At 55.0% G+C, this 57,671-nt stretch carries 56 protein-coding genes (2 of these 56 running past the window's edge); 18 read left to right on the forward strand and 38 right to left on the reverse strand.

What is annotated here, in order from left to right; genetic code table 11:
• A protein-coding gene (locus tag M2418_RS16560; protein WP_259148037.1) for a DMT family transporter crosses the window boundary here: on the reverse strand, window positions 1–659 show its 5' portion. It extends 244 nt beyond the left edge of the window; only the first 659 of its 903 coding nucleotides appear in the window; its start codon is at window positions 657–659; its stop codon lies beyond the left edge, outside the window.
• A gap of 208 nt (window positions 660–867) precedes the next feature.
• Here M2418_RS16560 and M2418_RS16565 point away from each other — a divergent pair, with 208 nt between their 5' ends.
• Together M2418_RS16565 and M2418_RS16570 are read left to right on the forward strand one after the other, a co-directional pair.
• Complete coding sequence (locus M2418_RS16565) at window positions 868–1,593, forward strand: pyrimidine 5'-nucleotidase (protein WP_259147897.1); 726 nt, start codon at window positions 868–870, stop codon at window positions 1,591–1,593.
• Window positions 1,594–1,716: 123 nt separating this feature from the next.
• Window positions 1,717–2,313 carry an EF-hand domain-containing protein gene (locus tag M2418_RS16570; RefSeq protein ID WP_250983331.1) on the forward strand — a complete coding sequence of 199 codons (597 nt, stop codon included), beginning with the start codon at window positions 1,717–1,719 and terminating at the stop codon, window positions 2,311–2,313.
• 96 nt (window positions 2,314–2,409) lie between these two features.
• Here M2418_RS16570 and M2418_RS16575 read toward each other — a convergent pair whose 3' ends face one another.
• Both M2418_RS16575 and M2418_RS16580 read right to left on the reverse strand, forming a co-directional pair.
• Window positions 2,410–2,667, reverse strand: coding sequence for a DUF1150 family protein (locus M2418_RS16575; protein ID WP_192486677.1), 258 nt, complete (start codon window positions 2,665–2,667; stop codon window positions 2,410–2,412).
• A gap of 130 nt (window positions 2,668–2,797) precedes the next feature.
• A complete protein-coding gene (locus M2418_RS16580) occupies window positions 2,798–3,223 on the reverse strand; it encodes an Hsp20 family protein (RefSeq protein WP_259147898.1) in 426 nt (141 codons plus the stop codon).
• 191 nt (window positions 3,224–3,414) lie between these two features.
• Between M2418_RS16580 and M2418_RS16585 the strand changes: the two genes are divergently transcribed.
• A complete protein-coding gene (locus M2418_RS16585) occupies window positions 3,415–4,356 on the forward strand; it encodes a nucleoside hydrolase (protein ID WP_259147900.1) in 942 nt (313 codons plus the stop codon).
• Between the two features lie 99 nt (window positions 4,357–4,455).
• On the opposite strand, the gene M2418_RS16590 is transcribed toward M2418_RS16585, so the two are convergent.
• Together M2418_RS16590 and M2418_RS16595 are read right to left on the reverse strand one after the other, a co-directional pair.
• A complete protein-coding gene (locus M2418_RS16590; protein WP_259147902.1) occupies window positions 4,456–6,789 on the reverse strand; it encodes a methyl-accepting chemotaxis protein in 2,334 nt (777 codons plus the stop codon).
• A gap of 254 nt (window positions 6,790–7,043) precedes the next feature.
• Window positions 7,044–7,913, reverse strand: a complete 870-nt coding sequence (locus M2418_RS16595; RefSeq protein WP_259147904.1) for an LOG family protein — start codon at window positions 7,911–7,913, stop codon at window positions 7,044–7,046.
• Between the two features lie 227 nt (window positions 7,914–8,140).
• On the opposite strand from M2418_RS16595, the gene dapD reads away from it, so the two are divergent.
• Genes dapD through M2418_RS16610 form a run of 3 tightly spaced genes read left to right on the forward strand, consistent with a single transcriptional unit; the run spans window position 8,141 to window position 10,787 of the window.
• Window positions 8,141–8,995: a 2,3,4,5-tetrahydropyridine-2,6-dicarboxylate N-succinyltransferase gene (gene dapD / locus M2418_RS16600; protein WP_192486672.1), complete on the forward strand. Its 855-nt coding sequence runs from the start codon at window positions 8,141–8,143 to the stop codon at window positions 8,993–8,995.
• A 15-nt stretch (window positions 8,996–9,010) separates the two neighbouring features.
• Window positions 9,011–10,204, forward strand: a complete 1,194-nt coding sequence (gene dapE / locus M2418_RS16605; RefSeq protein ID WP_259147906.1) for a succinyl-diaminopimelate desuccinylase — start codon at window positions 9,011–9,013, stop codon at window positions 10,202–10,204.
• The gene (locus M2418_RS16610) at window positions 10,191–10,787 is read left to right on the forward strand and encodes a hypothetical protein (RefSeq protein ID WP_259147908.1); all 597 of its coding nucleotides are present in this window, start codon (window positions 10,191–10,193) and stop codon (window positions 10,785–10,787) included. The genes dapE and M2418_RS16610 overlap by 14 nt, the downstream gene beginning before the upstream one ends.
• Window positions 10,788–10,816: 29 nt before the next feature.
• Here M2418_RS16610 and truA read toward each other — a convergent pair whose 3' ends face one another.
• The 4 genes from truA to M2418_RS16630 all read right to left on the reverse strand — a co-directional run bounded on the left by truA (window position 10,817) and on the right by M2418_RS16630 (window position 14,741).
• Entirely contained in the window at window positions 10,817–11,623 is an 807-nt protein-coding gene (gene truA, locus M2418_RS16615) for a tRNA pseudouridine(38-40) synthase TruA (RefSeq protein ID WP_259147910.1), read from the reverse strand.
• Window positions 11,623–12,558: a methionyl-tRNA formyltransferase gene (gene fmt, locus M2418_RS16620; RefSeq protein ID WP_259147912.1), complete on the reverse strand. Its 936-nt coding sequence runs from the start codon at window positions 12,556–12,558 to the stop codon at window positions 11,623–11,625. Before fmt ends, truA begins: the two co-directional genes overlap by 1 nt.
• A gap of 66 nt (window positions 12,559–12,624) precedes the next feature.
• Window positions 12,625–13,137, reverse strand: coding sequence for a peptide deformylase (gene def / locus M2418_RS16625; RefSeq protein ID WP_250983323.1), 513 nt, complete (start codon window positions 13,135–13,137; stop codon window positions 12,625–12,627).
• Between the two features lie 95 nt (window positions 13,138–13,232).
• A complete protein-coding gene (locus M2418_RS16630) occupies window positions 13,233–14,741 on the reverse strand; it encodes a globin-coupled sensor protein (protein ID WP_259147914.1) in 1,509 nt (502 codons plus the stop codon).
• A 195-nt stretch (window positions 14,742–14,936) separates the two neighbouring features.
• On the opposite strand from M2418_RS16630, the gene M2418_RS16635 reads away from it, so the two are divergent.
• Entirely contained in the window at window positions 14,937–16,127 is a 1,191-nt protein-coding gene (locus M2418_RS16635) for a DNA recombination protein RmuC (protein ID WP_259147916.1), read from the forward strand.
• Between the two features lie 46 nt (window positions 16,128–16,173).
• Window positions 16,174–17,073 (forward strand): ribokinase, encoded by a 900-nt coding sequence (locus M2418_RS16640; protein WP_259147919.1) that lies wholly within the window; start codon window positions 16,174–16,176, stop codon window positions 17,071–17,073.
• An 86-nt stretch (window positions 17,074–17,159) separates the two neighbouring features.
• Here the strand turns inward: M2418_RS16640 and trmB are convergent, their stop codons facing one another.
• The 8 genes from trmB to miaB all read right to left on the reverse strand — a co-directional run bounded on the left by trmB (window position 17,160) and on the right by miaB (window position 26,094).
• On the reverse strand, window positions 17,160–17,864 hold the full coding sequence (gene trmB, locus M2418_RS16645) for a tRNA (guanosine(46)-N7)-methyltransferase TrmB (protein ID WP_259147921.1): 705 nt from the start codon (window positions 17,862–17,864) through the stop codon (window positions 17,160–17,162).
• A gap of 8 nt (window positions 17,865–17,872) precedes the next feature.
• Window positions 17,873–19,111, reverse strand: a complete 1,239-nt coding sequence (metK, locus tag M2418_RS16650; RefSeq protein WP_192486662.1) for a methionine adenosyltransferase — start codon at window positions 19,109–19,111, stop codon at window positions 17,873–17,875.
• A gap of 206 nt (window positions 19,112–19,317) precedes the next feature.
• Window positions 19,318–19,734 carry a helix-turn-helix domain-containing protein gene (locus M2418_RS16655; RefSeq protein WP_192486661.1) on the reverse strand — a complete coding sequence of 139 codons (417 nt, stop codon included), beginning with the start codon at window positions 19,732–19,734 and terminating at the stop codon, window positions 19,318–19,320.
• Between the two features lie 244 nt (window positions 19,735–19,978).
• Window positions 19,979–21,568: an apolipoprotein N-acyltransferase gene (gene lnt / locus M2418_RS16660; RefSeq protein ID WP_259147925.1), complete on the reverse strand. Its 1,590-nt coding sequence runs from the start codon at window positions 21,566–21,568 to the stop codon at window positions 19,979–19,981.
• A gap of 339 nt (window positions 21,569–21,907) precedes the next feature.
• Window positions 21,908–23,041 carry a hemolysin family protein gene (locus M2418_RS16665; RefSeq protein WP_259147927.1) on the reverse strand — a complete coding sequence of 378 codons (1,134 nt, stop codon included), beginning with the start codon at window positions 23,039–23,041 and terminating at the stop codon, window positions 21,908–21,910.
• A gap of 15 nt (window positions 23,042–23,056) precedes the next feature.
• The gene (gene ybeY, locus M2418_RS16670; RefSeq protein WP_259147929.1) at window positions 23,057–23,566 is read right to left on the reverse strand and encodes an rRNA maturation RNase YbeY; all 510 of its coding nucleotides are present in this window, start codon (window positions 23,564–23,566) and stop codon (window positions 23,057–23,059) included.
• A gap of 30 nt (window positions 23,567–23,596) precedes the next feature.
• A complete protein-coding gene (locus tag M2418_RS16675) occupies window positions 23,597–24,652 on the reverse strand; it encodes a PhoH family protein (protein WP_250983315.1) in 1,056 nt (351 codons plus the stop codon).
• A gap of 38 nt (window positions 24,653–24,690) precedes the next feature.
• The gene (gene miaB / locus M2418_RS16680; RefSeq protein WP_259147932.1) at window positions 24,691–26,094 is read right to left on the reverse strand and encodes a tRNA (N6-isopentenyl adenosine(37)-C2)-methylthiotransferase MiaB; all 1,404 of its coding nucleotides are present in this window, start codon (window positions 26,092–26,094) and stop codon (window positions 24,691–24,693) included.
• A 223-nt stretch (window positions 26,095–26,317) separates the two neighbouring features.
• Between miaB and M2418_RS16685 the strand changes: the two genes are divergently transcribed.
• A complete protein-coding gene (locus M2418_RS16685) occupies window positions 26,318–27,448 on the forward strand; it encodes a helix-turn-helix transcriptional regulator (RefSeq protein WP_259147933.1) in 1,131 nt (376 codons plus the stop codon).
• 3 nt (window positions 27,449–27,451) lie between these two features.
• Here M2418_RS16685 and M2418_RS16690 read toward each other — a convergent pair whose 3' ends face one another.
• The 19 genes from M2418_RS16690 to sppA form a co-directional block, all read right to left on the reverse strand.
• The gene (locus M2418_RS16690) at window positions 27,452–28,243 is read right to left on the reverse strand and encodes a 1-acyl-sn-glycerol-3-phosphate acyltransferase (RefSeq protein ID WP_259148040.1); all 792 of its coding nucleotides are present in this window, start codon (window positions 28,241–28,243) and stop codon (window positions 27,452–27,454) included.
• A gap of 23 nt (window positions 28,244–28,266) precedes the next feature.
• Window positions 28,267–28,695, reverse strand: a complete 429-nt coding sequence (locus tag M2418_RS16695; protein WP_250983312.1) for a Fur family transcriptional regulator — start codon at window positions 28,693–28,695, stop codon at window positions 28,267–28,269.
• Window positions 28,696–28,767: 72 nt separating this feature from the next.
• Entirely contained in the window at window positions 28,768–29,262 is a 495-nt protein-coding gene (gene rimI / locus M2418_RS16700; RefSeq protein ID WP_192486653.1) for a ribosomal protein S18-alanine N-acetyltransferase, read from the reverse strand.
• A gap of 40 nt (window positions 29,263–29,302) precedes the next feature.
• The gene (gene tsaB, locus M2418_RS16705) at window positions 29,303–29,971 is read right to left on the reverse strand and encodes a tRNA (adenosine(37)-N6)-threonylcarbamoyltransferase complex dimerization subunit type 1 TsaB (RefSeq protein WP_259147936.1); all 669 of its coding nucleotides are present in this window, start codon (window positions 29,969–29,971) and stop codon (window positions 29,303–29,305) included.
• A gap of 17 nt (window positions 29,972–29,988) precedes the next feature.
• Window positions 29,989–30,552, reverse strand: coding sequence for a NifU family protein (locus M2418_RS16710; RefSeq protein ID WP_192486651.1), 564 nt, complete (start codon window positions 30,550–30,552; stop codon window positions 29,989–29,991).
• 225 nt (window positions 30,553–30,777) lie between these two features.
• Entirely contained in the window at window positions 30,778–31,269 is a 492-nt protein-coding gene (locus M2418_RS16715; RefSeq protein WP_192486650.1) for a universal stress protein, read from the reverse strand.
• Between the two features lie 123 nt (window positions 31,270–31,392).
• The gene (trpS, locus tag M2418_RS16720) at window positions 31,393–32,457 is read right to left on the reverse strand and encodes a tryptophan--tRNA ligase (protein ID WP_259147938.1); all 1,065 of its coding nucleotides are present in this window, start codon (window positions 32,455–32,457) and stop codon (window positions 31,393–31,395) included.
• Between the two features lie 80 nt (window positions 32,458–32,537).
• Window positions 32,538–32,957, reverse strand: a complete 420-nt coding sequence (locus M2418_RS16725) for a VOC family protein (RefSeq protein ID WP_259147939.1) — start codon at window positions 32,955–32,957, stop codon at window positions 32,538–32,540.
• A complete protein-coding gene (gene murJ, locus M2418_RS16730; protein ID WP_259147942.1) occupies window positions 32,954–34,546 on the reverse strand; it encodes a murein biosynthesis integral membrane protein MurJ in 1,593 nt (530 codons plus the stop codon). Before murJ ends, M2418_RS16725 begins: the two co-directional genes overlap by 4 nt.
• Window positions 34,543–37,365 (reverse strand): [protein-PII] uridylyltransferase, encoded by a 2,823-nt coding sequence (locus M2418_RS16735; RefSeq protein ID WP_310503210.1) that lies wholly within the window; start codon window positions 37,363–37,365, stop codon window positions 34,543–34,545. Before M2418_RS16735 ends, murJ begins: the two co-directional genes overlap by 4 nt.
• Before the next feature lie 97 nt (window positions 37,366–37,462).
• Window positions 37,463–40,174, reverse strand: coding sequence for a DNA mismatch repair protein MutS (gene mutS / locus M2418_RS16740; RefSeq protein ID WP_259147943.1), 2,712 nt, complete (start codon window positions 40,172–40,174; stop codon window positions 37,463–37,465).
• Window positions 40,175–40,328: 154 nt separating this feature from the next.
• Window positions 40,329–41,210, reverse strand: coding sequence for a GNAT family N-acetyltransferase (locus tag M2418_RS16745; protein WP_250983307.1), 882 nt, complete (start codon window positions 41,208–41,210; stop codon window positions 40,329–40,331).
• Window positions 41,211–41,344: 134 nt separating this feature from the next.
• Window positions 41,345–43,585 carry a hybrid sensor histidine kinase/response regulator gene (locus M2418_RS16750; protein WP_259147944.1) on the reverse strand — a complete coding sequence of 747 codons (2,241 nt, stop codon included), beginning with the start codon at window positions 43,583–43,585 and terminating at the stop codon, window positions 41,345–41,347.
• Between the two features lie 55 nt (window positions 43,586–43,640).
• A complete protein-coding gene (gene lspA, locus M2418_RS16755) occupies window positions 43,641–44,126 on the reverse strand; it encodes a signal peptidase II (RefSeq protein ID WP_371815210.1) in 486 nt (161 codons plus the stop codon).
• Window positions 44,127–44,140: 14 nt separating this feature from the next.
• Window positions 44,141–45,001 (reverse strand): RNA methyltransferase, encoded by an 861-nt coding sequence (locus M2418_RS16760; RefSeq protein ID WP_250983304.1) that lies wholly within the window; start codon window positions 44,999–45,001, stop codon window positions 44,141–44,143.
• Window positions 44,998–46,155 carry a class I SAM-dependent methyltransferase gene (locus M2418_RS16765; protein WP_250983303.1) on the reverse strand — a complete coding sequence of 386 codons (1,158 nt, stop codon included), beginning with the start codon at window positions 46,153–46,155 and terminating at the stop codon, window positions 44,998–45,000. The genes M2418_RS16760 and M2418_RS16765 overlap by 4 nt, the downstream gene beginning before the upstream one ends.
• A 128-nt stretch (window positions 46,156–46,283) precedes the next feature.
• On the reverse strand, window positions 46,284–46,631 hold the full coding sequence (locus M2418_RS16770; RefSeq protein ID WP_192486640.1) for a DUF1049 domain-containing protein: 348 nt from the start codon (window positions 46,629–46,631) through the stop codon (window positions 46,284–46,286).
• Between the two features lie 70 nt (window positions 46,632–46,701).
• On the reverse strand, window positions 46,702–47,013 hold the full coding sequence (locus M2418_RS16775) for an integration host factor subunit beta (protein ID WP_192486639.1): 312 nt from the start codon (window positions 47,011–47,013) through the stop codon (window positions 46,702–46,704).
• A 26-nt stretch (window positions 47,014–47,039) separates the two neighbouring features.
• Window positions 47,040–47,993, reverse strand: coding sequence for a signal peptide peptidase SppA (gene sppA, locus M2418_RS16780; RefSeq protein ID WP_250983302.1), 954 nt, complete (start codon window positions 47,991–47,993; stop codon window positions 47,040–47,042).
• Window positions 47,994–48,242: 249 nt separating this feature from the next.
• Between sppA and lptC the strand changes: the two genes are divergently transcribed.
• The 7 genes from lptC (at window position 48,243) to M2418_RS16815 (ending at window position 54,632) form a co-directional block, all read left to right on the forward strand.
• Window positions 48,243–48,908, forward strand: a complete 666-nt coding sequence (gene lptC / locus M2418_RS16785; protein ID WP_192486637.1) for an LPS export ABC transporter periplasmic protein LptC — start codon at window positions 48,243–48,245, stop codon at window positions 48,906–48,908.
• A gap of 81 nt (window positions 48,909–48,989) precedes the next feature.
• Window positions 48,990–49,484 carry an LptA/OstA family protein gene (locus M2418_RS16790; RefSeq protein WP_250983683.1) on the forward strand — a complete coding sequence of 165 codons (495 nt, stop codon included), beginning with the start codon at window positions 48,990–48,992 and terminating at the stop codon, window positions 49,482–49,484.
• 33 nt (window positions 49,485–49,517) lie between these two features.
• A complete protein-coding gene (gene lptB / locus M2418_RS16795) occupies window positions 49,518–50,303 on the forward strand; it encodes an LPS export ABC transporter ATP-binding protein (protein ID WP_192487798.1) in 786 nt (261 codons plus the stop codon).
• Window positions 50,304–50,457: 154 nt separating this feature from the next.
• Entirely contained in the window at window positions 50,458–51,993 is a 1,536-nt protein-coding gene (rpoN, locus tag M2418_RS16800; protein ID WP_250983301.1) for an RNA polymerase factor sigma-54, read from the forward strand.
• Between the two features lie 250 nt (window positions 51,994–52,243).
• On the forward strand, window positions 52,244–52,819 hold the full coding sequence (gene hpf / locus M2418_RS16805; protein ID WP_192486634.1) for a ribosome hibernation-promoting factor, HPF/YfiA family: 576 nt from the start codon (window positions 52,244–52,246) through the stop codon (window positions 52,817–52,819).
• Between the two features lie 72 nt (window positions 52,820–52,891).
• Window positions 52,892–53,353 (forward strand): PTS IIA-like nitrogen regulatory protein PtsN, encoded by a 462-nt coding sequence (ptsN, locus tag M2418_RS16810; RefSeq protein ID WP_192487797.1) that lies wholly within the window; start codon window positions 52,892–52,894, stop codon window positions 53,351–53,353.
• A gap of 133 nt (window positions 53,354–53,486) precedes the next feature.
• Window positions 53,487–54,632, forward strand: a complete 1,146-nt coding sequence (locus tag M2418_RS16815) for a dienelactone hydrolase family protein (protein ID WP_250983300.1) — start codon at window positions 53,487–53,489, stop codon at window positions 54,630–54,632.
• Window positions 54,633–54,692: 60 nt separating this feature from the next.
• Here M2418_RS16815 and grpE read toward each other — a convergent pair whose 3' ends face one another.
• Both grpE and hrcA read right to left on the reverse strand, forming a co-directional pair.
• Entirely contained in the window at window positions 54,693–55,343 is a 651-nt protein-coding gene (gene grpE, locus M2418_RS16820) for a nucleotide exchange factor GrpE (RefSeq protein ID WP_259147946.1), read from the reverse strand.
• Between the two features lie 119 nt (window positions 55,344–55,462).
• Window positions 55,463–56,554 carry a heat-inducible transcriptional repressor HrcA gene (gene hrcA / locus M2418_RS16825; RefSeq protein ID WP_192487796.1) on the reverse strand — a complete coding sequence of 364 codons (1,092 nt, stop codon included), beginning with the start codon at window positions 56,552–56,554 and terminating at the stop codon, window positions 55,463–55,465.
• A gap of 186 nt (window positions 56,555–56,740) precedes the next feature.
• On the opposite strand from hrcA, the gene rph reads away from it, so the two are divergent.
• The gene (gene rph / locus M2418_RS16830; protein WP_192486631.1) at window positions 56,741–57,457 is read left to right on the forward strand and encodes a ribonuclease PH; all 717 of its coding nucleotides are present in this window, start codon (window positions 56,741–56,743) and stop codon (window positions 57,455–57,457) included.
• 14 nt (window positions 57,458–57,471) lie between these two features.
• On the forward strand, window positions 57,472–57,671 hold the 5' end (the start) of the coding sequence (gene rdgB / locus M2418_RS16835; protein WP_259147949.1) for an RdgB/HAM1 family non-canonical purine NTP pyrophosphatase. The gene runs 445 nt beyond the window's last position; 200 of the gene's 645 nt are visible here — the first part of the coding sequence; its start codon is at window positions 57,472–57,474; the stop codon falls past the right edge of the window.

Genomic DNA, 57,671 nt, shown 5'->3' on the forward strand with positions numbered 1-57,671 from the left:
ATTTCCCGTTTGTCTTTCCACGCCATCCAGATCAGCATGAAGGCCGTCTGAAAGGTGGTGACGCAGGCAAGCGTAACCGCGGCCGACATGATCGGCCCCGCCCCTTCCAGGGACAGCGACGCGCTGCGATAGGCAACCGCTGAAATACCAAAAACACCGCCAGACGCGATGCCGATCAGGGCGGTCCGGCTGGTCAGGGCCGTCAGTGTGTTACGCCAGGAAAGCGGCATGCGCGCCATGGAAATTGTCATTACGCCGATGACACCGACAAAGATTGCCGCGATGGTACCCGTCGTCAGCTTTTCACCCAACAGTATAAAACCGAACAGGGCTGCCTGCACCGGCTCGGTCTTCGAGTAGGCCGTACCGACCGCGAAATTCCTCAGCGAGAACAGATGCACCAGCAGCATCGTGGCGAAGATTTGCGCAAGTCCACCGATCACTGCCCAAGCAAAAAAGGCCGCATGAAAGCTGGGGAATGTCTGCGCGGCTGCGAAATACAGAAATAGCACATAGGCGATGGCAATCGGAAAGCCGTAGCCGAACCGCACAAAGCTCGCACCGCGTGTGCCGAGCGAGCCCTGCAAATGCTTCTGCAATGCCGAGCGCAGGTTCTGCATGAAGGCAGCAGCGATAGTGATGGGTATCCAGAGTTCCATGATGTTTGACGACAGCATCGGCTCGAAAATCCGGCAGGATTTCCGGAAAGCTCGGTGCGAAGCTTCCATAGGTTAGAGCATCCTTTGAGCGTCCTGAAGAACGTATGGTGCTTTATCATGCGGCACTTGCAGGCCCCAAGCCCGGAAAGCGGTGCAAGCCGTCACCTTTTCGATTTTCTTTGCCGTTGCGAGGGTGCATAAGAAAGCTATGACAGCAAAGCCACACAATCTCCCTCAGAACTCTGATTTCGACCACGTACGCGACTGGGTGTTTGACCTCGATAACACTCTGTACCCGCACCACATCAATCTGTTCGAGCAGATTGATCGCAACATGACCGCCTACGTGTCAGAGCTGTTGCAATTGGAGGCCGACGAGGCCAGGGCTTTGCAAAAACGGTATTATCACGAGCACGGCACCACCCTGCAGGGGTTGATGATCCATTATGGCATTGATCCCAATGACTTCCTCGAGAAGGCACATGCCATCGACTATTCGCCGCTTCTGCCACATCCGGAGCTGGGTGAGGCAATCAAGGCGCTTCCGGGCCGCAAGTTCATTCTGACCAATGGCAGCGTAAAACACGCCCAAGCCGCCGCAGGGGCACTGGGTATTCTCGATCAGTTCCAAGATATTTTCGATATTGTTGCCGCAGGCTACCTACCAAAACCTGCCAGCGCGACCTATGAAAAGTTTGCAGCCCTGACCAAGCTCGAAACAAATAAGGCCGCGATGTTTGAGGACTTGCCACGCAATCTGTCAGCGCCAAAGGCGCTCGGCATGAAGACCGTGTTGCTGGTGCCGCGCAATCTGGAAGGCATCGTCATGGAGCGGTGGGAAATTCCCGGCGAAACCGATGCCCACATCGATTACATCACCGATGATCTTACATCGTTCCTGACCCATCTGACAGGAATGAAAAATCCGGTTTAAAAAAGGCAGATAAGCCTGCTTTAACATTACAAAATCGTCACCCACATTACGGATGTTTAAGTGGTGTGGAGCGTCATGCGCCATTACTTTTTCCTCAGGGACACCAAAGGAAAGGTACTAGCGATGACTACAAAAAAGATCACCCTCACCGCTCTTGGTGCAGCACTTGTTCTTGGCAGCACAACAGTGGCCAGTTTTGCCGCACCAAGGGATCGGCACCCGCCGATGCCGCGTGAGGCGCTGTTCATTCATTTGCTCAAAGTAGCCGACACCGACAAGGATGGTAAAATTTCCAAGGCGGAATTCGACGCGAGACAGGAAGCCCTGTTTATCGAAGTCGACAAGGACAAGGATGGCTCGATCACGCCAAAGGAAATGCGCGAATACCGCAAGGCGAAGTTCGAGGAATTCCGTGCCAATAACCCGCGCCCGGAACGCGCAAATGCCGATGCTCCCAAAGATAAAAAGCATGAAGAGCACGCCAAGAACGATGACCGCCGTCACGGCGAAGGTCGTCATGGCGCTAAAGGCTGGGGTGAAGGTGGTCACGGCGGCAAGGGTGCCGGTTTCATGCTGATCCGTATGGCGGACAAGGACGAAAACGGTCAGCTCAGCAAGACCGAGGTTACTGAAGCCAGCGCAAAACTGTTTGAACGGCTGGATCGCAACAAGGATGGTGTCATCAGCATTGACGACATGCCAGATCGTCCATTCCCCTGAACGGACATGATCTAAAAAATAATGCCCGCCCGGTTTCTTGCTTGGCGGGCCTTACGGTCCACTCAGCTGCACACGCAGCTCCGTGTGACAAATCGATCAGTGAAGACTTACGGTCTTGAGGTGGTCTTCGGCAGCCTTGAAGAAGGTGCTGGAACGATTGTCAGTCAGCAGGATCGGTGTACCATCGGCACCGAACAATGCCCAAAGGTCAAGCTGCGGGTCGACATCAGGCGCTTCAGGAAAACAACGGCTGATTTCTTCAGCGCGCATGCGTCTGATGTAACCAACCTCACCTGCCCCAATATGAGCAAGCTGTGACTGCGTAAGGCGCGAATGCGCATCCTTCAAAAGCATTTTATGCCTCCACATTTGCGAACGCTGTCACCAGCGCCCTTCGGAACCTTACGTTCTCATGAACGTCCCTACGGTTCCGCCAAGACCTGTCGCACTCAGTGCCCTTATTCAGCAGACGGTGCGTTGCGTCCTACTGTGAAACGGAAATGTTAATTTTCTTCACCATATGGGAAATTTCCGGACGGACGAGATCAATGGAAAGCAGGCCATTGCGCAGACGCGCTTCACCCACTTTCATGCCCTCAGCCAGAACAAAAACGCGCTGGAATTGCCGGGCGGCAATACCGCGATAGAGAAAGTCGCGTTTTTCCTGTTCTTGCTGGCGCCCACGGATTATGAGTTGATTTTCGACTGTTGTGACATCAAGCTCTTCTTCGGAAAAGCCGGCAACAGCGATAGTTATGCGCAAGACATCATGTTTTCCGTCTTCGCCATGCAATCTCTCTATATTGTAGGGGGGATAGCCGTCATTGCCCTTGATCATGCGTTCAAGGGTCTTTTCGATAGCATCGAAACCCAGCACCACCGGGCTACCAAAAGGCGTCATACGGCTCATCTTCTGTCCTTGTTTTACCCAAGCGACGTTTTGCGAACCCGTCAATCGGCACTCGCAGACTTCCATATGGGAAGAGAAAGCCTGCCCTGCAAGGCCGTGTGGTGGACACATCCGCGGCTTCTGTCCAGCCAACTTGACAATCCACTTCGGAACGGTCGAAAAGAACCACCTCACTCAATTGCAGGCGCACCATGACCGAACGCAGAAAAATCATTATCGACACAGATCCCGGCCAAGACGATGCAGCTGCCATCATGCTGGCACTGGCGAGCCCGGAGCTTGAAGTTCTGGGCCTGACAGCCGTTGCCGGCAACGTGCCATTGCGTCTGACCAGCCGTAATGTCCGCATTATCTGCGAATTGTGCAATCGTACCGACGTTCCGGTTTACGAAGGCGCAGAGCGCCCGCTGGTGCGTGAACCGATTACCGCCGAACACGTCCACGGCAGTACGGGCCTCGATGGCGCTGACTTCGATGAACCGACCATGGCGGTGCAGGACCAGCATGCCGTTGATTTCATCATCGAGACGATGCTGCGCGAACCGGCTGGCACAGTCACATTGTGCACACTGGGCGCCCTGACCAACATTGCCACGGCCCTCAACAAGGCACCTGAGATCGCTCCGCGCGTCAAGGAACTGGTGATGATGGGCGGCGGCTATTTTGAAGGCGGCAACATCACGCCAGCTGCAGAATTCAACATCTATGTCGACCCACAGGCGGCCGACATCGTGTTCCGTTCCGGTATTCCGATCGTCATGATGCCACTTGATGTGACACACAAGTTGCTGACAACAAAGGAACGCGTCGCGAAAATTCGTGACATCGGCACACGCCCGGCGCTGGCCATGGTTGGCATGCTGGAATTTTTCGAACGTTTCGATGTCGAGAAATATGGCTCGGACGGCGGCCCACTGCACGATCCTTCGGTTATCGCCTATCTAATCAAGCCGGAACTGTTCACCGGTCGTGATTGCAATGTCGAGATCGAAGTCAGCTCGGAACTGACCATTGGCGCAACAGTCGTTGATTGGTGGCACGTGACTGATCGCAAGCGCAATGCCCGTGTGATGGGTGGCGTTGATGCAGACGGTTTCTTTGCGCTTCTGACCGAGCGTTTCGCCCGCCTCTAATGCGGTGCTGAAATCACCAATACACCCATGAAAAAGCCACCGGATTGCGCCGGTGGCTTTTTTGTTTGGCAAACCTTGGCTTGTCTGGTCAGGCTTGGCTCAGAACTCAGTCCAATCTGCTTCCGCCAGCGCATTGGCACCCGACACGCGCGGCGCGGGACGCGCTGGCGCTCTTTTCACCTGATGTGACGGTGCAGGCGCGGCAGCAGAGCGCATGGTGCTGGCGACAGAGTGCAATGGATGGCCGGCGTTACCGGACACCGCAAACTTCGCCACCAGCGTTTTCAGCGTGTCGGCTTCGCCATTCAACGTCACGCTGGCAGCAGTCGTTTCTTCGACCATCGCAGCGTTCTGCTGGGTCACCTGATCCATCTGGTTGACCGCAGAGTTGATCTCCTTCAGACCGACGGCCTGCTCGCTGGCAGAAGCCGAGATCTGTCGGATCAATCCGTTAATCTCCATAACCTGCACGGCAATACGGTCCATTGTTTCGCCAGCACGACCGACGAGATCAACACCCTCATGCACCTGCGTGGACGAGGTGTTGATGAGTGCCTTGATTTCCTTGGCCGCGGTTGCGGAACGCTGCGCCAATTCACGCACTTCCTGCGCAACAACCGCAAAACCCTTGCCGGCCTCACCGGCACGCGCCGCTTCAACACCGGCATTCAGTGCCAGCAGATTGGTCTGGAACGCAATCTCATCGATAACGCCGATAATCCGGGAAATTTCCTGCGAGGACTGGGCAATGCCGTTCATGGAATTGACGGCCTGCTTGACGACGTCACCGGACTTTCCAGCATCATCACAGGCGTGATTGACGGTCTCAGCCGCACGTTGGGCATTTTCGGCACTGGAGTTGACCTGAGCAGTCAGCTCGTTCAGTGCTGCGGCCGTTTCTTCAAGGCTTGCCGCCTGCTGTTCCGTACGGTGTGACAGGTCGCTGGCAGCACGGGTGATTTCACCGGTACCATTGCCGATGCTGAACACGGTTGCGTTGACAGTCATCATCGTGTCTTCAAGGCTGGTCAGAGCGGAATTGAAATCGGTCTTGAGCTTTGCGTATTCGCCCGGGAAGTCATCCGTAATGCGGAAGGCGAGATTGCCCATTGAAAGTTCATTAAGACCGCTGCCAAGTGCTGAAACGATATGCATCTGGATGCGGCCGTTTTCATTGCGCTCGGCTTCAGACCGGTTGCGCTCAACCTCGGCGGCGCTGCGCTGATGATCGGCGTCCTGCTGAATGCGCAAGGAATCTGCCAGTTTGACACGGAAACCTTCCAGCGCTTTAGCCACCTCACCGGTCTCATCCAGTCTCTGCTGTCCGGACACCGTGTGGTCGTACTGGCCATTCTCCAGCGTCTTCACATCCCTTACCAGGGCTGCAAGCGGATTGCGCACGAAGAAGCGCACGGCGAAATAAAGCGTCGTGATAACCGCCGCCAGAATAACCAACGCGCCGAGCATCATCAGGAAGGTCTGCTCATTGACCGGCGCATTGAGCGCGCTATGCGGGATATCGACAAGCACGACCCAAGTGGCATTGAGGCCCGGAACGGCAAATGGATAGACCAGACGGTTAAACGGCGTGTCGGTATCCATGCCGAGATTTTCAATCAGCCCGCCAGTGCTATTGGAAATCGCAGCCTTGACGGTATCTGCGCCATTATCGGCATAGGCCTTCATGTTGAGATCAGCAGAGGGCGGCACCAACCATTGTCCGCCCTGCGATACCAGGGTCACTCGCCCAGTTCCGAATGGATGGATGGCCTGCAGCTTGGTCGAGAGCGATGCCAGCGAAATATCGACGCCCGCCACACCAATCATCTTGCCGCCGGACAAAACCGGATAGGCAAGCGAGGTCATGGTTGTCGGAACCTGCGTGCCTTCTGCCAGATAAGGCTGGGTAATGGCGCCCTTGCCGGTTTTTGCCGCCAACGAATACCATTCGGCGGCGTAGTCATTGTTGAAGGTTGAGAACTGAATCTCGTTGGTCTGGGTTTTCGACCAGTAAGGTGCAAATGCGCCATTGGCGTTCATGCCAAGTTCGGTCTTGCCCGCCAGTTCCGTCGTCTGGCCATCGAACAGGCCGATCTGTTCGCAGAACCAGCTGCCGAACGCAAATGCGTTCTGTTCCACATTGGCTTTGAGGATGTTGACGATACCGGGGCGGTCCATCGACTTGCCCTCATGGGCACGTCCGATAACGCCAGCCATGGACCGCGCCGCACTTGCCATTTCTCCGACATCTGCGGAGATGGTGTTGGCGATCGCGCGCGCTTCCGTGTTGGCCTGCTCCATCGTCAGCGCGTGCACACGTTCGCTGGTCTGAAGGATAAGAAATGAATTGGATGCAACGAGAACCGTCGCAATGGCACCGCCTGTAGCAAGAATCAGCTTGGTCGAAAGCGACCTGATCTTGATATTGAACATCATTGCCTCAAATAAAACGCGCGAGTTTTGGCAAACCGGCACAATGGGTAACGAATGGGGGGGATGTCTCCATCATGGAGGGTCTGTTCAGTGCAGACGGGTCGCATTAATCTCGACAATTGCAATTTATTCGATGTTTCCTAAAATTATTATAAATAGAGTCCGAAGCTCAAAAAAAATAAACGGTCCACATCCCTAGATGGAGACCGTTTATCCTTGGGTTGTACTTTCACTCATCAAGTAATTGGCAAAAGTTAAACTGTATCTGGCTCATAAAACGACGCCACGATATCCCATGCCTGTTCTGCCGTTTCGGCAAAATGCAGCAATTCCATATCTTCCGGAGCAATGGTGCCGAAATCGGCCAGCCCCTGGAAGTTGATGATAGAGTGCCAGAACTTCTCGCCAAACAGCACAACCGGAATACGGGCCATGCGCTTGGTCTGGATCAAAGTCACGCATTCAAACAGTTCATCCAGCGTGCCGAAACCGCCGGGGAAAATAACCACGGCCTTGGCGCGCATCAGGAAGTGCATCTTGCGGATGGCGAAATAGTGGAAATTGAAGCTCAAATCCGGTGTGACATATTCATTGGGTGCCTGCTCATGCGGCAACAGAATATTCAGACCGATCGACGGTGCGCCAACTTCCGAAGCGCCACGATTGCCGGCTTCCATGACGCCCGGACCGCCGCCTGTCACCACGACATATTCACGGTGATCGTATTTTGCGGCCTCTTCGGCGCACAGGCGAGCAAATTTACGGGCTTCATCGTAATAGACTGAGGCCGCTTCAAGATTGGATTTCTGGATATCATTCTTGGCAGCCCAGGCGGGCATGCCAGGTGCCGGAATTCGGGCACCGCCAAACATCACAACGGTGGATTTGATGCCGCGCTCGGTCAGCACCATTTCTGTCTTGAGAAGCTCAAGCTGTAGGCGGACCGGACGCAATTCTTCACTGCACAGGAAATCCGTGTCGACAAAGGCAAGGCGGTAGGACGGTGACGCCGATTGTGCGGTTTTCGGAATGACTTCCGCCTGATCGCGATCCGTCGAACTGCTTTTCAAAGGATCCCAAACACCGTCCTTCCGATGCAGCTTGCCGTTCTTTATTTTTGCCATTGCATTGCCTTTCCTTCACTCACGCCAACAGCGTTGACGCCATTCTCAAATCAGCGATCACCCTGCATGTCACCACACATGGTAAAGTCCATTCCGTTTTTTTGAAGCCATCTGCCCGACAGATCAAAAATTCATTCCGATTCCCGGACCAATGCTGTAGAGCATTTCCGAACATTGCCCGGGCTCTCCCGTCCGCAACGATAGTCAACGAAGTTTAAGGAATTCTCATGAGCAGCACCGATCTCGCTTCGCTTGAGCGCATCATTGAAACCGCATTCGACAATCGCGACACCGTTACGATTTCGACACGCGGTGAAATTCGTGATGCGGTCGAAACCTCCCTCAATCTTCTGGATGGTGGCAAAGCGCGTGTTGCTGAAAAGCAGGCTGACGGTTCTTGGAAAGTTAACCAGTGGCTTAAGAAGGCCGTGCTTTTGTCTTTCCGCCTCAATGACATGGGCATCATCAAGGGTGGTCCGGGCGCCTCCGTCTGGTGGGACAAGGTACCATCGAAGTTTGAAAACTGGGGTGAAAGCCAGTTTCGTGAAGCCGGTTTCCGCGCTGTTCCCAACGCTGTCGTGCGCCACTCTGCCTATGTGGCCAAGAATGTCGTGCTGATGCCATCCTTCGTCAACCTCGGCGCTTATGTCGATGAAGGCACCATGGTCGACACATGGGCAACCGTCGGCTCCTGCGCGCAGATCGGCAAGAATGTTCACCTGTCCGGCGGCGTTGGTATCGGTGGTGTTCTCGAGCCGCTGCAGGCCGGCCCGACCATCATCGAGGACAATTGCTTTATCGGCGCACGTTCCGAAGTGGTTGAAGGCTGTATCGTACGTGAAGGCGCCGTGCTTGGCATGGGCGTTTACATCGGCAAGTCCACTCGCATCGTTGACCGCGCCACCGGCGAAATCACCTATGGTGAAATTCCGCCATACTCGGTCGTGGTCTCCGGCACGATGCCGGGCAAGCCATTCCCGAACGGTGAGCCGGGCCCAAGCCTGTACTGCGCTGTGATCGTGAAGCGCGTCGATGAAAAGACCCGTTCCAAGACCGGCATCAATGAACTGCTGCGTGACTGAGTGAAAGTGCAAGACATGTCCGTGACCGATCCCGTTTCCAATCTCGCCGCCCTTATCCGTTGCCCGTCCGTGACACCGGCAGAAGGCGGCGCGCTATCATTGCTCGACAACTTGCTGACACCACTTGGTTTCAAAGTGGAGCGCATGACAGCGACGGAGGCGGGAACGCCGGACGTGGAAAACCTTTACGCCCGCATTGGCACCGATGGCCCGCACCTGATGTTTGCGGGTCATACCGACGTTGTGCCGGTTGGCGATGAAGCTGCATGGAGCCATCCGCCTTTTTCCGCCGAAATTGCCGGTGGTGAAATGTATGGACGCGGTGCAGTGGACATGAAGGGCGGGATTGCCTGCTTTGCGGCGGCGATTGCCCGTTATATCGAAAAGAACGGCGCTCCGAAGGGTTCCGTCTCTTTCCTGATCACCGGTGACGAGGAAGGTCCGTCCATCAACGGCACCTCCAAACTTCTGGAATGGGCGGCGGCCAAGGGTGAAACCTGGGATGCCTGCCTGGTGGGTGAACCAACCAATCCTGACAGGCTCGGCGACATGATCAAGATCGGTCGTCGCGGATCGCTGTCCGGCCGTGTCACCGTACATGGTGTTCAGGGTCACGCTGCCTACCCGCATCTGGCCGACAATCCGCTTCGCGGTCTTTTGCAGTTGACGCATGCCCTGATGGACCCACCATTCGACCACGGCACGGAAAATTTCCAGGCGTCCAATCTGGAAGTCACCACAATCGACACCGGCAACCCGGCGACCAACGTCATTCCGGCCAAGGCGACCGCGTCGTTCAACATTCGTTTCAACGATACCTGGACCGCCGACAGCGTGAAGGCTGAAATCGTACGTCGTCTGGATGCCGCAGCGGCCAATGGCGCGCTGCGCCCGGACAGAACGCCCGCCAAATACGATATCGTTTGGGCTGACCGTCCAAGCCACGTCTTCCTAACCCGTAACAACGCACTGATATCGTCGCTTTCCGGTGCAGTTGCCGGAGTGACTGGCAACGAGCCAAAACTTTCCACGACCGGTGGCACGTCGGATGCCCGTTTCATCAAGGATTATTGCCCTGTGGTGGAATTCGGTCTGGTCGGTCAGACCATGCATATGGTCGACGAGCGGGTGGCTGTTGCCGATCTGGAAACGCTGACCCATATCTACGAAACCTTTATCGAACGCTGGTTTGCCAATGCCGCCGATTAGCGAAGTGCGCTCTTACATGCATGGCCTCTGGCTGATGTTCTGTGGCGACCCGAAAGGTCAGAGTTATCTCGACCTTACGGATCGCGGCATGATGCGTTCGTTCTTTTCGGCGATCTGGAGCCTGCCCGCACTTTTGCTGTCCTGGTTCTGGTGGCAGCGGGCCTTCAAGGTCGAGCAGGTTCTGGAGAGCATGTCCGGCCCTTCCTATTACCTCAGACTGGCACTGGTTGAAGCTATCTGCTGGGTGGTGCCACTGGTTTTGATAGGCGGCTTGATGTTGATGTCCGATGTGCGCGGCAAGTTTCCCGCCGTGGTCACCGTCGTCAACTGGCTGAACCTGCCCTTTGCCTATGCTTCTGCCGCACTGGTGCTGATTGCCGTGGCTGTGCCGGGCATGCAGGGCTTTGTAGCGCTGTTGTGGTTTGCGCTGCTGTTGACGCTCGTCTGGACGTTTTCGCGCATCCTTAGCCTCATCCTCGGTAGACAGCCGCTATTGGTCTCGACAGCTGTCATGACCCTGCTTATTCCCGGCATGTTGCTATCGGAAGTGCTGCAGCGCTTTCTGGGTGTCTACCCCGGATAACCGTGTCGCGCGATGCGCCACAAGGCGGGTTACGAGAGATCGTCGCCGTCACTGGTTATTTCCGCACGCTCTTTTCGCGGTAAAATAACATCAGGATAATCCACCTGCATGAAATACAGCCCTTCGGGCGGCGCCACGGGCCCACAGGCTTTTCTGTCGCGCGCCTCAAGGGCTGCGCGTACATCCTGCGGGGTCATGGTGCCTTCACCTGCCAGCTTCAAGGTCCCGGCGAAAGACCGTATCTGGTTGTGCAGAAAGCTCTGCGCCGAGGCGCGAATTTCGATGATGTTACCGTTCCGCGTCACATCCAGCCGGTCAAGTGTGCGCACCGGGCTGTTGGCCTGACAGTGTGCAGACCGGAATGTCGTAAAGTCATGTCGACCGACCAGTGTCTGGGCCGCCGCATGCATGGCGTCATGGTCGAGATCCTTCGACACCCACCAGGCCCGTTTATGCTCCAGCGCAAGCCGCGATTTGCGCGATATGATGCGGTATAGATAATGCCGACGAACCGCCGAAAAACGCGCGTCAAAATCTTCGGTTACCGACATGACATCCAATATGGCGACCATGTCGCCAGCCATAGCAATATGGGCGTTTAAGGCATTTCTGAGCTTATAGGGCTCCCACTCCCGCGACAGATCCGCATGAATGACCTGTCCCATGGCATGGACGCCAGAATCGGTACGGCCAGAGCCACGGATCGACACGGTTTCGCCCGTTAAAGACGAAATAGCGTCTTCAATGGCAGACTGAACGGAACGGTCATTTTGCTGCCTTTGCCAACCGACAAAGGCGGTGCCGTCATATTCAACGGTCATACGGTAACGTGGCATCAGATCAGCCTCGTGCCTTCAGGCAACGCCGTTCCGCGCAGGAAATCGGCTGCGGCAAGCGGTTTGCCTCCGGCCTTCTGCAGACGCTGAAGACGGATTGCCCCCTCTGCACAGGCAACCAGCAACTGATTGTCCAGTACCGTGCCGGCAATGCCATTGCCGTTTTCAAGTGTTGTTTCCAGAACCTTTACGCGTTCCAGCTTGCCGGAAATTTCGGTTTCAAACCAGGCACCGGGAAAGGGCGCCAAGCCGCGGATGTGGTTATGCACATCACGGGCCGGCCGTGCAAAATCGATACGCGCCTCAGCCTTGTCGATCTTGGATGCGTAGAGAACGCCATCCTGTGCCTGCTCTTGCAGCGGCAAGTCGTCGGCTTCCAGCTTGTTCATAGCCTGCGCCATCGCGCGTGCACCGGCAAACATCAACGCGTCATGCAGCTGTCCGGCCGTCATGTTTTCGCCGATCGGCACCTTGACGGTCAAGGCAACAGGGCCGGTATCCAGCCCCTTGTCCATTTTCATGACCATCATACCTGTTTCCTTGTCACCAGCCATGATGGCACGCTGAATAGGTGCAGCGCCACGCCAGCGCGGAAGAAGTGAGGCATGGCCATTGTAGCAGCCAAGCCGGGTTCCGGTCAGAATGGCTTCCGGCAACAACAGTCCATAGGCAACCACCACAGCAACATCCGCATCGAACGAGCGGAATTGTTGCCGGTCTTCCTCGGCCTTAAAATTGACGGGAGTGAACACCGGAATGCCGAGCAATTCAGCGGCCTGATGCACAGGGGATTTTTGAAGGTCCAGACCACGCCGCCCACCGGGACGCGGTGGCTGGCTGTAAACGGCCACCACCTGATGGCCAGCCTCCACGAGAGCCCGCAAGGTTGCCACCGAAAATTCCGGTGTTCCCATAAAGATGATGCGAAGAGACACGGACGCCTCCCTGAGTTTTGCGGCCCGGAGAAAACCTTGCCGGTTTAATGACCGGCACAGGCAGGATCAGGCTTTCGCCTTGGCGATCTTGGTGAATTTCTTGATGACCATATCGCGCTTCAGGCGCGAAATGTGGTCGATGAACAGCACGCCGTTCAAATGGTCGATTTCATGCTGCAGGCAGGTTGCGAGCAGACCATCGGCTTCAAGGGTCTGCTGCTTACCAGTGCGGTCGACGTAATTGACCGTCAATCCGGCAGGGCGCTCCACTTCCGCATAATAATCGGGAATGGAGAGGCAGCCTTCTTCATAGGTCGACAATTCATCCGTGGTTTTGACGATTTCCGGATTGATGAAAACAATCGGCGCTTTTTCTTCATCCTCACGGGACACGTCGATCACCAGCATACGGCGAGCGACGCCGATCTGGATGGCAGCAAGGCCAATACCGGGCGCATCATACATGGTTTCCAGCATGTCATCGGCAAGCTGGATGATTTGTGAATCAACCTGTTCGACTGGTGTTGAAACCTGTCTCAGCAAGGGATCTGGAAGAATGATAAGTGGTTTGATGGTCATGGCTTCCCATAACCCATCTGATTGCCAGAGGAAATGAAAAAACACATCATCGTCTCACCACGATAAATCATGCCCTAAGCAGTCAGCCGATAAGCTCAGCCCGCCCGGCGCGCGGTTTCCCAACCCGCATTGGACTGGCGATGTGTGTCTCTCGTTTTGAACTTGTTGAGTGCACCGACAAGCTGCTCGACCTGGTGACGGAGCGTGACGGTTTCGGCCGAGGTCTGCTCAACCATCGCAGCATTTTGCTGGGTGATGGTGTCCATGGCGCCGATGGCGGAGTTCACTTCGCGTAAGCCACCTGACTGATCTTCCGCAGCCGTTGCAATTTGGGATACGATGCGATCAATGTCGCCAATCCTGTCGGTGATCATGCGCAGGGCATCACCGGCATTGTTGACCAGGCCGACGCCGGACTGCACCTGACTGGTGCTCTGGGAGATCAGGGCTTTGATTTCTCTCGCGGCGTTGGCACAGCGTTGCGCCAGTTCACGCACCTCCTGCGCCACCACAGCAAATCCGCGCCCCGCCTCACCGGCCCGAGCGGCTTCAACCCCGGCATTCAGCGCAAGCAGGTTCGTCTGGAATGCAATCTCGTCGATCACACCGATGATTTTAGAAATTTCGCTGGAGGAATGGGCGATATCTCCCATCGCCTTGACAGCGCTGGTGACCACCTCGCCAGAGGTTTGTGCATCACTCAGAGCTGCGCCGACGGCTGAGGCAGCCTTCTGCGCACCATTTGCCGTGACTGCCACGCTTTGGGTCAGTTCGTGCAGTGCAGCGGTGCTTTCTTCCAGGCCCGCCGCCTGTTGCTCTGTGCGCTGCGAAAGATTTTCCGTCGCATTGGCAATACTGGTGGCGACATTCAGAATTTCTTCTGCCGTGTGGCGCACCGCCGCGATGGTGTCATTCAGGGTTTCAACCGAGACATTATAGTCATTGCCGATCTTTTCGAAATTATCAGGCAATTTTTCTGTCAGACGCGTCTCCAGATCGCCCTTGGAAAGAGCAGACAGAAGATTGGTGAGTGACGCAAGCGCCTGTTGCTGTTCGCGCAGATTGCGCTGGCGCTCTTCTTCGAGTTGCTTGCGCTGTGCGTCAAGAATCTCGAGGTAGATGGAAATGGAATAGTCCATATCCAGCACCGAAGCCTTGACGATTGCCGAAACGTCTTCCGCCAGTCCCTTGGACTTGCGTTTGCCAAATCGGGATGGCCAACGCTCTCTGACAACCGCATGGATCAATTGTTCCATCAGCAGGGCGTAACCACCCATGTACCAGCGGGGTTCAAGACCGATACGGGCATGCGCCTGGCCAACCGCCTGCACACCTTCAACGTATTTTTCATCATAGGCTGCGGCACCAACAACACCCCAATGCTCGACCTGACGTTTTTTCGCACCCTGAATGTGATTTTCGTTGCGGAAAAATGCCGCCGTCTCGGGCGTCGATCGCACCTTGGTGTAGAACGTATCCAGCGCAGATCCGACATTAGCCGCAATCACCGGCTCAAGATCCTTCAGCCTCTTGCGCGCCTCAATGTCCAGACCAATAAAATCGAGCCGCTTGGCGAGCACCTGTTTGCTGTCGTTGTTTGTCATGCACGGTCCCCTTAACCCCGATGAGGCCACGATCCCGGCTAAACCCGTCCGGAAACATGGTTAATCGTTGGTTACACCAACATTCCTTTCGGATTTGCTAAATTTAGAACTCTTTTATATCAGACATAAAGCAGACAGTAGCGCGTGTTCTTGTTTTGATCTTCCGAATCAAACTGAATCCGGGTAGGTTCGGCCATGAGCATCGATTTTCCCGCACTCGGCATTACGATCCTGACCATTGGCGGCATGCAGGTTTCGGCAGGCGCAATCATCATTTGTTTGCTGCTGCTTTCCATTGCGCTGCCGCTGTTCGTATCAATGCGGTTTTCAAGGCGCAGCGACGATGCCCGCGGCGAAGTGAGTACGCTGTTGCGCACGCAGGCGGAGTTGCATGGGCGTATCTCGGCACTGACGGAAACACTTTCCAACAAGCAGTCTGAAATGAGCCAACACCTTAATCAGCGGCTCGACGGCATGTCGCAACGACTTGGTGCCACGCTGACCGAACAGACAAAATCGACACACGACAATCTCAGCAAGCTTCAAGAACGGCTTGCAGTGATCGATGCCGCGCAAAGCAATATCCAGACCCTGGCGCGCGACGTTGTTGGCCTCCAAGCCATTCTGTCCAACAAACAGACGCGTGGCGCTTTTGGACAGGCGCGCATGGAAACGATCATTGCCGACGCCATGCCTTCCAATGCCTATGCGTTGCAGCCGACACTGTCGAATGGTTCTCGCCCCGACTGTACGGTGCGAATGCCGAACAATGCACCACCGCTGGTCATCGATGCCAAGTTTCCGCTGGAAGCCTGGAATTCCATGCGCGAGGAAACTTCGCCTGAAGTGCGCAAGCTTGCGGCCCAGCAATTCCGGCGTGACATGGAAGTGCATATCCGCGATATCGCGGAAAAATACCTGCTGGCAGGTGAAACACAGGATACGGCGTTTCTGTTCGTGCCATCGGAATCGATTTTTGCCGATATTCACCAGCATTTCGAAGCCATTGTGCAAAAAGCACACCGCATGCGGGTTGTTATCGTTTCACCATCGCTGCTGATGCTGTCGGTACAGGTTATCCAGTCCGTGCTGAAAGACCAGCGCATGCGCGAGCAGGCACATCTCATTCAAGGCGAGGTCGCGCTTTTGATGGATGATCTGAACCGGCTGGACGATCGTACCCGCAAACTGCAAGGGCATTTTCTGGCTGCACAGAAGGATGTGGACCTGATCATGACCTCCGCGGACAAGCTGACGAAGCGCGGCAACAAGATCGAGGCTCTGGATTTTGGCGGCGATATACCGGAGCAGCCTCAAGCGCCTTCTCCACAATCATTGGAGAGCCGAATAGGCAGCCTCAAGTTCCGGGTGGTTGACGACGAGTGACCCTGTCGGGCAAAGTCGGCGCCATTGAACATCAATTGGACATATCATGATTACTGTATTCGGCTCCATCAACATGGACCTCGTTGCCACTGCACGACGCCTGCCCAAACCGGGTGAAACCGTAACCGGGCAAACCTTTGCAACGGCAGCAGGCGGCAAGGGTGCCAATCAGGCGCTGGCAGCCAGACGGGCCGGAGCAAATGTCCGCATGGCCGGCGCTGCAGGCGATGACACCTTTGCAGGCTCTGCACTGGAACTTCTCAATGAAGCCGGTGTTGACCTTACCACCGTCAAGACATCGCCGGGCGCGACCGGCACAGCTGTCATTCTGGTCGGCGAAGGCGGAGAGAACATGATTGCCGTCATTCCTGCGGCAAACGGTACGATCACGCCTGACGATGCGAGCAACGCGCTCGACGGCATGACGTCCGGCGATATCCTGATGCTGCAATTTGAAATTCCCGTCGAAGCCATTGAAGCTGCCTTGGCTGGCGCCAAACAGAAGGGCGTCACCAGCATCATCAATACGGCACCATTGACGCAGGACGCTGCTCGCATTTCTGCATTGGCCGACATCATCATCGCCAATGAAACCGAATTTGAACTGCTGATTGGCAAGCAGGGCATTTCCGGCGAAGAGCGCCAACAGGCCATGCAGGATATGCATGCTCGTACCGGCCAAACCATCATCATAACGCTGGGTGCTGACGGCGTTATCGCCATGCGGGATGGCCAGCTGCACAAGGCTGCCGGTCTTAAGATCGAGCCGATTGATACGGTGGGGGCCGGCGATACATTCTGCGGTTATCTGGCAGCCAGCCTCGACAAAGGTCTGGATTTTGCGACGGCGCTGAAGCGTGCAGCCGCAGCCGGATCGCTGGCTTGCACCAAACATGGAGCCCAGCCGTCTATCCCTCTGGCCAGCGAGGTCGATCAGCAGGTCTGAGGGCAAATTGCTCGCGCATAGGGTTAAAATGAAAAAGCCGGGTCAAAACCCGGCTTTTTCATTGAATTCATTTTGAACGAGATACCTCAGACGCGAATAAACGTCAGATAGGCGGATGTTCGGCCCTCACGTTTGGCCTTTGCCTCATACCGGGTTCCTGGCCATCCGGCGTAAGGTGTCTTCCAGTCCTCAGCTGACTTTGCGGTCCATTCGAAGCCGCCATGGTCGCGACAGTGGGTCAGCGTCCAGTTCACATAGGTGTCGATATCGGATGCGAAACAGAACGTTCCGCCCGGCTTCAATACACGATGGAAGCGGCTGAGATTAACTGCAGAGACAAAGCGACGTTTCCAGTGCTTTTTCTTCGGCCATGGATCGGCATAAAGCAGATCAATCTGATCGATCGAGGCCTCTGGCAACCAGTCGAGAAGCTGCGTGGCATCGTCATCATAAAGGCGGATATTTTCAATGCCGCGGTCGCCAACCTGCCGGAGCAGTTTTGCCATCGAGTTTACGAATGGTTCAACGCCGATGAAGCCGGTCGTTGGCTCTTCCTGGGCGCGGTGAACCAGATGCTCACCGCCACCAAAGCCGATTTCCAACCGCAGCTGGTCGACTGCCTTTGGGTACAGCGAAACAAGCGATGCGGGCGGCGCAGCATTGAGGTCTATTTTCAGCTCCGGCAACAATGTTGCGATATCATCGCTTTGCCGGTCACGTAGGGGTTTACCCTTGCGTCTGCCGAAAAATGCCTCGGTTGCGCGTGCGCGCCGCTCGCTATCGTCTGTCATACCTTGCTTTAAGCCTTCAATGCTTCCTTGAGCGGCTTGACCAAATCAAGCTTCTCCCAGGAGAACGAACCGTCACGTCCGGACTTGCGTCCGAAATGTCCATAGGACGCGGTCTTAGCATAAATAGGCTTGTTCAGGTCAAGGTGGCGACGAATACCCGTTGGGGACAGGTCGATAACCTTGCGGATACCCGCCTCAACCTGATCTTCCGTGACCTTGCCGGTACCATGCAGATCGACATAAACGGACAGAGGCTGGGCAATGCCAATTGCGTAGGAAAGCTGGATCGTGCACTTGTCGGAGAGGCCAGCTGCAACAACGTTCTTGGCGATGTAGCGCGCCGCGTAAGCAGCTGAACGGTCGACCTTGGTGGTGTCCTTGCCGGAGAATGCGCCGCCGCCGTGAGGTGCCGCACCACCATAGGTGTCCACGATGATTTTGCGGCCGGTCAGGCCAGCATCGCCATCCGGGCCACCGATGACAAATTTACCGGTCGGGTTGATATACCACTGGCAATCGTCAGCGATCTTCAGCGTACCGAGCGCTTCGCGAATGTAAGGTTCGACAACGGAACGTACCTTCTTGGAGTCCCAGCTTTCATCGAGGTGCTGAGTAGACAGAACGATCGAAGCAACCTCGGCAGGTTTGCCGTCAACGTACCGGACTGTCACCTGGCTCTTGGCATCGGGGCCGAGTTTTGCAGCGTCACCATCACCCTTTTTACGGGCTGTCGCCAGCAACTGCAGGATCAGGTGGGAATAATAGATCGGAGCCGGCATTAGTTCCGGTGTTTCGCGGCAGGCGTAACCGAACATGATACCCTGGTCGCCAGCACCTTCATCGCCCTGCTTGTCAGCAGCATTGTCCACGCCCTGTGCGATGTCAGCGGACTGCGAGTGCAACAGTACGTCAATCTTGGCGGTCTTCCAGTGGAAACCATCCTGCTCATAACCAATGTCTTTGATGGCGCGACGTGCAGCGGCCTTGAACTTGGCAGGATTGATAACGTCGTTACCGTCTTTATCCTTCTTCATCAGGCTTGGCGGCAGGCGAACTTCACCAGCGATAACCACCCGATTTGTCGTGGCCAGGGTCTCGCATGCGATACGAACGCCCCAAGGGTCGACTTTGCACTTTACAGCTTCACGATAAACGAGATCGACGATTTCATCCGAAATACGATCACACACCTTATCCGGATGACCTTCGGCCACGGACTCGCTGGTGAAAAGGTAGTTGGCACGCATACGGGATTCCCCTCAAAGAAATGGCCTCTGCGTGTGTTAGTCATTTCACGTCAAAAAAACAAGGACACAACGACATAAATATATCTTTATGTCAGCAATTCTGTCGAATTTTGCCATGAAACTCTACTAAACTGTAGACAGCAAAAAGCCACCGCGATCTTTCAATCACGGCGGCAATCATGAACCAATCACGGTTTGTCGGATGGTTACTCGGCCTCGCCCTCAGCGGAGAGCGCCTTGACCAGATCCACGATACGACGACGAACCTTCGGATCAGAAATCTTCACGAAAGCGCGGTTGAGCTGCAGACCTTCTGAGGAGGACAGAAAATCAACAACGTAGTTCGAGCTGGACGCTTCTGCGCCAGTGGCCGAACCTGGCTGATCACCCGGCGCGTCTTCGAAGAAAAAGGAAACAGGTACATTGAGGATACCAGCAATGTTCTGAAGACGGCTGGCGCCAACGCGGTTGGTGCCTTTTTCGTACTTCTGAATCTGCTGAAAGGTGATACCGAGACTTTCACCCAACTTTTCCTGGCTCATACCAAGCATTGTTCGGCGCAATCTGATCCGGCTACCAACATGAATGTCGATGGGATTTGGCTTCTTTTTATTCTCGGTCATAGTCAATGTCCTGACATCGATACGTTGCGTAATTGCAAAATGGCCAGCCTAGCTGGTCACTGCGGGTACTTCGCATTGCCGCAGCATTTTCCGCATCTTAAACACGTCAAAAACATGTCATCCGAAGCATGGAACAAGCTGCCAGCGACATCTTCAACGAAACGGTAGACCCAAAGTTCCCCACCATATACCATCTGCGTTGTAGCTATATGCAATATCACTATGCCTTTTTAGGGAATTTTGGTCAATTCTCCTTAAAAACTAAACCAAAGCGCGAAACTATTGCTATTATAAGCAGTACTCCAAAGATCAACCAAAAGTGATCCTTGCGAACACCCTGACGTACAGATTGAAGATCAGCACTACTCAGGGTAGCGTCAAAAATTCCTTTTTGACCGCTCGCAAGCCCTGCGACAATTTGTCCCATTGGGTCAATTACAGCCGAAATACCGTTATTTGCAGCACGAATCATGCTGACGCCGTTTTCGACCGCCCGTAAACGGGCCTGCAAAAAGTGCTGCGACGGCCCTGGTGTCTGGCCAAACCAGCCGTCATTGGTGATGTTGAGAAGCAGGGAAGCGCCCGCCAATCCACTGGCCAGTTCATTCGGGAAAATGGCTTCGTAGCAGATCAACGGATAGAAGCTTTGGCCACTCGGCAACGTCAGCACACTACGATTTGCTGCTGCAGAGAAACCGCCAGGAAGATTGACGATATTCTCGATGCCAAATCGGGTGAGGATATTCTCAAACGGCACATATTCGCCGAATGGCACCAGATGCACCTTGTCGGCTGCTCCCAGAATCTGGCCCTGACTATCAATCATGTAGATCGAATTATAGAAGCGTGGAGGCATTCCCGGTGCAGCTTCTTCGAACCGCACCGCTCCAGTCAAAAGAATCTGGCCGTCTTCCAGTACATCGGCAATTCTGACCAGTGCATCCGGGTTCTGGGTCAGAATGAACGGTACGGAAGTTTCAGGCCAGATGATAATGTCGGGCCGCTTTTTACCGGCTGCAGCTGGCGTTGCCGTCAGGCTAAGGTGTTCTTCGAAAATTGCCGCCCTGTCGGTGTTTTCAAGCTTGCGCGATTGGTCGATGGCAGGTTGGACGATACGAACTGTCAGGCCGTCCTCTGTTCGCGCAGGCGCGGTGTAAATGCGATATGCACCATACCCCAGATGCGCGGCGACAAGCAGGACGGCGATAGCAATTCCTTGCGCCGCTCCGCGTCGCGTACCCAACAACGCGGGTGTGGAAAATACGAAGACCGCCAACATGCTGACCCCAAAAAGGCCGATGGCATGCGAGGACTGCATCATGATCGGAATGGGCATGGCGCCGTAACCGATGGCGTTCCAGGGAAAACCGGTGGCAACAAAACTTCTCAACCACTCGGCAAGGCCGAAGGCGGCAGCCAGTGCGGCGATACGCCCAAAACCTTCTGACCAGAAGATATGGGCAAGGCCTGTCGCAAGACCATAAAACAGCGCCAGAACGGCTGGCAGGCCGAGGATCGCCAAAGGCAGAGCCCAGGCAAATTCATCCGCTTCCAGCAGAAGCGCGTTACCAAGCCACCACAGGCCAGCAACAAAATAACCAAAACCGAACAGCCAGCCGATCCGTACCGATGACCACCAGCGGCTGGTACCACCACCATTGGCAGAGCCGACGGAACCGTCCATCAGCCAAACAAGCAGGGTGAAGGAGATAAACAGGACTGCAAAAAAGCCGACCGGCGGAAGTGCCAGAGCGCCGAAAGCACCGGCAGCGATAGCCAGAACAGCGCGCCAGAAGCCCCCCATGAGCATGACCCTACCTGCAAGCCGCTCCATGTGGTCTCCATTCCGTTGACTAGTATTAGCAGGATGCCCCGACCGAAATCCTGCGAGCCTTCGATGTTGCATTTTATCCGTCACATCGGAATGGGTGTGATCGAATCAAATACGCTGTATCTTGTCAGATAAACCAATTGGCATCAGAGGCACAAATATATCCGGTAGACAGCAATATTGAATTTCAAAAATGGTCTGTTGTCCTGCGGACATAATATGGTTTCGACGCAATATAAGGCAGCACTTCTTGCCGCCACACTGCAAAACCGACATCGTTTACTTGGGGTTACAGAACAGGCGGCGACACCATGCAATCATTTGCCACCGCCTGCTCAAAATTTATGGCGTTTCGGCCTGTCCGGAAGCCTGACGCGAAAGGGAGGATGCAGCGATCAGAGCAGCGATTGGCTTATCTCCGTCGTTGTCTTCTCCGCTTGCATCGTGCCGCGTGATGCGAACACGTTTTACGCGACGACTGTCGGCATCGAGAATTTCAAACTCGAAGCCAGCAACGGCATGAACGGTTTCACCGGCAACCGGAATACGACCGAGCAGGAAGAATATAAGGCCGCCAAGCGTATCCACTTCTTCCAGATGTTCCGCCACGTCGAAGTCAGGACCGATTGCATGCTGCAACTCAGAAAGTTCCGCACGGGCATCCGCCACAACAGCACCGTCCGCAAGACGGGTGAACATGGCCTCTTCGTTGTCATGTTCGTCGTCGATATCACCGACAACCATTTCGACGATGTCTTCGTGGCTGACAAGACCGTCGGCGCCACCATATTCGTCGATGACAAGAGCAAGCTGCGTGCGCTGCTGCTGCATGCTCTGCAACAGATTGGCCGCCAGCATGGAGGACGGTACGAACAGGATTTTGCGGACAAGGCCTGCTTCCTGCACCGTCTTTGTGAGATCAACACGGGCGAGATCAAAATCAGCGCGTGGCGTCTTTGGCGCCTTCACACCCTCAGCCTGCGCTGGCCGCGTACCGACCCGACGTTTGTTGCGCGCTTGCTTGCCGATATAGGCGAGCAAATCGCGAATGTGGATCATGCCACGGGCATCATCGAGGGTTTCAAGGTAGACCGGCATACGCGAACGCCCGGTTTCCTCAAAAAGGATCATCGCTTCGCCGATTGTCATGGTCTGGTCGATGGCATCAATATCCGTTCGAGGGATCATGATGTCTTCGACGCGCACTTCGCGAAAACGTAAGATATTGTTGAGCATTGCCCGTTCTTCGGGCGCAAAGGCTGTGGCGACATCCGCATCGGTCATCAGCGCATCAGCCAGATCCTCACGCAGGCGCTCACCTTGCAGCGGCCTCAAAAGGCGTGAGAGACGGGACCAGAGTGTCCCTTTGGTTTTCTGTATCGAGTCCTGTCGTAACGGACTACTGCCCTCTTCCGATGAGGACTGCTCTCCCGTTTCCTTGCCCTGCTCAGAGGGTCTTGTCGAATGTTCGTTCATGGCTCCAGACTATAATTATGACAGCGGATCCTGTCCCGCATAGGGATCAGATAGTCCAAGCGAAGCCAAAATGCGAGTCTCAAGCAACTCCATTTCTTCCGCTTCCTCGGTTTCCATATGATCATACCCGAACAGATGCAGAAATCCATGCACCATAAGATGTGTCAGATGATCATCAAAAGTCTTTTCCAAATCAACAGCTTCGCGCTCTACCGTTTCGCGCGCAATGACGATATCGCCAAGCATGGGACCCGGCATACCACCCGGTTCAAGCGGAAAAGCCGGGAAGGAAAGGACATTAGTTGCCTTGTCCTTATCCCGCCATTCAGCGTTGATTTCGCGGATTTCGGCATCGTTGGTAAAGACGAGAGAAATCTCTGGAGCCATTTTCGGGAAGGGCTGTTTCTCTTCCTTTGCAAGAAACTGGGCGGCAGCGCCCAGCACCTTTTCACAAAGCGCGAGTAAAACGTCTTCTGAGGGCCAGGCATCGTCTTCGACGCTGATCTGGATATCCAGTGCTGTCATTTCAGTATTTCGCTTTTCCGTGTCCAGATTTTATCTGTCCGTGTTCAGACTTTCATCTGGAACCGCCGTCTGCGCCTCGTATGCACGCACAATACGGGCAACCATCGGATGACGCACAACGTCCACATCCTTGAAGCGGACCACGGAAACACCTTCCACGCCGTTCAAAATCTGCAGCGCTTCAACAAGGCCAGACTTCACCCCGCGTGGCAAATCGACCTGGCTCGGGTCACCGGTTACAATCATGCGGCCGTTTTCACCAAGGCGCGTCAGGAACATCTTCATCTGCATCGATGTGGTGTTTTGCGCTTCGTCGAGAATGACGGCAGCGTTGGCAAGCGTGCGGCCACGCATGAAGGCGAGCGGAGCGATTTCGATCACGCCAGCTTGGATGGCACGTTCCACCTTGTCACCCGGCATCATGTCGTAAAGCGCGTCATAGAGCGGGCGAAGATACGGATCGACTTTTTCCTTCATGTCGCCAGGAAGGAAGCCAAGACGTTCACCCGCTTCAACGGCTGGACGAGACAGAATGATGCGGTCCACCGCACCACGCTCAAGCAGCTGTGCCGCATGGGCAACCGCCAGATAGGTCTTACCGGTACCGGCTGGACCAACGCCGAAAACCAGTTCGGACTGCTCCAGCGCCCGCATGTAGACATCCTGCGTCGGCGTGCGGGCAGAAATAGTCTTTTTGCGAGTGGAAATCTGCGCCATGGAAAGCTTAACCTTGCCCTCCATCGTCGGCAGTGTCAGTTGGTCGTCAGCAGCTAGGACCATTCGGATTACGCCTTCAACGTCAGAAAGTTCAACAGAGCGGCCTTTCAGCAGGCTCTCATATAGCAGATCAAGCACACGGCGGGCCTGATTGGTGGCCACAACATCGCCGGTAATGGCAACCGAATTGCCTCGCGGCCTCGCGTCGATATTGAGGCGCTGTTCCAGCAATTTCAGATTCTGATCGTACTGCCCGAACAGCTCCCCAGCGATCCTGTTATTCTCGAACGTGAGGACGAAGTGATTGGCGTCGGTCGCGGCTGAACGTGGCTGGCGCGATGAAGGTGATACCAATTCGTGTGCGTTCAAGCGGTCAGGCTCCCGTCCCAGTAAGCTCCGGCTCCATCTTAACGCTCTGCCACCTCGGCAAACAAGCTGTTTGGACCCGTCGCGGTGATTCGTACATTTACAATGTCACCGATTTGCGATGTTTTTGCATCAAGATTCACAGACTGAAGCCACGGAGAACGGCCAATAAGCTGTCCCGGCATGCGTCCCGGCTTCTCCAGCAGGATATCCATGGTCTTGCCAACGAGCGATGCGGCAAATTCATTCTGCTGTTTCAGAAGCAAATTCTGAAGTCTTTCAAGGCGTTCCGACTTTACGTCTTCCGCAACCTGATCCGTCAGATCCGCTCCCGGCGTTCCCGGACGTGTTGAATATTTGAACGAAAAAGCCTGTGCATATCTAACGGTTTCGACAATCTTCAACGTGTCTTCGAAGTCCGCATCCGTCTCGCCGGGGAAACCAACGATAAAATCACCGGACATGGCGATGTCGGGACGTGCGCCACGAATGCGCTCGATCAGCCGTACATACTCCGCGCCGGTATGGCGACGGTTCATGGCTTTGAGAATACGGTCGGAGCCGGACTGCACCGGCAAGTGAAGGTAAGGCATTAGGATGCGCAGATTGCTGTGCGCGTCTATAAGACAGTCATCCATGTCGCGCGGATGGCTGGTCGTGTAACGAAGACGCGCCAAACCAGGGATTTCCGCCAGACGGTATAGAAGCTGTGCCAAGCCCCACTCTTCACCCTTGGGGCCGGTTCCCTTCCACGCATTGACGTTCTGGCCAAGCAGCGTCAACTCGCGAACACCACCGTCAACCAGCTTCATGGCCTCGTCGACGATCTGCGAAACCGGGCGGGATACTTCAGAACCACGGGTGTAAGGCACCACGCAGAAAGTACAGAATTTGTCGCAACCTTCCTGAACGGTCAGGAACGCGGTGACACCACGCGTGCGGATCTTCGCCTTATCGGCGACAGGCAGATGTTCAAATTTGTCTTCAACCGCGTAATCGGTCTCGATTACACGCTCGCCATCGCGCACCCGTTTCAGAGCGGCCGGCAGGCGATGATAGGTCTGCGGGCCAATCACCACGTCAACGGCCGGCGCACGGCGCAGAATTTCTTCGCCTTCAGCCTGTGCAACGCAGCCGGCGACGCCAATCATGAATTCGCGGCCCTCTTCCTGACGCGACTTCTTCATGTCACGCAGGCGACCAAGCGCGGAATAGACCTTTTCAGCGGCCTTCTCGCGGATATGACAGGTATTGAGCAAAACGAGATCAGCCTCAGCCATGTCCTCTGTGGGCACATAACCGTCCTTCGCAAGAGCATCGCTCATGCGAACGGAATCGTAAGCATTCATCTGACAGCCGTAAGTCTTGATGAAAACCTTGCGGCTGTTGCTACCGTCACGGAGCGATTGATCTGTTTCGGCGATTGCTGTCGTTTGCTGTGTCATGGCGGTTACCTAGTCATTTTCAGGACCATATTAAACAGAAAAATATGCTGCAGGCTATTTTCGTCTTTAAAGCGCCTGCTAAGCGCAGCCGCGTCGACAGACTAAAGCCAATTGATAATCGCCAAATTTTTGCGATTTTCCGTCTGTAATTCTTGTGATTTTTACTGCTTATATAAGCTTGAAAGCTATGTTGAAGTATTGATCTCAAACACTACAGTTTTACATGAGTGAAATTCACCAAGATATTGTCAGTCAAATCTATGCGGCAGGGCTTCTTCCAGAACTTTGGCCTTCTGTTATCGACAGCCTGTCAGATCAGGTCAAAGGACGTGGCGGTTCGCTGTTTATTCTGACCGACGGACAATTGACCTGGGATGCACCCCAGGCGACTAAAACCATCATGGAAGAGTATATTGCCGGCGGGTGGGCAGACCGGAACGTGCGTCTTCAGCGTCTTCTCGAAAAAAGCTACCCTGCATTTGTCGTGGACAAAGACTTTTTCGAAGAAGACGAAATACAGAGCCTGGCGATTTTTCGTGACTTTCTGTCGCCAAGAGACATCGCATTTACTGCCGCGACGGTCATAAAAGGCTCTGGCGACGACATCGCGGTGTTTTCGGTCGATCGGCGGTTTGCGGAAGGTCGTTTCGCAGGTCCAGAGCTTGATTTCCTCAACACTATTCGCCCCCATCTCGGGCGAGCCGTGGCCCTCGCTGGCCGATTGAGGATGAAACAAACGATGACAGCAATGGCGACGCTGCAATTGCTTGGCATTCCGGCGGCAGTTCTGTCCCGGAATTCAAAGGTCATCGCCACCAATGCCTCGTTTGATAGGCTGGCAGGCCAGATATTCCTTCCGGCAGCTTTCGGCCGTTTGGCACTTTATGACAAACGCGCGGATGGCCTTTTACGGCAGGCGCTTGAAGGCACCATTGTGCAGCAGCGGTCGGTTCGTTCGATTGCCGTTCGCTCCGAAAACAGACTACCAACAGGCATCCTGCACGTCATTCCGGCCTGCATGCAGGCGCAGGATATTATCGGGGCTGGCGGAACATTGCTTATTCTGGCTCGTCCCATCGGGGATATCACCCTAAATGCGGAGTGGCTGAAAGGTCTTTATGATCTGTCACCCACTGAAGCACGGATTGCAGCCCAGCTTTCCGAAGGAAAGAGCTTGGAGAAAATCGCTTCGCAGACAGGGAGCGCCAAGGAGACAGTGCGCACACACGTTAAACATCTGCTGCAAAAGACCGGATTTGCGCGCCAGATCGATTTCGTGCGTGCTGCCGGCAGCCTTGCCGCCATTCAACCGCAACTGTCGGACACCACAAACGCAGTGCTTTCCGAAGTGTAGCGACTACCGCCAATAACCACGAAGACTTTGCTGCAACATGCGGCGGATCGCTGCTGTAACACCAACCGCCAGATGTTTGCGGTTGTCACCGCGCTTGAAAGCAACGCTATCGCCAAACGTGACATCAACTTCGAGCGCGCCTGATCTCAAGACGCCCATCAGATGCGGCAAAAGGGTTAGAGATCCCGGCCATGCGACGAGCGGACGGTGGTAACGTCCCATCGCCATTCCATGAACACCGGTATAGGCTATTGCCACCGGTTGCACATAGACAATGCCACCCGGCACCTGCTCCACGGCGGTGGATGCAGCGCCAAACAGCGATGACTTGACCTCAAGAAGCCGGTTACCGTCCGATGTCGTTCCCTCAGGAAACAGCACAACAACCTCGCCGCCCGCCATCCTTTCGGCGATCTCGTTCACCTGCGTGCCCGTGCTGCGTTTCTGCTCGCGGGTGACAAAAATGCTTTTCTGTAGACGTGCCAACACGCCGAAAACCGGCCAGTCGCGTACCTCAGTCTTGGCGATAAAAACTACATCGGTAATGCTGCCAAGGATCATGATGTCCTTCCAGGAAGCATGATTAACCGCCAGCATCAACGGGCGGTTTTTATCCGGTGTTCCATGGACGGTGATTTTCAGGCCAAGGGTGTGGCAGGCAGCACAATGCCAGAAACGCGGCAGCCAGCGTCGTATCTTTAGATCAAATGCCAGACCCAAAAGCTGAAATGGCAGCATAAGTAGGGTCAGCAACGTTAGAACGAAAACGAGATAGATAATCCGCAGCCACAGCATCATAACGTGACTACTCGCACCGCTCAGTGATCTTCAGGTTTTAGCGGTACACCGTAAAGTTCAAGACGGTGGTCCACCAGTTTGAACCCGTGCTCGCGAGCGATCTTTTCCTGGAGTGCCTCGATTTCTGCAGAGCGGAATTCAATCACAACGCCGTTCTTGAGATCAATCAGATGATCGTGATGTTCTTCTGGCACGGTTTCGTAACGAGAGCGACCATCACGAAAATCATGCCGTTCGATGATACCGGCATCTTCGAAAAGCTTTACAGTACGATAAACGGTCGAGATGGAAATGCGTGGATCAACCTCAGACGATCGTCGATACAGCTCTTCCACATCAGGATGATCTTCCGATTCTTGTAAAACGCGGGCAATGACCCGACGCTGATCGGTCATGCGCATGCCACGTTCGGCGCATAGCTCTTCGAGCGTTTTGTTCAGATCTGTCACGTTGTAAGGCCTTCATATCAACGCCCCGCCCTCACGAAGAAGGCGGGATATAGAAAATGGTCATAAACGCAACTAGCGAAGATCGCGCCGCATGACAAGCGCCGTCGACTGTGTACCGTCGGGGGCTGTATAATAGGCCTTGCGTTCCGCGACCTGCTGGAAGCCCAGCTTGCGGTATAGCCCAAGACCTGCGGCATTGCTGGTATCAACTTCGAGGAACATGGAATCGGCGCCACGGCCTGCGGCCTCACGCACCGCCGCCTGCATCAGACGCCAGCCAAGACCCGCACGGCCCAATTTTTCCTGAACGGCAATGGTCAGAATTTCTGCTTCGCCACCTGCCTCACGGGCCAGCACAAAACCGGACAATGGCTTGCTGAAGAACGCGTTGGTCTGGCGTGCTACGAAGCCATAGCAATTGGATTGCACGAGAAGATTGCCAAACTCGTCTTCACTCCACGGCCGCGAGAACCGCAGCTTGTGCAGTTCAGCTATGGCATGGCTATCGTCTTGTACCAAAGGTACAATTTCGAACTGGGGCTTTAGTGTCAAATACTGATCGATCATCGCAGGGAATCACCGCATAAATACATATCATGCCCGATTATCAGGCATGGGCACGTCGTTCCAGCGCAAATCCCGTTTGCGGTCTGGCATCAGGGCCACGCAAGTAGAGCGGAGCCGGGCGAGGTCCGCCTTGCGGCTTGGCAGCACCAAGGCGTGCGACGGCTGTAATTTCGAACCGGTCAGGCTCAACGGCATTCGATTCGCCGTTCAGAAGAATTGCAGCCGACCCGAAAACCTCACCACCCAGGCGTGAGAACAGGGAAATCGCGTCATCCAATGGCAGCAGTTCCGCATTCGTGACAGACGAGCCATCGGCCGCAAAGGACTGGATATAAACCTCGCCACGACGCGCATCCAGAGCAATGGTGACAGGTTTATGTCCGTGCTGATCCTGCCAATCCTTGGCCATCACCTCGAGCGTGGTTAGGCCGACAGCCTCAATGCCAAGGGACAAGGCAAAACCACGCGCGGCTGAAACACCGACACGAATGCCCGTGAAGGAACCAGGACCAATAGTGACAGCAATCCGCTGCACGGCTTTCAGGTCAAGATTGGCTGCTTCGAGTACCTTATCGACAATTCCCATCAACCGCTCGGCGTGGCCTTTGCCGATGGTTTCGCACACTCTGCCAAGAACGGCATCGCTGGCGCTGTCATAAACACAGGCGGCGCAGTCGCCTCCCGATGTATCAAGCGCCAGAACGATCATGCCATTTTGCCTTTGTATTAAACGGATTCGACAGCCTGCACTTCAGGAACGAAGTGCTTGAGCAAGTTCTGAACGCCGTGTTTCAATGTTGCGGTAGAAGATGGGCAGCCCGAGCATGCGCCCTTCATGTTGAGGAACACGGTGCCATCCCGGAAACCACGGAAGGTGATGTCGCCACCATCCTGCGCCACAGCAGGACGAACGCGGCTGTCCAGCAGTTCCTTGATGGTAGCAACGATGGTTTCATCGCCTTCATCGAAAAACTCGTCTTCTTCGTCAGAAAACTCGGCGGTGCGTGCTTCGCCCAGAATCGGGCGACCCGACATGAAATGTTCCATGATCGAGCCCAGGATCGCAGGCTTCAGATGGTGCCATTCAGCACCTTCCTTGGTCACGGTGATGAAATCGAAACCGAAATACACACCGGTTACACTCGGAATTTCAAACAGTGTCTGCGCCAGCGGAGACGCCTGCGCCTGCTCTGCGTTCAGGAATTCTGCCGTGCCGGTTTCCAGCACAACGCGTCCGGGAAGAAACTTCAGCGTAGCCGGATTTGGAGTGGCTTCGGTCTGAATGAACATCACATGTCTCCTTCGGAGCGATCGGCGCCCCTGAATTTAGAATAGTTCAAAAATACGCCGGACAGGCTCATTCTTCAAGCCCGGACATGAGAATTACATTCAACAAATGAGCTTTCGGCAAAGAAAGTCAATTTGTGCGTTTAAAGCATGTTGAACCGCACATCACCAATTGATGGTGCTTGCGCTGTTTGTTTTATCGCACGCGCCTTGCCGCTTGGCGGACGCTCAGCAAAGTGCGTCAATTTCCTCGTCGCTCAGCGTATCTGGCAATACGGTAACAGGAATGGGGAATGCAGCCCCCCTGCCCGCTATGGACGAGACCAGCGGACCTGGGCCTTCCTTGGTTGAACCGGCAGCGAGGACCAGAATGGCAATATCCCGGTCTTCTTCAATCAAACCATGGATCTGTTCGGCGGCGGCACCTTCACGAATGACCACTTCCGGCTCTATACCGACGGTCTCACGTACTTTCTGCGCCGTTTTGGCCATCGAGGCTTCTGCCTCTTCCTGTGCCTCTGCCCGCATGATCTGCTCGACACCCAGCCACTGCTGGAAATCGCCATCCGGAATTACGTAAAGCAAAACAAGGCCGCCATTGGAGTTCTTGGCACGGCGACCCGCATAATGAACGGCCCTTTCGCATTCGGGCGTCCCGTCGATGACCGCCAGAAATTTACGGCGATGACCTTCAAGTCGAGACAGCCGTTTTGAAACCATAGAGCGTGCTCCCTGTTTCTGAAATTCCAGACGATGAAACTCGCCTTTGATACGATTGAGGCGGAGCTTATAGAAATTTGCCAAGCTGACAAGCCGCCCGCACAGACTGCGGGCGGCAAGTTATCACCTGAGAAAGCCAACGATATCGCGGACTTCATTCATGGTTTTTTCAGCAATCACGCCAGCCCGTTCAGAGCCATCTCTCAGAATGGCGTCGATGTGGTTGGTGTCGTCAAGCAGACGGCGCATTTCAAGATTGATCGGCGCCAGAACATTCACAGCCAGATCAATCAGTGCAGGCTTGAAGGCCGAGAACTGCTGTCCTCCAAACTCCTGCAACACCTCTGCCTTGGATTTATCAGCCAGAGCCGCAAAAATACCGACCAGATTTTCTGCCTCCGGGCGGCCTTTCAACCCCTCGGTTTCGCTCGGCAAGGCATCCGGATCTGTCTTTGCCTTGCGAATTTTCTTCGAAATGGCATCCACATCATCCATCAGGTTGATGCGCGACAGGTCCGACGGGTCGGACTTGGACATCTTCTTTGAACCGTCCTTGAGCGACATGACACGCGGCGCAGGACCACCGATCAGGGGTTCAACCATTGGGAAATAAGCGTGCACCGGCTCTTCGCCAACCACGATATCCAGCCCAAGGCCGGCACTTTTGATCTGGCCACCAAAGTCGATATTGAACTTCTGGGCAATATCACGCGCCAGTTCCAGATGCTGTTTCTGGTCATCGCCAACAGGCACATGGGTTGCGCGATAAACGAGAATGTCAGCCGCCATGAGGCTTGGATATGCCAGAAGGCCAAGCGACACCTGCTCGGCATTCTTGCCGGACTTGTCCTTGAACTGCGTCATGCGCTCCATCCAGCCGATGCGCGCCACGCAGTTGAACACCCAAGCCAGTTCGGCGTGCTGTGGCACGGCCGATTGGTTAAACACGATGTGTTTTACCGGATCGATACCGGCTGCGATGAATGCGGCAGCGATAGACCGTGTCTGCGCCCGCAGATCTTCATGCACCAGCTGTGCCGTGATGGCATGCAGGTCAACAACGCAGTAGATGCAGTCACTGTCTTCCTGCAGCGCCACGAACTTGCGAATTGCGCCGAGATAATTGCCAAGATGCAGATTACCGGTTGGCTGAACGCCCGAAAAAACCAGTTTCTTGAATTCGCTCATGAGTGTCCTCGAAGGCTTGTGGAGGGCCTTGCTCCTTGGTTAGATTTCGCGGGCGCTTATGCACCCGCAACACCGCGCAATCAAGTGGGTGAATGACTGGGTTCCAAAAGATCCCAGCGATTGCCGTAAAGGTCTTCGAACACGGCCACGGAACCATAGATCTCATGGCGCGGCTGTTCCAGAAAATGTACACCCTTGGCCAGCATCACCGCATGATCGCGGGCAAAGTCATCCGTGTTCAAAAAGAAACCGACACGACCGCCGGTCTGATTGCCAATGGCCAGCATTTGTTCATCACCGTCCGCCTCGGCCAGCAACAGACCACAACCATCCGCCCCTTTCGGCTTCACCACCAGCCAGCGTTTGCCATCCGGCAGCGGTTTATCAGCAAGGCACTCGAAACCGAGTGTTTCGCAGTAAAATGTTTTGGCCCGATCATAGGTGTCAACAACTAACGTAACCAACGCAATGCGGCGGTTTTGCGCAAAATCGGCACTCATGCTGTTTCATCCTTGGCGGGAGTATTTTTTGCACCGCCCCGTTTGAGATTGCGTCTGACCATGGAAAGCTGCGCTCCACCGGTGGCAAAAGCCAACGCAAAATAAACCGCCATGGCAACGACAATCAAACCGGCAATGGTGCCAGCCCGCACAGCGAAATGCCCATTGGACAACCAGGGATGCAGCCAGCCCATGGCAAACCAGATCAATGTCGCCATAACCGCTGACGCAAAGAGCAGGCGCGGGATACGGGTCAGAAGCGGCGTATCAATCTGCCAATGGCCACGCTTTACCAGCATTGCAAACAACATGGCGGCATTGACCCAACCAGCCACGATTTCCGCAGTGGCAATGCCAGCGCCATCAAAACGTGGGAACAGATAAAGTGCCAGCGACACGTTCACCACAACGGAAATGCCAGCAAACATCATTGGCGTTCTGGTGTCTTCACGCGCAAAAAATCCGGGAATGAAGGCTTTGATCAGAACGAATGCCGGAAGGCCAAGTCCGTAGATACCGAGAATTTCAGCGACCTTGACCGTTGCATCGGCTGAGAAGTTACCACGCTGGTACAGCAACTGAACAATCGGCTCTGCCATAACAAGCAGGGCTGCTGCGGCAGGCAGCGTCAGAAACAGGACAAATTCCACGGAGCGGTTCTGCAACGTCGCTGCTTCAACATGCTGGCCGCCACGCAGGGCGCGCGACAGTTCGGGCAGCAACACGGTGGCAACGGCAATGCCGACGACGCCAAGCGGCAGTTGATAAACGCGATCGGCATAGGCAAGCGAGGCAATAGTCCCCTCGCCGCCCGACGCGATCGCCGTATTGATCAGCAGGTTGATTTGCGTGATGCCACCAGTAATTGCCGCAGGCAACGCCAATATCAGTAGCCGGCTAACGTTTTTCGTCAGGCGGGGACGGCGGAATCCAATTCGCATGCCAGCATTGCGAACGGCAACCCAGACGATGGCAAGCTGCACGACACCGGCAACCATGACACCCCAAGACAGGCCATAACCCACTTCCAGCGGATCATGGCCACCATACCATGCCCAACCGAGGACACCGATCAGGATGATATTGAGGAAAACCGGTGCGATGGCGGCTGCAAAATAACGGTGCAGCGAATTCAGCATGCCGCCCATCATCGCGGCCAGCGACATGCAGGCCAGATAGGGGAACATGATGGTAGCAAGCTGAACGGTGTTGTCGAACTTGACTGTATCGTCGACAAAGCCCGGCGCGATGATGGTGCGCACCAGAAGCGGCATGGCCAACTCCATGGCGATTGTCAGGGCCATCAGCACAGTAAACAGGACGCCGAAAACCTCTTCGGAAAACCTTCTTGCACCCTCCATGCCGCTTGCCTCAATTTCCTTGGCAAACAGCGGCACGAAGGCCGAATTGAAGGCACCTTCGGCAAACAGGCGTCGAAAAGTATTGGGAAACCGGAATGCGGCGTTGAACGCATCGGCCACGGGTCCCGTACCAAGTGCCGCAGCCATCAGCATTTCACGCATGAAACCAAATACGCGGCTGCCCAGCGTGCCGGCGCCAACCGTTGCGAATTTTTTGAGAAGGCTCATGCCTGTGCTTTCATGCGATTGTTTGCGGCTTCCGCTGAGGAAACAGTGGCCGCCTCACCGGTTGCGGCTAACAAATCCTCGGGGTCGGCCATGATGTTTTTCAAACGCGCCACAATTGTGGACTGGCGGTTGTCATTCATCACCTTCTGACCAGTCAGATCTGTGACATAGAAAGTATCGATGACCTTTTCACCGAAAGTCGTGATGCGGGCCGAGGCAATATCAAGCGACAGATCGGCTATGGTCGCGGTGATGTCGGCCAGCAGACCCGTGCGGTCAAGGCACTCAACTTCAACAACCGTGAACTTGTTCGACAGGCTGTTAGAAATGATGACCGACGGCGGAATGTTGAAGGTCCGGTTCTTTTTCTTCGACTTGGTGCGAGTCGCAATCACTTCCGGCAAACGTTTGGTGCCCGACAGCACTTCTTCGATCAGCTTGCAGATGTTGGCGCCACGGCGCATCTCGTCTTCATCGATCGGGAATTCGCGATTGATGAGAATGGTGTCGAGTGCGCGACCGTCAGAAGTCGTGAAAATCTGCGCATCAGCAATGTTGGCACCGGCAGCGGCACAAGCGCCGGCAATCACCGACAGAAGACGCGGATGGTCAGGCGCCAAAATGGTGATTTCGGTAATGGCATGGAAGGAGTGGGTGCGTACCATGGTGGCAAGCGCTTTTTCTTCCTTGTCGGCCGCCCTCAGGAACTTTGTGTGGCGTATCTGGTCATCGAGATCGACCGACAGAAGATAGGGTTCATAATGCAGACCGGTATATTTGCGACGTGCCTTCTGGCCCCAGTCGGTAAGCGCGTCATAGAGTTTTTCGCGAGCAACCTTTGCGCGTTCTTTACGGGAAACTTCAGAAAAACCGCCAGATAGCAGCAGTTCTGTTTCGTAATAGAGTGTGCGCAGAAGCTGGCCTTTCCAGCCGTTCCAAACATCAGGCCCTACGGCACGAATATCGCAGACCGTCAGGATTAGCAGCATTTTCAGCCGTTCCATCGACTGTACCTTATCGGCAAAATCGGCAATGGTTTTGCGGTCATGCAGATCGCGTGTCTGCGCGACCATCGACATCAGCAGGTGCTGTTCGATGAGCCAGGTCACGGTTTCCGTCTGCTTTACGTTCAAACGGAAACGTTGGCAGAATTTACGGGCGACGCGTGCACCGGCAATCGAGTGATCTTCCTGCCGTCCCTTTGCAACGTCATGCAGCAGCACAGCAACGTAAAGCGCTTCGCGGTCTTCGATCATCGGCATCAACTGGTTGACCAGCGGATGCGTATCGATGGCTTGGCCCTTTTCGATTTCCGAGAGAACCGCAACAGAGCGGATAAGATGTTCATCAACCGTGTAGTGGTGATACATGTTGAACTGCATCATCGCGACGATCTTGCCAAATTCCGGAATGAATTTGCCGAGAACACCCGCCTCGTTCATGCGTCGCAGCATCAAAGCGGGGTCGCGCCGCGATGTCAGGATCGACAGGAAAAGACGGTTGGCCTCGTCATTTTCCCGCACCTTGTTATCGATCAGCGACAATGAGCGAGTGAGAACACGCAGTGCATCCGGATGCAGTTCCAGATCATTGATGTCGGCAATGTGGAACAGACGAATGATGTTGACAGGATCGCGCTTGAAGACATCGGGATCGGCCAGTGCAATACGACCGCGGTCTTCTACAAATTCCACGCTGCCAGCAATCTTACGCACGCGGTTGGTAAACCGGTTCAGAACACCGGTGAGGCCGGGAACAGCCTTGGCCTGCCGGTCTTCCAGCGCCGCGCAGACGATGCGCGTCAGATCGCCCACGTCCTTTGCGACAAGAAAATAGTGCTTCATGAAACGTTCAACGGCGGACAGGCCGGGACGCGGCTGATAGCCAAGCGCGGCGGCAATTTCCCGCTGTATATCAAAAGACAGCCGCTCTTCTGCTTTATTGGTCAGAAAGTGCATCTGGCAGCGAACGGCCCAGAGAAAATCATCTGCTTTTTCGAACAGCTTCAATTCGCGGCGTGAGAGCACGCCGAGTTTTACGAGTTCAGCGGCGTCGCGTACGTGGTAATAATATTTGGCGATCCAGAACAGCGTGTGCAGGTCGCGCAGACCGCCCTTGCCTTCCTTGACGTTTGGCTCGACAAGATAACGCGTGTCACCTGCCTTGCGGTGGCGCTGGTCGCGCTCAGCCAGCTTGGCGGCAATAAATTCCGGCCCGGTACCGGTGATCACTTCGGCGTCAAAGCGTTTTTGCAGATCGTCGGACAATGCCATCTTGCCGCAGATGTAGCGCATTTCCAGAATGGCGGTGCGGATGGTCATGTCGGATTTTGAAAGGCGGATACATTCCTCAACCGTGCGGGTGGCATGGCCAACCTTGAAGCCCAGATCCCAGAGAATGTAGAGAACAAACTCGACTGCCTTTTGCATATCCTGCGAATTCTTGGGTGGCAGAAGAAACAGAAGGTCGATGTCGGAGCCAGGCGCCAGCGTATCACGGCCATAACCGCCGACGGCGGTCACGGTAATTTCAGCAGCATCGCGTGGATAAACGTAACTGACCGCCAGATGGTACAACACCTCGATCAGACGGTCCTGCAACCAGGATATACGGCGTGCACAATCCAGTCCGCCACCGTCCGCATCCAGAATCTGGCGTGCCGTTTTCCGTCCATCGTTGCTTGCCTTGCGGAAGATTGGCAATAGTTGCGAACGTGCATCCAGAAGCGGTTTGCCGCTTCCGGCAAACACTGCGTCGCATTCCTTCTGAAAAGCCTCGACGTCGAGGATTTCGGAGTAATCGATTTCCTTGTGGGCCATAAAGCCTGCATCCATTCTGCTTAAGGGTCGCCATAGCCTACCGTAATGGCAAAGGCCTATAGCGATTTTGGGGCGTCATGGACAGGCAATTTAGCGCTCAAGCATTGCCAAGTTGTTTCTTGAGCGCATAAAGCGCGTCCAGAGCCTCACGAGGCGTCATCTCATCGGGATTGAGGGCCTTAACCGCTTCCTCTACCTTGGAAGCGCTGGTTTTACGGGTGTCCTCACGACGCACGGCCATCTGGAACAGTGGCAGGTCATCGATCAACTGGCTTGCCGGATTCTTGCGATCGGCATCTTCAAGTCGTGTCAACACATCGCGCGCACGATCCACCACCGAGGCTGGCAAGCCAGCCAGTCGCGCCACCTGAATACCGTAGGAGCGGTCTGCCGCACCGGGGCCGACTTCGTGCAGGAAAATAACCTCGCCGTCCCATTCCTTGACGCGCATGGTAGCGTTGGACAGTCGGCCAAGTTTTTCCGACAACACGGTCAGTTCATGGAAATGCGTGGCAAACAGACCGCGGCAGGCATTGATTTCATGCAGATGCTCAACGGCTGCCCATGCGATGGAAAGACCATCAAATGTCGCTGTGCCACGACCGATTTCATCAAGAATAACCAAGGAGCGTTCGGTCGCCTGATTGAGAATCGCAGCGGTCTCCACCATCTCAACCATGAAGGTCGAACGACCGCGAGCCAGATCATCGGATGCGCCAACCCGCGAAAACAGACGGTCGACGATACCGATATGAGCAGTCTCGGCCGGTACGAAAGACCCTGCCTGTGCCATGATAGCTATCAAAGCGTTCTGGCGCAGGAAGGTCGATTTACCGCCCATGTTTGGGCCAGTCAGCAACCAAATTGCACCATTCTTGTCGCCGTTCTGCGCAGAAAGATCACAATTATTGGCAATAAACGGACCGACAGACTGGCGTCGCAGCGCCTGTTCGACCACCGGGTGGCGTCCGCCCTTGATTGCAAATGTCATCGAGCCATCAACGACCGGACGGCAGTAGGCCTGCTCAACCGCCAGATAGGCCAGACCAGCCGCGACATCGATAACCGCCAGCGCCAGCGCGCCAGCCTTGATGGCTTCAGCTTCTGAAACCACCGCCAATGTCATCTGCTCGAATGCCTCAAGCTCCATGGTCAAGGCCTGGGCTGCTGCATTGGCAATGCGGCTTTCCAGATCCGCCAGTTCTGTGGTGGTAAAGCGCATGGCACCGGCCATGGTTTGACGATGGATAAACCGGGCCTTTGCCTCATCGGTCGCCATCATGACGTCGGCATTACCGGCCGTCACCTCAATGAAATAACCAAGCACATTGTTGTGTTTGATCTTCAACGATTTGATGCCGGTTTCCTCGGCATATTTCAGCTGCAAACCAGCCACCACCCGCCGTGACTGGTCACGCAGTGCTCGGACTTCGTCCAGTTCCGGGTTGGCACCGTCGCGCAGAAAACCACCGTCTCTTTTCAACAGCGGCATTTCGTCGGCTAGCATGGAGCCGAGCATGGCCTCCAAGCCGTTTGGCAGGGATTTGAGGGCCGAGAGCGCGCCAGCCAGTTCTTCCGGCAACAGACCTTCCTCAAGCAGCGAGGCAATGCTGGATGCGATCGAAAGGCCTTGGCGGATGGCACCGAGATCACGTGGGCCGCCGCGTTCCAGTGCCAGACGCGACAAGGCGCGGGGCATATCCGGCACATGTTTCAGGGCTTCACGCAGCCGCTCTGCCATTGCGTTATCATCGATCAGCCATGAAACCGAATCGAGCCGCGCGTTGATCTTGTCCGGATCCGTCAGAGGTGACAGAAGGCGCTCGGCCAGAAGTCTGGCGCCACCGCCGGTAACGGTGCGGTTGATAGCGCTGAGCAATGCGCCTTCGCGGTCACCGGAAAGCGTTTTTGCGAGTTCCAGATTGGCGCGGGTAGCAGGATCGATAAATAGGGTTGATGCTGCACTTTCGCGCTCCGGCGCCCCCAAGGGTGGTCGCTCGGAAATCTGCGTTTTTTCGACATAGGCAACTGCTGCGGCCGCTGCGGCCAGTTCGGCACGCGAAAAACTGCCAAACCCATCCAACGTCGTGACGCCAAAATAACGGGCAATACGGCCTTCTGCCGTCGCGCTGTCGAACAAAACAGCAGGCTGCGGGACGGCAACACGGCCGAGCACATCAAATACCGGCTTCAGTTCGGCATCGTGAAACAACGTATCGGCAACGATCAGTTCGCGCGGGTCAATACGCCAGATATCGGCGAGAAGCCGTGTCAGGTTCGTCTCTGAAAGGCGGAAAACACCCGTTGAAATATCGATCCAAGCCAGTGCGAACTGCACTTCGGCACCGCCACGGATGCGGGTCAGCGCCATCAGGTAGTTGGACTCGGTTGCAACGAGCAATTTTTCTTCGGTGAGTGTGCCGGGTGTAACAAGACGCACCACGTCGCGTCGGACGACGGATTTCGAACCACGCTTTTTGGCTTCTGCCGGATCTTCAACCTGTTCACAAACGGCAACCCGGAAACCGCGTGTAATCAGTTTCTGAAGATAATCATCCGCTGCATGCACGGGCACGCCGCACATCGGAATATCCTGTCCCAGATGCTGGCCGCGTTTGGTCAGCGTAATGCCAAGCGCCCGCGATGCCGCCACGGCGTCGTCGAAAAACAACTCGTAAAAATCGCCCATGCGATAAAACAGCAGCGAACCGGGATTGTTCGATTTTATCTCAATATACTGCTCCATCATCGGCGTTGCCGATGCACGGCTTTCTTCTGATATCAGCGAGGCGTGGGAATGAACGTCCATCAATGGCTTAGTCGACAATCTGGTCTGTTGCGGGAAACGAACGGCCAAACTAGCGGTTTTGCCCCTTGCAACACAACATGGGCGGCACCGCTTCCCACAGGAAGCTGGTGCGACGAGCCTTTATTCGAGCGCGGTAAGCACCCATCAATACAGGTCAGCTGGCGAAACGGCCGGCATCTGCGCCATAATAATTGACGTAACGGCCGGCGATTGCCGAAACGGGAAGCACGACCAGTACATCCGTTGTGTTGAAGGCGTGGTCGACAACGGCACCGGAACCGAACATCGCACCAAGGCGCATATAGCCCTTGACCAATGGTGGCATGGAAGACACGGCACGGCGGGCATGGACGGCCTCGACTGGCATGAGGTCCATGTCACGGTGAAGTTCGGGACGTGCACTGACTGCCCATTCGCCCTTTGCCGTGTTGTGATGATGCAGGAATGACAGCGCAAGCGCATGGCTTTCCGGGCTGACACCCGGGAACGATGCGCAACCGAACATGCCGTCCATTCTGTGGCGCAGGGCATAAGCCCAATTTCCTTGCCACAACAATTCAACTGTGCGCTTGGTGCGGTATTCCGGCAGCACGCACGACCGACCCAGTTCCATGAACTGCTTGTCGGGGTGGCGCTCCAGGAGATCACCGATCTGGAATTCCGAAGCGGAATAAAAACCACCATGGGCCAGAGCCGTTTCCTGCCGCAGCAAGCGGTATGTGCCGACGATCTGGTCTTCCGTATCGCCTTCGATGGCGCGGTCGAGCACCAGAAGATGATCACAGATAGCGTCGTAGGCATCGACGTCGCGTTTGCGCCGCATGGCGTCGGACGGAAGGCTTGCCTTCATCTCCTCGACAAACACCCGGTAACGGACGGATTGGGCCGCATCAACCTCGCGTTCATTGACCGCAAGGCGGGTTTCCAATGTACCGATACGGCCCAGAAGACCGCTGTCACGTTGCGGTTTGCCGATGACCTGAGCGACCGACGCGCCCTGCTCGGAAATATCGCGGTTCAGTATTTCTGTGACCATGGAGAATCGCTCCGCCACCGATTGAGTTCGGTTGTCATAAATCACTTATTGACGACAGAATAGTGACAACACAGCCCTGCGGCGAAAAGGAGCATCTGTCAATTGTGACAGGGAAATCCACTTAAGGTTAGTACCTACTGCACCATGCTTTCCATCTGCGGCAACAGGGCGTGGATTTCCTCCAGCAGTTGCTTGGGATCGGCCGGTTTTGCCAGAACCGTACTCACGCCTGCGTCCAATACGGATTTGCGCGTTTCAGCCGACGTGTCGGCGCTTAAAACGATAACCGGTACGCGCGGCCACTGCGCATATTCCCGGCAAATATGCGGGAGAACATCCAAGGCTTCACCGCCTGGCATATTGAGGTCTGAAATAATCAGGTCCGGACGAATGGCGGCACCGGGGACTGCGGCGGCCAGCAACGCTGGAAAATCCGTTACCAACTGCACATCGTGGCCGGATTTTTCCAAAACCGCACGCAAAATACGCGCGTTGACCGGATCATCTTCTGCCACCAGAACCATCGGCTTGCGGCCAGCCGGATGTTCGATATCAGCACCGCCGAAACCGGGCTGGTTGTCGTTGATGGCATCACGACGCTCCATGCCACGAAGACGCCCACTCAACACATCCGCGAGTGATTTTTCCCGCAATGGACGGATGAGCCAGGCGTCGTAACCGCCCTGAAGTTGGGTTGCACGCTCCTCGGGATTAACCATCAGGATCCGGCGCACTGGTTTTTCCGACCGACAAGGCCAGCGTTTGACAATATCATCGAACAGGGTGGCACAGCGATGGTCGACAATGATGTCGCTGATCGCCTCGTCCTCCCGCGCGCTATCGAGATCAAGCGCCTCTATGCCTGCCATATCCGATACAACACGGCACCGCCCGCCCAAGGAGTGGATGGACGCCTTGGCGGCCATTGCTGTCATCCCCTCCGGCGATAGAACCAACACATTGCTTTTGGTCAGCATCGTGCGGCGGGCTTCATCATCCTCGCCCGCGGCATCGGCAACGGCCCGAAAACGCAGGATGAAGACACTGCCCTTGCCCTTGGCGCTTTCAACGCTCAAGGAGCCACCAAATTCACGCACGATACGTGCAGAAATTGCCAATCCAAGTCCCGTTCCCGCACTGCGTTGGCGGGCAGAGCCGGCCTGTTCAAATTCTCCGAAAATCCGCGCCTGTTCCGTTTTGGTCATGCCCGGACCCGTATCGGATATCGAGAGAAGAAGATCGTCTCCATCCATCAAAGTGCGGATCAACACCCCACCTGAGGTGGTGAATTTGACTGCATTTCCGATCAGATTAAACAGCACCTGGCGCAATCTTGCCGGATCAAAATCCAGATATTCCGGCACATCGGCTGCCACCGTCGAGGCAATCTCAATGCCTTTTTCATGGGCACGATGGGCAAGCATTTCGACGATGCTTTCAATGAGTCGACGGAGATTTTCCGCACGCGGGTTCAGGCGGAAACGGCCAGCTTCCATCGTCGAAAAATCAAGCAGATCCTCGACCAGTTGCACGAGTGCCTGCCCGGACTGGCGGGTGCCATCAAGGTAGTTGCGCTGCTCATCATTGAGCTTTGTCTGCGACAACAAGTGGTTCATGCCGAGAATACCGCTGAGAGGAAGGCGAATTTCATGGGCGACAGTGGCCAAAAGCCTGCTTTTGACAGCACTTTCCTTTTCGGCTTTTTGCCGTGCTTCCTCGCGCATCATCAAGGCCCGACGTTCATCCGTCACGTCGCGTGCCACGGACTGGATAACCAGACGGTTACTTTGCCCCAGACGCACCACGGCATCCTGCCAGGTGAAAATGCGCTGTCCGTAGGGTGTGGCAATTTCCACGTCGTAACAATGCGCCTTGCCGCCGGGACGGAATGCAACGCCAATTTCCTCGCAGCTCATGCCATCAGGTGCATTGCAGCCAGTCATTTCCCGAAACGTATCATTGGCCTCAATGATACGACGATCCATGCCACGCAGAACCGCGATATCACCCATGGCATCATGGATGGCTGGCAAGAACGAGCCGCCTGCCTGCACATCAGGGCTGTCACTTGAGGTTTTGACAGAGTTATTCAGCCCGCGCAAACCCGGAACCGCGACAGCGCCCAGTGTAGCCAGAGAAGCGAGCGAAAGAGACCAGCCGGCTAGGCCGCTCCACAAAAACGGCAGAGTGGAAACAACGGCAGCACCCGCAGCAAGCCAGATGAACGGCGCTCTGCTCTGCTGACCCGCTGGGTCGAGCTGATCCGCATTGGTCGCGGTCTGCGCCTGATATCTGCCGTCTGCCTTGTCTTGCAGGGCAGACGCATCCTCAAAGACGCCGGAAATTTGCTTGCGAAGATGTGCAGGGTCGCTCATAGCCAATCTCTACCATGTCAGCGGTTTTGATTGGCTTTGCCTAAACGATAAAAGTTTAATCTTTCTGCGCGTCTTTGGCCGTTTTCATCTGCAAAACTTCATCCAGAATGACGCAGGCCGCCCCGATGCTGATGAAGCTGTCGGCAAGGTTAAACACGGCAAATGACCATGTTTGCGTGTGAAACAGGATGTAGTCGATGACGTGGCCATACAGAAAACGGTCGAAGATATTGCCGAGCGCGCCGGCAATGATCAGTGCGAAACCCAGATGCGCAAAACTGCGGTCCTTGGGCGTTTTTTTCCACATCCAGATGACAAAAACCACAATGACCAGACGCATGGTCACGATGAACCAACCGTCCATGTCCGACAGCATGGAAAATGCAACGCCCAGATTATAGGTCCGGTAGAGCGCCAGCATCGGAATAACAGGCACCATTTCCTGCAGAGGCAGATAAAGCTCAACCAGTGTTTTGACGATCTGGTCGATAACCAGCAATGAGACAATGAGCGCCAAAGCCGGGACCAATCGGGAAAACATGCCTGTTTTTTCCATTACGTGCGGAGCTCCAGATCAAGCAGATGTCGCCGCGCTTCAAAAAGCATCACGGCTGTTGCCACCGCAAGGTTGAGTGAATCCGCCCTACCTTGCTGGGGAATACGCGCCAGACGATCCGCCTTGGAGGCAAGTTCCTCTGGCAGACCGGACTGTTCGTTGCCCATCATCAGCACAACCGGCTTGCCCTTGTACGCAATGGTCCGGTAATCGACCGAGCCGGCCAGATGCGTGGCGACAAGATTGACGCCGGACTGCTTTTTCCATTGCAAGAACTCGTCGACGCTGGCCCTGGTAACAGGAACAGCAAACACGGAGCCCATGGTTGCACGCACCGTTTCCAGCGAAAACGGATCCGTGCAATCGCCAATCAGGATAACGCCGGATGCGCCAGCCGCATCAGCGGTGCGGATAATCGTTCCGAGATTGCCGGGATCGCGCACTCTGTCGAGCGCCACGAAGGTCTGGCTTTCCGATGGCTGAATATCGCGCAGCGAGCGCCATTTCTGCTCGAAGATACCAACGACCATTTGTGGATTATCGCGACGGGTGATCGAAGAAATAACCTTCTCGCTGACTTCCAGAACCAGTCCGCCTGACGCAACTGTTTTTGTCGCAACCTTTTCCACCAGAGGCTTGCCCTTGGCAGCCTTGGCATAGACGAGCGTGCGGATTGTCCAGCCCAACTCCAATGCGTCGATGACCAGCTTCAAGCCTTCCGCCATGAAGGTACCGCTCTCTTCGCGACCTTTTTTCTGGGTCAGAGCCTTGATATCCTTGACGATGGGATTGGTCAGGCTGGTGACTTCCTTCACCTGGCCAACGCGCCGCGGTGTTCCGGCTTGATAGTCCTTACTCATTTCGGCTCCCACCGGCTAAACAGGGATGTAGACAGAGCACGACCCGGCGTCTTGCCATCAAGCCCCGCTTCACGAATAACGAGTTCGCCGGAGGCAATCGTTCCACCGGCCCCGCGCATGATATCCATCAGCAGCTCATGGGTGGAATAGAAACTGGCGCGGATCGAATAGGCCGTGAGAACAAGGCCTACTGCCTTTGGTGACAGGATTTCACGGCAGATATCCAGCATCAGCGGCAGGTGGTCGAAAAGCTGCCACACCTCACCATTGGTACCACGACCGAACTTTGGCGGGTCCGTCAGAATGATATCGTAGGTGCTGCCACGGCGCTCTTCTCGCTGAATGAACTTCATGGCATCTTCGCAAATCCAGCGGATTGGCGCTTTTTCAAGTCCGGCAAGTGCCTGGTTTTCCTTTGCCCAGTTGATCGCCTTTTTTGACGCATCGACGTGGGTTACTTCTGCGCCAGCAGCGGCGGCAACAAGGGAGGCAACGCCGGTATAACCGAAGAGGTTTAGAACCTTGACCGGACGGCCTGCATTTTCAACGGCATGTTTCAACCACTGCCAGTGCACGATTTGCTCCGGGAACACGCCAACATGGCGAAATGCCGTGAACCGTCCGAGAAAATCGACGCCCAGCAGCGACAGCGGCCAGGTTTCACCAAGAGCCGCCTTCGGGAAACGCCAGCGTCCCATACCGTCTTCGTCGGTGTCGCCGGTAAAGACAGCGTCGACATTTTCCCAGACACGCGGGGCAAGATTTGGCCGCCACAGCGCTTGCGCTTCCGGTCTGACGATACGGTATTCACCATATTGCTCAAGCTTCAGGCCATTACCGCTATCGATCAGGTGGAAATCACCGGCACCGGTCGATTCCAGAATGACCGGCACCTGTTCTACAGGGCGTTCACCGGTGCGGTTCATCAGGCTACGCTGCGGGATGGGTGCCGCGGATGCAGCAGCAACATCCTTTTGCGCAATCTTGTCTTTTGGCGCCACAGCGGGTCTGGCAGGCCGAGTGTCCTCCTGGCGGCGCTGCGTTTGCCCGCGCTCCCTGGAGGATGCGGATTTTTCCGGGCGGACCGGGCGGGATTGTTTTTTATCCTGTCCGGCAAAGTTCTTGCCACCGGACCGGTTATCTTTTTTCTTCAACGGAAGTTTTCCCATTTCAGGCTATTTTGTCTTGCCAAAGCCAATAGCATCAGTGTGGCGCGTGGCAAAGGCCTCAGCGCGATTGCACGAAAAACAGCGATAGAAAAGGCGTTAATTCGCGCCAGCGTTCACTTGGCTGGCAGCTGGGCGTCTGAATGAACGACGGTTGCGCGGGCGGCGACAGCCTTCTGGCGGTCCGCTTCGGCATGCCAACGATTGGCTTCCTTCGCCTCAACACGCGCACGCTTGCGATGTTTGCCCTGTGTGACCCAGGTTGCCGCCGAGCCTACGAGAATACCGAAAATAACGGCGAGAAACAGGAAAACAAAAAACGGTGCGGAGAAAGACAAAACGCTGTCTTCCGGCCGGAACGGATTAAGCGCCAGCGTAACCGACTGGCGATTGGCAACGGACAGGACGATCAGCACGATACCCAGCGGAACCAGAACCAGAAGGTTGATGATCTTTTTCGACATGGGGTACTCCGTTCATGCTTTTCATCATGATGCGCAAAGGATGAAACCATCCAGCGGCATCCTCACAAACTCAATCTTCGTCGTCGTCTTCGACATCGCCCATACCAGGGTTCAGGCGCTCACGCAGTTCCTTGCCGGTTTTAAAGAAAGGAACCCACTTTTCTTCAACGAAAACCGATTCACCTGTACGTGGGTTGCGACCGGAACGAGAAGGACGGTTTTTAACCGAAAAGGCGCCGAAGCCACGCAGTTCAACGCGGTTTCCACCCGCCAGAGCATCCGTGATTTCGTCAAGAACCGCGTTGACGATGTTTTCCACGTCACGGTGATAAAGGTGCGGATTACGCGCAGCAACAATCTGCACCAGTTCAGACTTAATCACGACTGCCCCCTGAAAGAATTGGCTTTTTAGTGTGGCTCAACCTGCCAAACCGAAACGAGACCGTCAAGAAACAACTTGTCGGTTGCCTCGCTTGCGGCCCCTGCAAGTGGCAGAAAATCCTCATATCCGAGCATTCTGGCAACTTTTGCCAACCCGAGAAGTGAAAATGGCGTGGATGATGACGGCGCGCGCCAGTCAGCGACCGGCAGATTTTCGTCTATATCACGCTCTTTAAGGTAAGCGCGAATCTCTTCATCGCCACCCAAACGGTCCACAAGCTTCACGGCCAGCGCCTGCCGACCGGTAAAGATCGAGCCATCTGCGAGTTTCAGAACCTCCTCGCGGGACAGTTTGCGACGATCGGCAACCAGATCAACAAACCAGTCATAGGTATCCATGATCATGCTTCGGATCATGGTTTTCGCCTCTTCAGGCGGCTCATGGAACGGTGACGGCTCTGCCTTCAACGGCGTCGATTTGATTTCCTGCAAGGACACGCCGAGCTTATCAAGAAGTGGGCCTACCTGTGGATACTGGAAAATAACGCCGATGGAACCGGTGATCGATGTTTCACCAGCTACGATAACGTCACCGGCACTGGCGATCATGTAACCAGCAGATGCTGCAAGAGTGCGGACGTCAGCGACAACCGGCTTCTTGTCAGACACGGCGCGAATTGCCTTGAAGATGCGTTCGCCGCCATAGGTCGTGCCGCCGGGCGAGGAAATGGAAACGATAAGCGCCTTGGCATTGTCGCTCTTGGCAATCTTGTCCAGCCGTTCCAGCAGTTCCGTGTCGTCACGAATCAAACCGGAAATCTCAACACGGGCAACATGCGCCGAGCCGGATTTTGAGCTTGGAGTGTAAACCATGCGATATGCGGTAAAGCAGGCTGCTATAAGAAGAAGTACCGCTGCAACACGCCAGAATGTCAACTTACGGCGTAATTGCCGCCTGTCAGCGATTGCCATGCGATCCATTTTTTCACGTCCCTTGATGAGGTCTAGCGAAGGCTTAACACTATTTGCGTTACAGCCGGTTTTATATTGCCGCTCACGGGAAACAAATAAAAAAGCCTGTTTTCGGTAAAAATCACGCCCTACTTGTATGGCACGCATAAAAAACCATATTGGCAGAACCTTTCGCACATGCCAAAGACAAACGTTGAAACACAAAGGCCGACCCGGATTTATGGTATCCTGTCCGCTTTTACCCGGGACATCTAAGGAATGCTCGACAAGCTACGCGAATCGCCAGCACTTGCGTCTGTGCCCACCGATGGTGGCGCAGCCTATGGCACTGCTATGCGACATTCTTCGCGCGTTCGCCGGCTGAAAATCATTCTTCCGGCTGCTGCACTGCTGATTTCCATGGTTTTTATTGGTGTGTCGCTGATCAAGGCCTGGTGGCCAGCTGACGTATCGGTAGAGAGCGCGACGATTGAAAACGGCAAGATCGTCATGGAAAAACCGGCTGTTGCGGGTCGAAATGATGATGGTATCGCCTATTCGATGACCGCCGATCGTGCCTTGCAGGACATTGCCAGCCCAAATTTGATGACACTTGAAAATGTGCTTGCCGCCGTTCCCATGAACGATATTGTGGCTAAGGTAACAGCAAGCGGCGGCGTGTTTGACCGCAACACCAACAAGATGCAAATGACTGCGCCGTTCGAGATCAATATGACCAACGGCATCAAGGCAAAATTCCAATCTGCAGATGTTGATTTGCGTGCTGGCAAGATGCAAACGAGTGAAGCGGTAGACATTACTACCAAAGATGGTTCGATTGTTGCACAAAGCATGCAGATCGCAGATAATGGCAGAACAATAATTTTTTCGGGGCAGGTTCGGGCACGGCTCGCTGCATCGACCATACAACAAGCTGAAAATTGAAAGCCCGACCCGATGTCACGATCCTTACGTTGTTCGATTTTCCCAATCCTCGCGCTGCTGTCCGGCTCGGCTGCGGTTTTGATGCTGGCAGGAACTGCCTCCGCGCAAAACACAACGAGCCAGATGGAGGGGCTGAAGCTCTCCAATGACCAACCGATTGCCATTGAAAGCGATCAGTTGGAAATTCAGGACCAGGAGCGCAAAGCCTACTTCACAGGCAATGTGAAAGTTGTTCAGGGAACTACAACCTTGAAGGCCGGCAAGATGACCGTGCTTTACAAGGGTGAAGGATCGTCGCTCACCAGCGGTAATGCCGATATCGAAAAGATTTTCGTCGATAACACGGTGTACCTGAATTCCGGCACACAGGAAGCAACGGCCGATCATGGCGAGTTCGACATGGCAGCCCAGACCTTTATCCTGTCGGGCAAGCAGGTGGTGCTATCTGAAGGCAAAAACGTTTTCACCGGCTGTAAGCTGACGGTGTTCATGAACACCGGACAGGCAAAGCTGGACAGCTGTGGTGGGCCGGTTCGCATTTTGCTCGACCCGAAATCACAGAAAAAACAGCCATAAGAATTGCTCGTGAAAATTCCTTCTCTATCTCGCCTGTTCTCCGACAAAGCCACGCCCGGCAACCCCCTCAATCTCTCAGGGGATAAAAGCCGTTACGAAGGCACACTGATCGCGCACAGCTTGTCGAAAACCTACAACACCCGCCGGGTAGTGAATGGGGTTTCCCTTGTGGTGCGCCGTGGCGAGGCCGTGGGCCTGCTTGGACCCAACGGTGCGGGCAAGACAACCTGTTTTTACATGATCACTGGCCTTGTGCCGGTTGATTCCGGGCGTATAGCCATCAATGGCAATGACGTGACGGGAATGCCGATGTACCGCCGCGCCCGCCTTGGCGTTGGCTACCTGCCACAGGAAGCATCGATTTTCCGAGGCCTGACGGTTGAGGACAATATTCTTGCCGTTTTGGAAGTGCACGAAAAAGATCGCAAGAAACGCGATACCAAGCTGAATGAACTGTTGGAAGAGTTCCACATTGCGCATCTGCGCAAATCGCCGGCGGTTGCATTGTCGGGTGGTGAACGCCGACGTCTTGAAATTGCCCGTGCGCTCGCCACAGACCCAACCTTCATGCTGCTCGACGAACCATTTGCCGGTGTCGATCCTATTTCTGTGAGTGACATCCAGAACCTTGTGCGACATTTGACGGCACGTGGCATTGGCGTTCTCATCACCGATCACAATGTGCGTGAGACGCTGGGACTGATTGACCGAGCTTACATTATTCATGCCGGTGAGGTTCTCACCCACGGTCGCGCGACCGATATCGTGAACAATCCCGACGTGCGCAGGCTTTATCTCGGAGATAATTTTAGCCTGTAATCGCTCATTCGCGAAAGAATCTTCCTTCAGACGCTCCTGTTGTGCTTGACCAAATCTCATAAAAAAGCAATTTTTGGGCCAAGTGCTATTTCATTCACCGCCAACCTTAAAAAAAGCGGTCAGGAAGGCGTTGAAGGGGAGTTTCGCGTCCGTCATGGCATTATCCGCTAGCCTTTTTCTGCGTCAAAGCCAATCGCTCGTCATGACGCCACAGCTGATGCAATCAATCCAGTTGCTTCAGATGACCTATGGCGAGTTGGAACAATTTATTGCGCAGGAAGTCGAAAAGAACCCGCTGCTTGAATTTGCAGCAGGTGATGAGGGCGTGAGCAGTGAGACCCCCGATGACAGCTTTGGTGTTGCCGAGCCGGATTTTGAGCCTTCAGACACACATGCTGCCGATCAGGATGAGTGGTACAACGAACGCAGCACTGGGCTTGGTGAACAGCTCGATACCAGTTTCGAAAACGTATTTCCGGATGATGGTAACCAGCGCAAGGCGGATGCCCCTGAACTGGCCGATCAATGGAAATCGATGCCAGGCAATGATAGCGGCGAGGCTTATGACCTTGACGACTTCGTCGCGGCAAAAACCAATTTGCGGGATTACATCAACCAGCAAGTGCCGTTCATTTTGCAGGATGCCACTTCGCGGGTAATTGCCGATATCCTTGTGGATCAGTTGGATGAGACCGGCTACATCCACGCCGATACCGTGTCCGAGACAGCCGAGCGTCTGGGCAAGGATGCGCAGGATATCGAACGTATCGTTGCCGCCTTGCAAACGCTCGATCCCCCCGGGATCTTCGCCCGTTCTTTAAGTGAGTGCCTGGCGATACAGCTTCGACAAAAAGACCGGTTTGACCCCGCCATGCAGGCGCTCGTCGGCAATCTGGAGCTGCTGGCAAAGCGAGATTTTGTAACCCTGAAAAAGCTCTGCGGTGTGGATGAGGAAGACCTCCTCGACATGCTTGGCGAAATTCGTGCACTCAACCCGCGTCCCGGCTCAGGCTTTGAAGCCTCTGTTTCAGAAACGATCGTGCCTGACGTGATCGTTCGGGAAACACCTGATGGAACATGGCTTGTGGAACTCAATCCCGACGCATTGCCGCGTGTTCTGGTCAATCAGTCCTACTATGCGCAGATTTCGCGCCTGCCCGCCCGTAAGGGCGAGGACGAAGGATTTTTGTCCGAATGCCTTCAAAATGCAAACTGGTTGACAAGAAGCCTCGACCAACGCGCCAAGACAATTATGAAGGTTGCCAGCGAAATTGTCAGGCAGCAGGATGCGTTCCTGATGCATGGTGTTGACCACCTTCGCCCTCTCAATCTCAAGACCGTGGCGGATGCGATCAAAATGCATGAATCGACCGTCAGCCGCGTCACGTCAAAAAAATATATGCTGACACCGCGCGGCATGTTCGAGCTGAAATATTTCTTCACGGTTTCCATTGGTGCCGTGGAAGGAGGCGACAGCCATTCGGCCGAAGCTGTGCGTCATCGCATAAAAGTGATGATCTCTCAGGAGACGCCCGATGCCGTTCTCTCCGATGATGACATTGTGGACAATCTGAAGCAAGGCGGGGTCGAATTGGCTCGCAGAACAGTCGCGAAATATCGTGAAGCGATGAACATTCCCTCGTCTGTGCAGCGCCGGCGGGAGAAGAAAGCCCTTGCAAAACTGGGCTAAGGGCGCCGTTTGCCACCGACAGCACATTTACGAACCGTAAATATATGCCTCCAGCCGCCTTTAGTAGCATTGACTCCTGATTGCCCCAAGAGTAGAAGCGCGCACCTTTACGGGATGATCGAGACGAACAAACTCCCTTAATCGAAAGGCAGAACGCCGCAGCAAGGCCAAAGAGGTCTGGAATCGCTTGGATGAGCGCGTGGCTTGACGTAAGCTGGTATTCGCAAATCACTACAAAAAGGAAAATTCCATGAGTGTGCGTGTATCTGGTAAGCATATGGAGATAGGTGAATCGTTCCGTCAAAGGATCGAGGATGCGGTCGGCTTGGCGGTTACGAAATATTTCGATGGGGGGTATTCTGCTCAAGTTACTGTTCAGAAATCGACGTCCCATTTTTCGTGCGACTGCAAGCTGCATCTGGACACCGGAGTGGTTCTTCATGCTGCGGGAGAAGCAAACGAGCCGCAAGGCAGCTTCGACGCAGCAGCGGCCCGAATCGAAAAGAGGCTTCGACGCTACAAGCGCAAACTGAGAGACCACCATGCTGGTGGGCACGTCCCTTCCTTCGAGGAAATTCCTTATACGGTTATGGACGCCGTTCCGGATGAAGATGATGAAGTGCCGGACGATTACGCGCCAACAATTGTCGCGGAAAGCTCGAAACAGATTAAAACCATGTCTGTGGCAAATGCCGTGATGGCACTTGATATGACAGACGAACCGGTCCTGCTTTTCCGCAGCCCGGGAACCGAATACCTCAATATCGTTTATCGTCGTCACGACGGTAATATCGGCTGGATTGATGCAGCCGCGATAAAGGGTTGAACAGTCGGAATACGTTTGGCGGACGTGGTCACCACGCCCGCCAATCACTCCGGTGATACAAAGGAAGACGAAATGGCATTGGCAGACCTGCTGCAACAAGATGCGATTATCCCCGCCCTCAAGGTAAATTCCAAGAAACAGCTTCTCCAGGAACTTGCTGCAAAGGCATCCCGGATTACAGGTGTTCCGGAACGCGAGGTATTTGACGTCATTCTGCAACGGGAACGGCTTGGTTCCACCGGTGTTGGACATGGCATTGCCATTCCGCACGGCAAACTCGAAAGCATTTCATCGATCGTCGGTGTATTTGCACGTCTGGAAAGCCCCGTGGATTTCGAGGCGCTGGACGACCAGCCTGTTGATCTGGTGTTTTTGCTGCTGGCGCCTGAAGGTGCAGGTGCTGACCACCTGAAAGCCCTCTCACGCATTGCCCGCGTTCTGCGCGACCAGGATCTAGTTGCCAAGCTGCGTGCAACCGATTCGGACACGGCAATATATGCCTTCCTGAACCAAGAGCAGGCCAACGCCGCTTGAGGCTGCACGACGGCGTGCAGCAGTCTATCAACAGCGACCTGCTTTAATAATCCCCCTTAAAATCAATTCCGATTTTTCATTCCATGCGGTAAATCAACCGTCATCAGACGTGAGCGCTGATGACGGAGGATGCATGGAGCCGGAAAAGCGTGGGGCCAGCGTTGGTGATGACTGTTCATTTGACCTCGACCAGATGCCTGATGTGCAAATGACCGGTGTAACCGGAGACCACCTGCCGGTTTTCAGTGAGCGACTGAAACAGCGACTGACCTATTCAATGGCATGGACGCCTGAGGTCAGCGATCTCGAGGACTGGAAGGCTCGAGCTCGAGCAAAGATCTGGGAACTCACTTGGCAGACACCAGACAGAACTGGTTTTGATCCCGAAATTGTCGATGAAATCGACCGTGGTGATTTTATTGCCCGGAAGATTGCGTTCAACCTGACGCGCGACAGCCGGGTTATTGGCTTGCTCTTGTTACCCCAGGGCAAGGGACCATTTCCGGCAACTGTTTTCTACCATGACCATGGTTCCAAATTCGATATCGGCAAAGAAAAACTAATTTCGCCTTGGGATGGTCCAGATAAGCTGCACTCCGCACAAGGGTGGGCAGATAGACATTTTTCAGGAAGGTTTCCCGGTGACGAGTTGGCACGCCGCGGTTATGTCGTGCTTGCAGTCGACGCACTCGGCTGGGGTGATCGCGGGCCGTTGACGTATGATGGACAGCAGGCGCTGGCGGCCAATTTTGCCAATATGGGGAGTTCCCTTGCCGGTCTGATGGCGCTTGAGGACACCCGCACCGCAGAATTTTTGGCCAGCATGCCAGAGGTCAACAAACAACAGATCGCATCAGCAGGGTTTTCCATGGGCGCATTCCGCGCCTGGCAGGCTGCGGCTCTGACCGACACTATCACCGCGACGGTGGTGGTAAACTGGATGGCCACAGCAAAGGGTCTGATGGTACCCGGCAATAACCAGCTGCGCGGTGGTTCTGCGTGGCACATGGCCCATCCGGGCCTTATGCAGTTTCTGGATTATCCCGATGTTGCAAGCCTTGTGGCGCCGCGGCCCATGCTGGTCTTTGCCGGCAGGGAAGACAGGCTTTTTCCAGTCGGCTCCGTTACTGAAGCCCTGCAAAAAATGGGGAGCGTATGGGCTGCATGGCAGCGTGCAGACTGCCTGGACAGCAAAATCTGGCCAGGTGCCCATGTTTTCGAAGCCGAGCAGCAGGACTACGCGTTTGATTGGCTCGATCGGCAATTCTCCCGATCCTGATACTAAAAAACCCCGGCTGATGACCGGGGTTTAAAAGTTTCAAACGAGGGTGATCAGAGATCACGCATCTTTTTCATTCAGGCTGCCAGTACCTGGCTCAGCCCCTGCTGCGGCTTCACCCTTTGGGCCACCCTTGGCAACACCGACCATGGCAGGACGCAGAACACGGTCACCAATGGTGAAGCCTGCCTGAACGACCTGAATAACCGTATTGTTGGGAACCGCAGGGTTTGGAATTTCAAACATCGCCTGGTGGAAGTTCGGGTCGAACTTTTCACCTTCCGCTTCGATCTTGCGAACACCGTGGCGTTCAAGGGTCGAAAGCATCGAACGCTCGGTCATTTCAACGCCTTCGATAAGACCTGCAATGCCGGCTTCAGCATTTTCCTTCAACTCGGCAGGAATTGCTTCGAGCGCGCGACGAAGATTATCTGATACGGCCAGCATATCGCGGGCAAAACCAGCCACCGAATAAGCCTTGGCATCCTTCACATCGCGTTCTGTGCGGCGACGCAGGTTGTCCATTTCAGCAGCAAGGCGCAGGAACTTGTCGCGCAGGTCGTTGTTTTCCGCCTTTAGCGCCTCGGAAGGATCAGGTGTTTCTTCGACAGGCGCGAAATTTTCATCAACCGTAGCGTCCGCTACAGTTTCTTCATATGCCGTTTCCGCTTGCTTTGCGTCAGATCCGGTCTTGTTCGTGTCGTCGGTCATGACGGTCTCCAGATTAAATTTTGATGTTGCGCCCGATATCGATGTTTGACGGGCAAAAATCAAGGCTTAGCCGCCATTCGGTGCGCAAAGAACTGTCAGTTGAGGAATATGGCAGCTAACTATAGCGGTTTTCGCGATAACCGCCCCATCAACTGTGCCGTATAATCGACCATCGGCACAATACGGGAATAGTTTAGCCTTGTCGGCCCGATAACGCCAACAGCACCAACAATGCGATTGTCATCATCACGGTAAGGCGCGACGATCAGCGATGAACCGGACAGAGAAAACAACTTGTTTTCCGCCCCGATAAAAATACGTACCCCCGGCCCGCTTTCAGCCAGGTCGAGAATTTCAATCAGATTGTCCTTGCGCTCCAGATCGTCAAACAGCAGGCGCAGGCGATCCATATCTTCTTCGCTGCCAAGCCCTTCCAGCAGATTGGAGCGTCCCCGAACAATAAGACGGCCGGGTTTACCCTCTTCGCTATCGCCGGCCCAAACGGCCAGACCACGTTCCACCAGATCCTGCGCCAATGTACCAAGTTCGGTCTGCACCTGTAATTTCAGCGCATTCAGTTCACTTCGCAGTTCATCCAGTGTCTGCCCGGACAAGTGGGCATTGATAAAATTGGCAGCCTCCGTCAACTGCGAAGATGTGATGCCGGCCGGCAGATCAATGATACGGTTTTCCACCTGATTGTGTTCACCGACCAGAATGGCGAGTGCTTTGAACGGCTCAAGCCGGATGAACTCGACATGTTTGATGACCACATCGTTTTTGGTGGTTATGACTAGCCCAGCGCCCCGCGACATGCCCGACAGGGTCTGGCTGGCCTGCGTCATCATTCCCTGCAGGGGTTGTTCGCGATTGGACAGTGGCGCGATATTCCGATCGATATTGGCGCGTTCGTCATCAGACAAGTTTCCGACCTGCATGAAGGCATCGACAAAAAACCTTAGGCCCGAATGTGTCGGCAGGCGGCCCGCACTGATATGCGGCGAATAAATAAGTCCGAGCTCCTCCAGATCGCTCATCACATTGCGAACGGAGGCAGGTGAAAGCGACATGGGCAAAAGCCGCGACAGGTTACGCGACCCGAGCGGCTCTCCCGTCTCGAGATAACTTTCTACGATACGGCGGAAGATTTCGCGCGAACGTTCGTCGAGCGACGCGAATTGATCCTGTGCTATCGGAATGGAAAAACCCATATTGACCGTCATCTCTGTCGATTGCCTGAGACCATCAACTATAATCACTGATCGACCTTCGGCAAAACGGAAATTCCACTTCCCAAGATCGGTTTTGCGGCGCAAAACCGGGATAGATGGGCCAGAGCCTTCCAATTGCTTGGGAAAGGCACTAGAAGGCTCCGACCAATTCAAGAGGAGTCCGTCATGCGGCCGTCAGGCAGAAAAACAGACCAGATGCGCAAGGTTTCATTCGAGCGCAATTTTTCCAAGCACGCCGAGGGCTCCTGTCTCGTCAAGTTTGGCGATACGCATGTACTTTGCACTGCGAGCCTGGAAGAAAAGACCCCACCATGGCTGCGCAACAGCGGCAAGGGCTGGGTGACTGCTGAATATGGCATGCTGCCGCGCTCTACCCATGAACGCATGAAGCGCGAAGCTGCATCCGGCAAGCAGGGTGGACGCACACAGGAAATCCAGCGCCTTATTGGCCGTTCCTTGCGCGCTGTCGTTGACCTGCAGGCGCTGGGCGAACGCCAGATCAGCATCGACTGCGACGTCATTCAGGCCGACGGCGGTACCCGTACCGCTTCCATTACTGGCGCATGGATTGCCCTTCATGACTGCCTGAAATGGATGGAAAGCCGCAACATGCTGAAGGTCGAAAAGGTTCTCAAAGACCATATCGCTGCCATTTCCTGCGGCATTTTCGCAAACCAGCCAGTTATCGATCTCGATTATCTTGAAGATTCGTCTGCTGAAACGGACGCAAACTTCGTCATTACCGGTTCCGGCGGTATCGTTGAAATCCAGGGCACTGCCGAAGGCGCACCGTTTAGCGAGCAGGAATTCCTGACGCTGCTCGGTCTTGCCAAGACAGGCTGCGCCGAACTGGTTTCCCTGCAAAAGCAGGCAATCGCCTGAGATCCGGATAAGACATGCGTAAACTCGACACCCGCACCATCGTCGTTGCCAGCCACAACAAGGGCAAGATTGCCGAAATTGCCGAGCTGATCGGTCCGTTCGGTTTTTCGGCAAAGTCGGCGGCAGAACTGAACTTCGAAGAGCCGGATGAAACCGGCACGACTTTCGAGGAAAATGCTGCGATCAAGGCGCTGGCCTCGGCGAAGGCTTCCGG

This window comes from Rhizobium sp. BIGb0125 (genome assembly GCF_024810055.1).
GTDB lineage: Bacteria > Pseudomonadota > Alphaproteobacteria > Rhizobiales > Rhizobiaceae > Agrobacterium.

Excerpts from the sequence above, each read along its gene's own strand:
- rph (WP_192486631.1), top strand. The coding sequence starts at position 56,741 with ATGCGGCCGTCAGGCAGAAAAACAGACCAGATGCGCAAGGTTTCATTC.
- M2418_RS16745 (WP_250983307.1), bottom strand. The coding sequence starts at position 41,210 with ATGGTCACAGAAATACTGAACCGCGATATTTCCGAGCAGGGCGCGTCG.
- M2418_RS16630 (WP_259147914.1), bottom strand. The coding sequence starts at position 14,741 with ATGACAAACAACGACAGCAAACAGGTGCTCGCCAAGCGGCTCGATTTT.
- trpS (WP_259147938.1), bottom strand. The coding sequence starts at position 32,457 with ATGAGCGAATTCAAGAAACTGGTTTTTTCGGGCGTTCAGCCAACCGGT.
- sppA (WP_250983302.1), bottom strand. The coding sequence starts at position 47,993 with ATGGATCGCATGGCAATCGCTGACAGGCGGCAATTACGCCGTAAGTTG.
- M2418_RS16685 (WP_259147933.1), top strand. The coding sequence starts at position 26,318 with ATGAGTGAAATTCACCAAGATATTGTCAGTCAAATCTATGCGGCAGGG.
- M2418_RS16770 (WP_192486640.1), bottom strand. The coding sequence starts at position 46,631 with ATGTCGAAAAAGATCATCAACCTTCTGGTTCTGGTTCCGCTGGGTATC.
- M2418_RS16640 (WP_259147919.1), top strand. The coding sequence starts at position 16,174 with ATGATTACTGTATTCGGCTCCATCAACATGGACCTCGTTGCCACTGCA.
- M2418_RS16790 (WP_250983683.1), top strand. The coding sequence starts at position 48,990 with ATGCTGGCAGGAACTGCCTCCGCGCAAAACACAACGAGCCAGATGGAG.
- M2418_RS16580 (WP_259147898.1), bottom strand. The coding sequence starts at position 3,223 with ATGAGCCGTATGACGCCTTTTGGTAGCCCGGTGGTGCTGGGTTTCGAT.
- trmB (WP_259147921.1), bottom strand. The coding sequence starts at position 17,864 with ATGACAGACGATAGCGAGCGGCGCGCACGCGCAACCGAGGCATTTTTC.
- rimI (WP_192486653.1), bottom strand. The coding sequence starts at position 29,262 with ATGATCGATCAGTATTTGACACTAAAGCCCCAGTTCGAAATTGTACCT.
- miaB (WP_259147932.1), bottom strand. The coding sequence starts at position 26,094 with ATGACACAGCAAACGACAGCAATCGCCGAAACAGATCAATCGCTCCGT.
- mutS (WP_259147943.1), bottom strand. The coding sequence starts at position 40,174 with ATGGACGTTCATTCCCACGCCTCGCTGATATCAGAAGAAAGCCGTGCA.
- M2418_RS16655 (WP_192486661.1), bottom strand. The coding sequence starts at position 19,734 with ATGACCGAGAATAAAAAGAAGCCAAATCCCATCGACATTCATGTTGGT.
- murJ (WP_259147942.1), bottom strand. The coding sequence starts at position 34,546 with ATGAGCCTTCTCAAAAAATTCGCAACGGTTGGCGCCGGCACGCTGGGC.
- M2418_RS16690 (WP_259148040.1), bottom strand. The coding sequence starts at position 28,243 with ATGCTGTGGCTGCGGATTATCTATCTCGTTTTCGTTCTAACGTTGCTG.
- tsaB (WP_259147936.1), bottom strand. The coding sequence starts at position 29,971 with ATGATCGTTCTGGCGCTTGATACATCGGGAGGCGACTGCGCCGCCTGT.
- M2418_RS16595 (WP_259147904.1), bottom strand. The coding sequence starts at position 7,913 with ATGGCAAAAATAAAGAACGGCAAGCTGCATCGGAAGGACGGTGTTTGG.
- M2418_RS16665 (WP_259147927.1), bottom strand. The coding sequence starts at position 23,041 with ATGAACGAACATTCGACAAGACCCTCTGAGCAGGGCAAGGAAACGGGA.
- M2418_RS16570 (WP_250983331.1), top strand. The coding sequence starts at position 1,717 with ATGACTACAAAAAAGATCACCCTCACCGCTCTTGGTGCAGCACTTGTT.
- hrcA (WP_192487796.1), bottom strand. The coding sequence starts at position 56,554 with ATGGGTTTTTCCATTCCGATAGCACAGGATCAATTCGCGTCGCTCGAC.
- rpoN (WP_250983301.1), top strand. The coding sequence starts at position 50,458 with ATGGCATTATCCGCTAGCCTTTTTCTGCGTCAAAGCCAATCGCTCGTC.
- M2418_RS16750 (WP_259147944.1), bottom strand. The coding sequence starts at position 43,585 with ATGAGCGACCCTGCACATCTTCGCAAGCAAATTTCCGGCGTCTTTGAG.
- M2418_RS16585 (WP_259147900.1), top strand. The coding sequence starts at position 3,415 with ATGACCGAACGCAGAAAAATCATTATCGACACAGATCCCGGCCAAGAC.
- ybeY (WP_259147929.1), bottom strand. The coding sequence starts at position 23,566 with ATGACAGCACTGGATATCCAGATCAGCGTCGAAGACGATGCCTGGCCC.
- M2418_RS16715 (WP_192486650.1), bottom strand. The coding sequence starts at position 31,269 with ATGGTTTCAAAACGGCTGTCTCGACTTGAAGGTCATCGCCGTAAATTT.
- dapE (WP_259147906.1), top strand. The coding sequence starts at position 9,011 with ATGTCCGTGACCGATCCCGTTTCCAATCTCGCCGCCCTTATCCGTTGC.
- M2418_RS16735 (WP_310503210.1), bottom strand. The coding sequence starts at position 37,365 with ATGGCCCACAAGGAAATCGATTACTCCGAAATCCTCGACGTCGAGGCT.
- lspA (WP_371815210.1), bottom strand. The coding sequence starts at position 44,126 with ATGTTTTCCCGATTGGTCCCGGCTTTGGCGCTCATTGTCTCATTGCTG.
- M2418_RS16590 (WP_259147902.1), bottom strand. The coding sequence starts at position 6,789 with ATGTTCAATATCAAGATCAGGTCGCTTTCGACCAAGCTGATTCTTGCT.
- ptsN (WP_192487797.1), top strand. The coding sequence starts at position 52,892 with ATGGCATTGGCAGACCTGCTGCAACAAGATGCGATTATCCCCGCCCTC.
- M2418_RS16725 (WP_259147939.1), bottom strand. The coding sequence starts at position 32,957 with ATGAGTGCCGATTTTGCGCAAAACCGCCGCATTGCGTTGGTTACGTTA.
- dapD (WP_192486672.1), top strand. The coding sequence starts at position 8,141 with ATGAGCAGCACCGATCTCGCTTCGCTTGAGCGCATCATTGAAACCGCA.
- M2418_RS16565 (WP_259147897.1), top strand. The coding sequence starts at position 868 with ATGACAGCAAAGCCACACAATCTCCCTCAGAACTCTGATTTCGACCAC.
- metK (WP_192486662.1), bottom strand. The coding sequence starts at position 19,111 with ATGCGTGCCAACTACCTTTTCACCAGCGAGTCCGTGGCCGAAGGTCAT.
- M2418_RS16815 (WP_250983300.1), top strand. The coding sequence starts at position 53,487 with ATGGAGCCGGAAAAGCGTGGGGCCAGCGTTGGTGATGACTGTTCATTT.
- M2418_RS16710 (WP_192486651.1), bottom strand. The coding sequence starts at position 30,552 with ATGTTCATTCAGACCGAAGCCACTCCAAATCCGGCTACGCTGAAGTTT.
- M2418_RS16575 (WP_192486677.1), bottom strand. The coding sequence starts at position 2,667 with ATGCTTTTGAAGGATGCGCATTCGCGCCTTACGCAGTCACAGCTTGCT.
- lnt (WP_259147925.1), bottom strand. The coding sequence starts at position 21,568 with ATGGAGCGGCTTGCAGGTAGGGTCATGCTCATGGGGGGCTTCTGGCGC.
- hpf (WP_192486634.1), top strand. The coding sequence starts at position 52,244 with ATGAGTGTGCGTGTATCTGGTAAGCATATGGAGATAGGTGAATCGTTC.
- grpE (WP_259147946.1), bottom strand. The coding sequence starts at position 55,343 with ATGACCGACGACACGAACAAGACCGGATCTGACGCAAAGCAAGCGGAA.
- lptC (WP_192486637.1), top strand. The coding sequence starts at position 48,243 with ATGCTCGACAAGCTACGCGAATCGCCAGCACTTGCGTCTGTGCCCACC.
- truA (WP_259147910.1), bottom strand. The coding sequence starts at position 11,623 with ATGCCACGTTACCGTATGACCGTTGAATATGACGGCACCGCCTTTGTC.
- M2418_RS16610 (WP_259147908.1), top strand. The coding sequence starts at position 10,191 with ATGCCGCCGATTAGCGAAGTGCGCTCTTACATGCATGGCCTCTGGCTG.
- def (WP_250983323.1), bottom strand. The coding sequence starts at position 13,137 with ATGACCATCAAACCACTTATCATTCTTCCAGATCCCTTGCTGAGACAG.
- M2418_RS16760 (WP_250983304.1), bottom strand. The coding sequence starts at position 45,001 with ATGAGTAAGGACTATCAAGCCGGAACACCGCGGCGCGTTGGCCAGGTG.
- M2418_RS16635 (WP_259147916.1), top strand. The coding sequence starts at position 14,937 with ATGAGCATCGATTTTCCCGCACTCGGCATTACGATCCTGACCATTGGC.